Consider the following 56356-nt stretch of genomic DNA (forward strand, 5'->3'; position numbering starts at 1 on the left):
CCTGCCTGCTGGCCAACACCCTCACCGCCTGCTGCCGCGCAAACAAACTGCCAGAACCAGAAGGCCTCACAGCCTGAGCTGTTTCGCTGGGGCGCAAAAAATGCGCCTTAACGAAACTGATATTACCTTGTTTTAAAGAGCTTTCGGAATGGTCGCCTCAGAGAGCCAGATAGCCTATTCCCGCAAACGCAACCAAACATCCAAGCCATTGGCGTGGCATCATCTTTTCACGCAAAACAGCCCATGCCAACACAACCGTCAGCAGCCCAAAGACGGACGCTGTCACCGAGGCAAATTGCGCATTCGGCAACCCGCCCGCCGCGATCACGCAAAGGATGGCAACAGCATCCAGAACACCCATGACACAGAGAAGAGGCAGAGCCCGCCGCCCGGGCCAGATTGATCTGCGGGATGCCAGGGCGATCATGCCTAGGGCAAGTACTGCCGTCAGCCGAATAACCAGGGAGATTGAGTATTCGTCATTATGTTCGGTTGCATATTGTCCTAGCGCAAAGGTGGCGGCGAACCCGATTGCTGCAAGTATCGATAGCACCACCGTCGGGCCAGCTGCTGGGTATTCGGTTGCGTCGCGTTCAGATTGGGCAGCCACAACAGAAACGCCAACACCAATCGCGATGACGGCAAGCCAGTGCAGCGGGCTGACCGTTGCGCCGCGCCAGATGGCCAGTGAGACGGACAACACCGGATAGCTTGCAACAATCGGAGCAACCAGCCGGACCGGGCCGCGTTGAAAAGCGGCGTACATGCAGACTCCCGCCAGCAGATAACACCCCCCTGCAGCAATAGCGCTGATCAATGCCGTGCCAGGAATTGGGTCGACTTCACCCATCATCACAACCAAACCAAGTTGCAGCACTGCGCCCGAAATCAGCACAGCCATGAGCGAAGCAATCACGCTGACAGACTGGCTGACATAGCGCACTGCCAGATCGTGTACCCCCCAGCAAAGTGCCGCCAAAAGGCCAAGCACCAGAGCGTTCAATCCGTCATCTCCCTTACTGGTTTCACCTAATTCCGCTTCTGAGCATGTGTATGTCGAAATGTCACTGTTGTTAAATTTATTTTCCTGTTATGCAATATTGCAGGTGCCAGAGATACAAAAAGGCAGCACATGGAATCTGCGATAGAGCAACTTGGTGGTGAGGCCCAACTGCGCGCTCTGGTCGAGCGTTTCTATGACCGGATGGAAACTGACCCGGCAGCGTATTCGTTGCACAGGCTGCATTTTCGAGGACATGGGCTGAACCACACCAGACAGGCTCAATTTGAATTTCTCAGCGGGTTTCTCGGCGGACGCGCCTACTATCGTGAACGTTTCGGCCATATGGACCTGCGCGAAATCCATGCGCATATCCCCATCCGGAAGGCCGACGCAGAGCTTTGGCTGGATACTTTCGATGCCGCATTGGCGGATTGCGAATTGACCGGTCCGGTTGTGGAAAAGATGCGCGCGACGCTTCGCCGGGCTGCGCACATGCTGGTCAATGACGTTCCAGATTGGCGGTTGGAGGCGGATGCTGGGTATACGTAAAGCCGCTTTGCGGAAATCACGTTACGTGTTCTGCGGTTCCAATCAAAGCTGACGCCAATGATTATTTTCAGAATACGGTCGATCGAGAACATGCACCCATGTTCTGATGGTATTCTTTTCGTGTGTTAACAGAGGGTTGGCCTTAAAATCCCAAACGTCCAACGGGCTGCGCATCACGCGCAAAAGGTCAAATTCATCCAGTTGTGGAATAGATTACTCTTTGCAGAAATGTACGATCTGCGGGTCGTCTTGATGCTTGGCGAAGTGGTCACAAACTGCGCCGGAACACGCCTTGCGTATGCTGAAACTTGAGAACGTTCCTGGCGAGCCACTTGGGGCCTCAAGTAACGGGGCCGCAGCTTTTGCCGCGGCCCAGAAGTGCAACCTTGCAACCCGGCTTAGATGTCCAAAGTGTTGTCTTTTTCCCAGCGTGAGAAGTGAGAGACGAAAGAATTCCATTCCTGATGTTTCATTTTCAGAAACGCGGATGAGAACTCGGCACCCATCATGGCCTTCAGTTCCTTGTCCTTGTCGTATTCGCGCAGGGCATCAAGCATGTTCAACGGCAGTTTCGGCGCACCGCGCACCTTGTGGCCTTCAGCATACATATCGATGTCCCAACGTTTGCCCGGGTCAGCTTTGGACCGGATACCGGACAGACCAGCGGCGATGATCACCGCTTGTAGCAGATAGGGGTTGGTCGCCCCATCGGGCAGACGCAGCTCAAACCGGCCGGGTCCGGGAACGCGAACCATGTGCGTCCGGTTGTTGCCTGTCCAGGTCACTGTATTGGGTGCCCAAGTTGCACCCGACATTGTCCGCGGCGCGTTGATACGCTTGTAACTGTTCACTGTAGGATTGGTGATTGCTGCCAGTGCTGAGGCGTGTTTCATGATGCCGCCGAGGAAGTGTTTTCCGCGTTCTCCCAGACCGACCTCTCCGGTTGGGCCTTCGCCTTCGCCTGCAAACACGTTAGTTTTTGCATCCGCGCCTGGGGCATCCCAGACCGAGATATGAGCATGACAGCCATTTCCGGTCAGACCTTCGACCGGTTTCGGCATGAACGTCGCCCGAAGCCCGTGCTTTTCAGCAACCGACTTGGTCATGAATTTGAAGAACGAGTGCTTGTCAGCGGTGCGCAGCGCATCATCAAATTCCCAGTTCATCTCGAACTGGCCATTGGCGTCCTCGTGGTCATTCTGGTAGGGACCCCAACCCAGTTCCAGCATGTAATCACAGATCTCTCGCACCACATCATAGCGGCGCATTACGGCCTGTTGGTCATAACAGGGCTTTTCTGCTGTATCGAATGGGTCGCTGATCTGCTCTCCATCCGGGGTCAGCAGAAAGAACTCGGCTTCGATACCGGTTTTGACATGCATGCCTTCGGCGGCGGCCTCGTCAATAAGGCGGCGCAGGACGTTGCGGGGGGCTTGCGCAACATCGCTTCCTTCCATCACGCAGTTACCAGCAACCCAAGCCACTTCGGGCTTCCACGGTAGCTGAATGACCGAGGACGGATCAGGCACCGCAAGCATGTCGGGATGCGCTGGTGTCATGTCCAGCCACGTGGCGAACCCGGCGAATCCCGCTCCGTCCTCCTGCATATCGGCAATCGCCTGCGCGGGCACCAGTTTGGCCCGCTGTCCACCGAACAGATCGGTGAACGAGATCATGAAATACTTGACGCCTTTTTCTTTTGCGAAAGCTGCGAGATCTGTCGTCACGATTGCTTTCCTTTCCCTGTTGAATTTTAGTTTTTCAAAGCAAAAACGCGGCCCCCATCAGGGAGCCGCGCAGCATCTATTCAGAACCCTTCCTTACCGGGGTACCAACTGGTTCCCGCCAGTGGCACTCGCGCCATGGCGGCGGCCTCCATTGTCAGGGCACACAAGTCCTCGGGCTCGAGGTTGTGCAGGTGATTGTGCCCACAGGCGCGCGCAATGGTTTGCGCTTCAAGCGTCATAACTTTCAGGTAGTTACGCAGCCTGCGGCCCGCATCGACCGGGTCCAGACGTGCGGCCAGTTCGGGGTCCTGCGTGGTAATACCCGCCGGATCCTGTCCTTCGTGCCAGTCATCATAGGCACCGGTTGTCGTGCCCAGCTTCTGGTACTCGGATTCCCACTTGGGATCGTTGTCCCCTAGGGCAACCAGAGCGGCCGTGCCGATAGCAACCGCATCTGCACCCAGTGCCAAAGCCTTAGCCACATCGGCCCCGGTTCGGATACCGCCCGAGATAACCAGCTGCACCTCACGATGCACGCCCAGATCCTGCAGCGCTTGCACGGCAGGGCGGATACAAGACAGCGTCGGCAGACCGACATGTTCGATGAATACGTCCTGCGTGGCAGCAGTGCCGCCCTGCATGCCGTCCATCACCACCACATCGGCCCCCGCCTTCACCGCCAGCGCGGTGTCGTAATAGGGCCGCGTTGCACCAACCTTGACGTAGATCGGCACTTGCCAGTCGGTGATCTCGCGCAGTTCAAGGATCTTGATCTCAAGATCGTCCGGGCCGGTCCAGTCTGGATGGCGACAGGCTGAGCGCTGGTCGATACCCTTGGGCAGGGTTCGCATCTCGGCCACGCGGTCGCTGATCTTCTGACCCAGCAGCATACCGCCGCCACCGGGTTTAGCGCCTTGGCCAACTACAATCTCAATTGCATCAGCCTTGCGCAGATCGTTCGGGTTCATGCCGTAACGCGAAGGCAAATACTGATAGACCAGCTTGGTTGAATGGCCGCGTTCCTCTGGCGTCATGCCACCATCACCGGTGGTGGTTGACGTGCCCGCTGCGGATGCGCCACGGCCCAGAGCTTCTTTCGCCGGACCGGACAATGCGCCAAAGCTCATGCCTGCAATTGTGATCGGGATATCCAGCTGGATCGGTTTTTTGGCAAAGCGCGTGCCCAGCGTTACTGAGGTATCGCAACGTTCGCGATAGCCTTCCAACGGATAACGCGATACCGACGCACCCAGAAACAGCAGATCGTCGAAATGAGGTACTTTCCGTTTGGCTCCCCCACCTCGAATGTCATAGATGCCGGTCGCAGCGGCGCGACGGATCTCGGCATTGATCGGGTTGGAAAATGTCGCCGACTGGATCGGCAGGGTGCGGGGGATCTGATCGTCCATATCTTTCATACCCTTCTTCCTCAGTAAGCGGCGGCGTTATCAACGTCGAAATTATAAAGCTGACGGGCCGAACCATAGCGTTTGAACTCTTCTGGCTTGGCGTCGCTGCCCGCGCGGGCCAGAAGATCCCTCAGGATATCCAGATGCTCGGGACGCATGTCCTTCTCGATGCAATCGGCGCCGAGGCTCTTGACCGAACCACGCACGAACAGCCGGGCTTCGTAGAGTGAATCCCCCAGCGCATCTCCTGCGTCCCCGCAGACAACCAGATTGCCGTCCTGTGCCATGAAGGCGGACATGTGGCCGATGTTGCCATGCACGACGATGTCGATCCCTTTCATTGAGATGCCGCAGCGCGAGCTGGCATTACCTTTGATCACCAGCAATCCGCCGTGGCCGGTCGCTCCGGCGTATTGGCTGGCGTCACCATCGACGATGACCTGACCGGACATCATGTTTTCAGCAACGCCCGGACCAACAGAGCCTTCAACTTTGATGGTCGCCTGCTGGTTCATGCCTGCACAGTAGTACCCGGTCGAACCTTTGACCGTCACCTCAATCGGCGCGTCCAGACCGACTGCGATTGCGTGGCTGCCTTTAGGGTTCACAATTTCCCAACGGGTTTGATTGGTCTCGGCGTTTTGTGCCTGCAGGGACGAATTCAATCCGCGCAGTCCATCTGCCTCTAGATCATAGGTCTGCATATCAGGCGGCCTTTTCGTGGGTTGTGGGGCTGTCGTTGTGCGACCAGAAATATACGGTGGAGGGTTCAGGCTCCCAAACCCGGGCGTTTTCAATACCCGGCAGGTTCACCAAAGCACGGTATTCGCTGCCAAAGGCCACATATTGGTCTGTTTCGGCCATCACCGCAGGCTTACAGGCAATTGGGTCACGTACGACACCAAACCCGTCTTTAGTCCCAACAACAAAGGTGAAGAAGCCGTCCAGATCATCAATGCTGGTCTCCAGAGCCTCACCCAGTGTCGCGCCGTTCATCATCTTCCATGTCAGATATGCGGCACCCACTTCGGTGTCGTTCTCGGTCTGGATAACCACGCCTTCACGGCGCAGTTTGCGGCGCAACGAGTTGTGGTTGGACAGCGATCCATTGTGGACCAGACACTGATCTGGCCCGGTGTTGAACGGATGCGCGCCCATTGTCGTCACGGCGGATTCGGTCGCCATACGCGTGTGCCCAATGCCATGTGTGCCGCTCATGCCGCTGAGGTTAAATCGGTCTGCAACATCCTTGGGCAGGCCAACTTCCTTGTAGATTTCGAGGCTTTCGCCGCGGCTCATGATCCGAACCGACGGGCGGATTTCGGCCAGCGCAGCGCGTGCGGCTTCGAACTGACCGGCGGGAATTTCAAGAACGGTGTGTGTGTCGTTGTTTGTCTGACCAACCGTTGCGCCCAGCTTTTCACCCAGCTCATCACCCAGGCCGACAAAGTCAGCATCGGGGTTGGGCGACTGGACTGTAATCTTGGTCTTGCCTGCCGACTCTGCGCCATAGATCGCGATACCGGCACTATCGGGGCCGCGGTCTGTCATCGTAATCAGCATGTCCGTCAGCATGTTACCCAGTTGGGGCGCAAGAGACTGGTCTTTGAGGAATAATCCAACAATTCCGCACATGGCTGGCAGATCTCCTTGTGTGTTTCACTATGATTCGAAGGTATCAACAAAACTTGGGGACATCAATAATAGTAGGAAAGTTTTTTTCCTAACAGGCAATGGGCGCGATCTCTGATTTCACGCCCATTGCCAGCGTTTAAAGCTGGATCAGTATCGTTCCAGCTGTGCCTTCACCTTCTCTTCGTCGCCGGTGTGGCGGGCCTTCTCAAGGTGTTCACCTTCCCGGACGAACTGAATGCGATGCCAGCCGATCCAGAAGACCACGCCAATGATGACCATCAGAACTTCGTAACCTTGAAAGGGGTAGATCGGACCGACCTCGGCAAGATCGACAGCCCAGCTTGTGTATCCATTCGTAGACATGTCTTTCTCCTTTACTTCGCTGCCGCGCCAGCACGGGCAGCCAATTCCTGTTTGTCAGCTTCAATGATCGCTGCCTTGGCATCTTCGTAGGCGTGGTGCTCGGCGTAATCGAGGCCCTGCAGTTCAACCTCTTCCGGGATGCGAAGGACACCCGCGGCCGCTTGCATCTTGGCCAGAGCCCAGCCGGGCAGGAAGCCAAGAACAAAGAACATGATGACCGCGCCGGTGATTTGACCGATCGGGTTGATTGTTGCGTATCCTTCGTATGGCGAAGATGGCACACCCCAGAGGACAAAGCCTGAAATCACCAGGCCAACAACCCCGGCATAACCGTGCACAGCAACGGCGCCCACCGCATCATCCAGCTTGAACCGGCGTTCTACCCAGTAGTGCAGCTTGTACACGATCACGACGCCGATCGCGGCAATGATCATTGCCTGAATCGGATGATACAAATCGTTTCCGGCCGAGGCGGTGATAATTCCGGCAAGCCCGCCTGAGAAGGTCCAGAACGCATCACCTTTCGAGATCACATAAGCCGCCATCAGACCGCCGGATAGCGACATCAGGAAGTTGAAGGTGATCGCCGACAGGGTCGTCGGAGCCAGATAGATATTGGTAGCTGTCCAGGTTACGCCAGTGATTTGCCCATCGATCCCTTCAGGTGAAATCACAGGCACGTTGCACGCGGCATAGAAGCCCCAGAAGCCAGTGTAGATCAGGAAGATGCCGATCGTCAGTAGCCACGGATTGTGCGGAGGAATGTCCCGTGGTGTCCCGTCCTTGGCGAACTTGCCTAGGCGCGGGCCCAGAACCATGATTACACCCAATGCGTAACCGCCTGCAATTGCGTGAATTACACCGGAGGCATATGCATCATGGTAGCCGAGAATTCGAACCATCCAGCCACCGTAGTGCCAGCCCCATGCAGCGTCGATGATCCACCAGACCGATCCGATCATGACCGCATGTACCCAGAGCGCCGAAGACCTGATCCGTTCGATCACGGAACCCGAAACGATCGAGGCTGCCGTCCAAGAGAACAGCAGGAATGCTGCCCAGAAAACGCCGGTGATTCTGTCACTAACATTGGTTGCCATCGTGTCGGCCCAAGGCAGATTCGCTGCGCCCGCTTCTGCGTCCAGACCGCCCCAGAACGGAAAGTTCGGAAAAGCCCAATAGATCCACCATCCAAAGAAGAAGAACGTGACCGTCACCAGTGGGATGATCATGATGTTTTTCATCAATGTGTGCATATGGTTACGGGCACGGCTGGCGCCGACTTCGTACATGCAAAAACCCACATGGATGAGGAACATGAAAACGACCGTTACCCAGTAGTAGAACTCGGTAAAGATCGTCGTGAGAGCATTTAGATTGCCATCCACTTCGTAGTCTCCCTGTTGTTGCAGCAGGAGGTCTCTCTGCGGAGTTTTCCTGCTGGGAAATTTTATCTACTCAGGGGACAATCTCGTGGGGCACCTGTCAATAGATATGTGGGGCAAACATCTTTAACGGTGGTGTCGCATACTCAATTTGAAGGGTCGAAAACTGGCTTTTCTTCATAAAAATAAGGGGTTTTCTTTAACTCTAAGCCCCCGTCTAAGGGTTCAGAATTTGAAGGCAAATATTCCCAACAGGAAAATAATCTGCACAGAGGTGTTGATTTTCAATCTGACATCGGCCTCAATATGGGCAACAAAAAGCAATCAACGGGAGAGCTGAACCATGGCCATTCTTTGGAGGACGTCCGCCCTTGCGCAGCGCCATGCCGAGATCGGCGGCGAACTTGAGGACTGGAACGGCATGGGAACCGCATGGTTCTATGACCACAGCCCAGAACGCGCCAAAGCTGATTATGAGGCAATCCGCACCAAGGCGGGCCTCATGGATGTTTCCGGCCTGAAAAAGGTTCACGTGGTCGGCGAAGATGCCGCCTATGTCATTGATCGGGTCACCACGCGGAACGTGGAAAAGATCATGCCGGGTCGGTCGACCTATGCCTCGATTCTGAATGCCGAAGGCAAATTCGTTGACGATTGCATCATCTATCGCTTGTCGGTGAACACATGGCTTGTGGTGCACGGCACCGGCACGGGTATGGAGCAGCTGACGTCGGTGGCGGCGGGCAAAAACTGCGCGGTCATTTTTGACGACGACATGCACGACATGTCGCTGCAGGGACCAGTGGCCGTTGATTTCTTGGCCAAACACATTCCCGGTATTCGCGATCTGGCGTATTTCGGAATCATGCAGACCAAACTCTATGGCTGCCCCGTGATGATTTCGCGGACGGGCTATACTGGTGAGCGCGGATACGAAATTTTCTGTCAGGCCAAGCACGCGGTACACCTGTGGGACAACATTTTGGCGGAAGGCAAGGATATGGGGATCGTCCCGGTCCAGTTCTCGACCCTCGATCTGCTGCGCACCGAAAGCTACCTGCTGTTTTATCCGGGCGACAATTCCGAAACCTACCCGTTCGACGGCGAAACCTGCGGTGATACACTTTGGGAGCTGGGTCTGGAATTCACCGTTTCACCCGGAAAAACCGGGTTTATCGGCGCCGAGAACCACTATGCCGCGCAAGGCAAAGAACGATTCAAGATCTACGGCGTCAAGCTTGACGGCACGACCCCAGCGGATGAGGGTGCGGACCTGCTGCAAAACGGAGAAAAGGTCGGGGTTGTCACCTTTGGCATGTATTCCGAAATCAACGGGCACAACGTGGGCATCGCGCGAATGCCGGTCGCCTGTGCCTCACCCGGCACCAAGCTGACAGTGCGCAACGGTGATGGGACAGAAATAGCGGCGACTGCAGAAGAGATGCCGTTCTACGATCAGGACAAATCTATCCGAACCGCAAAGGGCTGAGTTTCAGGGGGCGCAACGGACACACCGTGGCGCCCTTTTCCTATTTGAGGGCACAATGTCAAAGTTCGAATTTCCCAAGTCAATCGCAAGCCGCCCAGTCTGGGGCACGCTAGAGGTCCGCCCGGGCGAACACCATCTCATGATCGCTGAGGCCGAAGGGGCCGAAGCCGTTCTTGACATCGCAACACCCGACCTGATGGCCAAAACCCATCTGATCTACATTCCCAAGGGAACGGATTACGTTGAGCGACTGCAGGCACTGAAGCCTGCGCAATTCTACGAAGGTCCATCCTATGAAGCCTCGCTGCAGCGCATTCGCCGCGTTTTGGAAGACGCGCATATGGGGTTGCAGGTCTACCTGACCGGCTCTGAGGGCATGATGGGTCAGGCCATGAACGAGGTGATGGCCGTAGGCCTGCCGCACACGGCAATTCAGACCGAACATCGCGGATCGGTTGCGCGCCGAATGCAATGTGTGCATTGCAAAGGCATCACAGAAGATGTTGAGGTTGACCCGTTTGTCTGTGCGCATTGCGGGCTGAACCTGTTCGTGCGCGATCATTATTCCCGCCGTCTTGCCGCCTATCAGGGTGTCCGCGTGGATGCCGAAGATCATGGCAACGTGCCCGAGCCGAAGGGGATTTACGAATGAGTGGCGCCGAGAAAATCCAGGCCAAAGTGACCGAAATCACTCCCTTGAACGAGTTGGTGACGCGGTTCCGGTTCGAACGTATCGACGGAGGCCAGTTGCCGACCTTTTCGGGCGGGGCCCATACGGTCGTCGAAATGCAGGATGGTGGCATCACGCGGCTCAACCCATATTCGCTGATGTCGGACCCGTTTGATCAGTCATCCTACACCATATCGGTTCGGCGTGATGATGAGGGCAGGGGTGGTTCGCTGTTCATGCACCGCCAGGTCAAGCTGGGCGACGAAATGACCATCAGCTATCCGGTCAACCTGTTCTCTCTCGATTTACGCGCCCGCAAACACCTGTTTCTGGCCGGTGGCATCGGGATCACCCCGTTTCTGGCGCAGATCAAACAACTTGAACTGCTGCATGGGCATTGGGAGCTGCATTATGCCTGCCGCAATCACGCGCTGGCATCTTATGCGGACCAATTGACCGACCGGCATCCCAATGAGACGCATCTGTATTACGACGACCAGAACCAGCAGATTGATCTGGAGAACCTGTTGAGCGGGCAACCTCTGGGCACGCATGTCTATGTCTGCGGCCCCAAGGGCATGATCGACTGGGTGCGCAACACGGCCGCTGCTGAAGGCTGGCCCGAAGATTGCGTGCATTACGAAGAGTTCCTGGCGCCTCAGCCCGGTAAACCGTTCGAAGTGCGTTTGGCAGCGTCAGACAAAGTCGTTCATGTGGGCGAGAACGAGAGCCTTCTGGAAGCCATCGAACGCGAAGGTGTGGATGCGCCCTATCTGTGCCGTGGCGGAGCCTGCGGTCAGTGTGAAACCGCCGTGCTGGATCACGACGGCAACTTTGTGCACCGCGATCACTGGCTGACCGACGAAGAAAAGGCATCGGGCAAGAAAATCATGCCCTGCGTATCGCGTTTCGAGGGCAAGTCCCTCGTGTTGGACCGCTGAGAGGAGGCCCACCATGACCATTCAATTCAACGACGAGTCCTTCCGCGACGACTATACGTTCCACAACTCGGACTGGGCGATCAAACGCTTTCCGTTCCCATTCCACGAAGACAGCTACATGTATTCGGTCAACATGGAACAGCATCGCGGCGGCCCCGAGGGATCAGTCTATGAGATGCGGTTCGACGTGGACGAGCACTACGTTTCAGAGATGAAAGACCGCGCAATGGTTCTGGATCAGGACCCGCTGCGCTGTCAGTCGTTGCCGCATATGACATTGGCCGGCTGGGACTTGCTTGAACTGATCATGGTTAGCAAGTCCGAAGACTATCCTGATCTGTTCGAGTTGCATCGCAACGGCAATCAGTGGCGCTGGATCAACAAGCCAATGGGCATCGATCACAGCTTTACCTTCATGGATGAAACCACACTGCCTTATGGGCCTATGGAATACATCACGCGACAAGCTCAGGGCGATTTCGCCGTGCTGGATCAGCGTGATGAGATGCTGTGGATGGACGCCGGCATGGTGACAACACAAGCCGATTGGAGCCTGGATTTCGACATCGGCATGAACTTTTTCGAATGGCACGCGCCGGTTCCGAAGGCCCATGAAATGGGTATTTTCCAGCGCGCGTTGAAGTTCTTGCTGAATATCCAGCAAGGCGCCCCCGCGCGGCGTCTGAACTGGACCATGACGGTGAATCCTTTGCTGGATACAAGTCCGGAAAACTATCACAAATGGGGCATTCAAAAGACCACGCTAACGCCTGAAAACATTGCTCACAAGCAGCATCTGCGGGTCGAGTTGCAGACGTTCTTCCGTCTGCCGCGCTCCAATGCGCTGGTGTTCCCGATCCGCTGCTATCTGTGCAGTTTTCAGGATCTGATGACTGTTCCCAAATGGGGGCGCCGTCTGCACCGGGTTATTCGGGACCTGCCTGAAGAGCTGGCCACTTATAAGGGGTTCATCGACAACCGTCCGATGATGCTGGACTATCTCAGCCAGTTTGACGACGGGTTACCCACATCGCCGGGGATTTGGCCGGACTTGGAAACGGAACCGCCTTTGTCGAAGTGAGCATTGTGAATTGCCGTTGCTCAAATGACTGATCCGGACTTCACGCCTTGGCTAATTCCGAGCGATGACTTTGCATTATATGACGCGCTTGCGTTGCTTCGTGCGTCATTTCAATTCATGGATGTGCGGATCGACCCGCCGTCTTCTATCCATAGGCTGACGGTGGAAGGGATGCAGGAGCATTGTCAGGATGGTGGTGAAATCTGGGCCATTGGTCGACCGCTTTTCGCGTGTATGTTTCTGACGCCCAAACCCGACAGCCTGTACTTGGGGAAGCTTGCCGTTCAGGAAGGACTGCGGGGGCAAGGTATCTGCCGCAGGTTAGTGGATCATGCTGCAAGCCGTGCAACTGAGCTTGGTCTGCCTGCGCTGGAACTGGAAACGCGCGTGGAACTTACTGAAAACCATCGCGTTTTTTCAAGGCTTGGGTTCACGATCGTGAATACGGGCAGCCATGAAGGCTATAACAGACCCACGGATTTCCTATTGCGCAAGCCGATCAGTTTGTCTGCGGATAGCTGATCACTGATATGTAGCGGGCCGGCAGATTAACCAACCGTTCCGGACCATGGGGTGCATCCGCATCAAAGAACAGGGTGTCACCTGGTTTCAGGGGGTAAATCTGGTCCCCATGGCGATAATCTACTTCGCCTTCCAGCATGTAAATTGTCTCGATGCCACCATGTTGGAATGTTGGAAACACATCGGATTTAGCAGTCAGGGTGATCAGATAAGGTTCCACGATTACGCCTGATCCGTTGGCGCCAATATGCCCCAACAGGTTATATTGGTGGTTGGCGCGTGTTCCTTCACGCTCCAGCTCGACGCCTTCACCAGCTTTTGTATGAACCGCCTCCCGGCGTTCTTCGAATTGCCTGAAAAAACTTGTCAAAGGAACCGAAAGTGCATCCGCCAGTGACTGCAAGGTCGTCAAGGACGGTGACGTATTTCCATTTTCGATCTTGGACAGCATGCCAATCGACAATCCGGTTAGCTGGGCCAGCTCCGCGACGGTTATTTCCTGCTGCTTGCGAAAGGCGCGAACCTCGCGGCCGATGGCAACTTCAAGAACTTTTTCTCTGTTACCCGAACGAACGGAATGTGGGTCCTGAGTCAGATTTGCCGCCATTTCTTTGTCGCGTTTTTTCAAATTCATTCTTTCAATGTCTTGCTACAATTGTCCAAACCGGTTCTGCAAGCAGGAGCAGCGGAATACCCAATCCATTCGGAGTATCATAGCACCAAATTTTTCCTGATAGTAAAATAATCATGCTGTCAGAAAAAAGGCCAGAGATCAGAATGCCACTGTTTGTCGGCTTTCCGATGGCGAGCCGGACATCTTTGATCAAACTTCTGCGTGTCGCAATGTTCGCGCCGGGCAAGAGGCGTTTTACTGATCTCTTGAACCCGACATCTGCGGCTTTTGTCAGATCTAAACTCGGGACCGAGTGTAACGAATAGTCTCAGGTTTATGGTACCAGCAGCATAATCTGTATGTCCGCCACATTGGTTCCGGTCGCCCCTGTTTGCAGGAGATCATCTGCTAATGACAAAGCGGAATGACTGTCATTGTTGGACAGTAAAGCCACGGGATCCTTCCCGGCATTACGTATCCGACAAACAGTGCCAGCATCTACTATGGCTCCCGCCGCTGTGGTTGGCCCATCGCGGCCATCCGTGCCACCGCTGAGAAAAACCCAGTTGCCCGGTATTTTCTGTTCCTGAGTCATATAGGCGAGACGCAATGCCAATTCCTGATTTCGACCGCCCCACCCTGAGCCACGCAGTCGGACAGTTGTCTCACCACCAAACAGCAGGGCTTTCGGTCGATCCAGGGTCACGGATCGGGTCGCATGCAAAATTTGTTCTGCGGCATCGTCCACATTGCAGGTCAACGCATCCGAGACGATCTCGGCGTCGAATGATCGAGACGCGCAACCGTGTGCAGCCTCCAGGCTTATCCGATTAGATCCGATCAGGTGGTTGGTGGCTTGAGCACTAAGCCTCTGATCAGGAATACTGTGTTCCAGATACGTGCGGACTGCTTTGGGCAACTCATGCCATAGGCCGTTTTCGATGCAAGTTCTGCGCGCGTCTGCATGGCTGCCGATAGGGGAAACGGTTGGGCCACTGGCAACAGCACGCAGGTCATCCCCGATTACATCCGAAAGAATGTAAGCCGTGACCGGCGCAGGAGCCGAATGTTTCAGAAACCCGCCGCCCTTAAGTTGGCTGAGTTGCTGGCGTATCAGATTTATCTGAGTGATACCCAACCCCGAGGATAGAAGCACTTCGTTAACCCGTATCTTGTCCGATAGGGTCAGGCCGCTGACGGGCGCGGGGATAAGTGCTGACCCCCCGCCCGAGATTAGCGCAATGACCTGATCATGTTCACATGCTTCGCTGAGCAAAGACACAATCTGTCGCCCGGCTTTCAACCCACGTTCATCGGGGATGGGATGCCCGCTTGTTAAGACAGTCGCGCCGGATACATCCGTCTGATTTTCAGCATGCGTTACAGCCAAAGCTACATGCGGGCCTTCAACGTGTTGCAACGCCTCTGACAGCATTTTGGGCGCAGCCTTCCCGACCGCAATCAGGACGCTGCGCCCGCCACTTGCAGGTGTTGGCAGTGGCGCGACGCATAACTTGCGACGCAGGGCAGTAGCTGGGTCCGCTGCCGACACTGCCTCGGCAAAGATAGCCGAAGCAGTGGTGCGAAGCGTTGTTGTTGAATGGCCCGGCACTACAGGTTCACGCAGCTGCGATTTGACTAGCCTTTTCGACCAGTACTTCGGCCTGACGGATCGAGGCATAGTCGATCAGGCGACCATCCAGAGACACAGCGCCTTTGCCAGCCGATTCAGCCTCGGACATGGCAACGAGTATGCGCTGTGCTTTGGTGACTTCGGCATCTGATGGCGACATGACCTCATTGGCCAGGGCAATCTGGCTGGGGTGGATAGCCCATTTTCCTTCACATCCCAGAACGGCCGCGCGTTTCGCTGCCGCGCGATACCCGTCTGGATCCTGAAAGTCACCGAAGGGTCCGTCGATCGGGCGCAGGCCGTTGGCTCGGGCGGCGACGACCATGCGGGCCAGTGCATAGTGCCACATATCGCCCCAATGCGTCATGCGCCCGCAATCTGCATCCGCATCGGTCAGAACGGAATAGTCGGGGTTTACACCGCCGATGATTGTGGTCCGGGCACGGGTCGATGCCGCATAGTCGGCAACCCCGAAATGCAAGCTTTCGTTGCGTTTTGAGGCGGCCGCAATCTCGCTGACATTCTGCATGCCAAGCGCGGTTTCGATGATGTGTTCGAATCCGATCCGTTTCTTGTACCCTTTGGCGTCCTCGATCTGCGTCACCAGCATGTCAACTGCATAGACATCCGCAGCGGTTCCAACCTTGGGGACCATGATCAGGTCCAGGCGATCACCTGCCTGTTCGACCACATCCACTACATCGCGATACATATAGTGCGTGTCCAGCCCGTTGATCCGCACCGACATGGCTTTGTTGCCCCAGTCGATATCGTTCAGCGCCTCGATGATGTTCTTGCGGGCCTGTTCCTTTTCATCAGGCGCGACGGCGTCTTCCAGATCGAGGAAGATGACGTCCACATCTGACTTTGCGGCCTTTTCGAACATGTCGGGCTGACTGCCGGGGACGGCTAGTTCGCTGCGGTTCAGGCGGGCAGGGGCTTGGTCGATGTTATGAAAGCTCATGTTTTGGGTCCTTCGTATTACAGGTTTGGATAGATCGGGAATTTAGCGCAAAGCTCTGCAACCTCGGCTTTGACTTTGGCTTCAACTGCGCCATTGCCGTCTTCGCCATTGGCAGCCAGGCCGTCGACCACTTCGATGATCCAGTCGGCGATCTGGCGGAACTCGATCTCGCCAAAGCCGCGTGTGGTGCCGGCGGGGGAGCCCAGACGGATGCCCGACGTAATGGTCGGTTTTTCCGGATCAAACGGCACGCCGTTCTTGTTGCAGGTGATATGCGCCCGGCCCAGAGCCTTGTCGACAATGTTGCCGGTCACGCCTTTGGGTCGTAGATCGACCAGCACCACATGGGTGTCGGTGCCGTGGGTCACCGTGTCCAGACCACCCTTGATCAGCTGGTCTGACAGCGCCTGTGCGTTCACGACAACCTGCTTGATGTAATCCTTGAACGCAGGCTGCAGCGCCTCTCCAAAGGCGACTGCCTTGGCTGCGATCACATGCATCAGCGGGCCGCCCTGAATGCCGGGGAAGATGGCCGAATTCACTTTCTTAGCGATATCTTCATCATTGGTCAGGATCATGCCGCCACGCGGGCCGCGCAGGGTTTTGTGCGTGGTGGTGGTCGCCACATGCGCATGCGGGAAGGGGCTGGGGTGCTCACCCGCTGCCACCAGACCGGCGAAGTGCGCCATGTCGACGTGCAGGTAGGCACCGACCATGTCGGCAATCTCGCGCATGCGGGCAAAGTCGATCTGTCGTGGAATGGCCGAGCCACCGGCGATGATCAGCTTGGGTTGGTGTTCTTTTGCCAGCGCCTCGACCTGATCATAGTCCAGCATGTTGTCTTCTTTGCGGACGCCATACTGCACCGCTTTGAACCACTTGCCCGACTGGTTGGGACGGGCGCCGTGGGTCAGGTGGCCGCCTGCGTCCAGGCTCATGCCCAGAATGGTATCGCCGGGCTGGATCAGTGCCTGGAACACGCCCTGATTGGCCTGAGAGCCTGAGTTCGGCTGCACGTTGGCAAAGCCGCAGCCAAACAGCTCTTTGGCGCGGTCGATGGCGAGGTTTTCGGCGATGTCCACGTACTGGCAGCCGCCATAATAGCGACGACCGGGATAGCCTTCGGCGTATTTGTTGGTCATCACCGAGCCTTGTGCTTCCATCACGGCGGCAGAGACGATGTTTTCGGATGCGATCAACTCGATCTCGTCGCGCTGACGACCCAGCTCGGATGTGATCGAGCCGAACAGCTCGGGATCACGGTCAGACAGGGACTGGGTGAAAAATCCGTGCGTACGGTGAGGGGCGTTCAATTTGTGATCTCCTGAAATTGTCAACCGGTCCAGCCAAGGCCGGCGGAAATGGCGTTCATTGATTGCAGCAGAGCGACCGGAACCGTTCCGGCCTGCTGTTCACTGCGGGTCTGGCGTAGTAGGTCGACTTGCAGAGTGTGAATGCGGGCAAGTTCATCTCGCTTGCGTTCGACGCGCTCACACAGTCGTGGGAAACGCTGTCCAATGATTTGCCCGCCGTTCAAAAACTTCACAGCGTCGCAAGCCTTGTAGTATTCCGAGGTGATTGCCTGAAGAATGTGGTGGCGTGTGTTGGCGTCGCAGACCAGTTCGCTGTATTTCGCCGCGATTGTCATATCGGTCTGGTACAGAGACTTTTCCATTTCATCGACCGCAAGGCGGAACAATCGGGACTGCCGAAACATATCTCGAAGTACCTCATCGCCCCGTGCGCCGCGGAACTTTCTAAAATTGACCATGGCGGCGCCGAACCCGTACCAGCCAGTAATCAGGTGTCGGTTTTGCGACCACGCAAACACCCATGGAATGGCACGCAGATCATCAAGGCTGGCTGCGCCGAACCGACGGGCGGGGCGGGATCCGATTTTTAGGCGGGCTAGTTCTTCAACCGGGCTTGCCTGTTGGAAATACTCAAGAAACCCCGGCGTTTGCAGCAGCGAAACATAAGCCATCTGAGAAAGCTCGGACAACGCATCCTGTGCATCATCGAATTCCGGGCGGTCCGGCGTTTTAGTGTGACTAGCCGTGTGGCGTAGTGTGCTGGACAAGAGCAATTCCAGATGCGCCGCGGCTGTCCCGCGGTTGGCATATTTGGCAGACACTACTTCGCCCTGTTCCGTTACACGTAGCCGTCCGGCAATTGTGCCGCTTGGTTGCGCGGCTATTGCCCGGCCTGTGGGGGCACCACCCCGGCTGACAGAACCACCACGTCCGTGAAAAAACGCGGCACTAAATCCCTGCGACGCAAGTGCTGTAACGATCCGGCGCTGCGCACGGTCCAGTTCCCAGGTCGAACAGAAATATCCGCCATCTTTGCCGCTGTCGGAGTATCCCAACATCACCTCGATCACATTGCCACCTGACTTAAGGCTGCGGCGGGCAAGCGGAACATCCAGAACATCCAGCAGAATTGCTGAGGCGTTGCGCAGATCACCGATCGTCTCGAACAGCGGCACCACAGAAATATCAAGTGTCTCTGATCCGAACCCGGCATAGCGGGCGAGAAGATAGACACCCAGGATGTCGTCTGCCGAACGTGTCATCGACAAAATGAATGGTCCGACAGCTTTGGGATCCGGCCCTATTCGAACAGCGTACATAAGGGCTAGTAAGGCTAGTAATTCCTGCGCCTGATCACTCAACCCGTCACGCTGAGGATACTGCAGGTTCTGGTCTGCCAACTCGGTGCGTAGACGAGTCGACCATTCGGGTGTTCCGTATTCGGGCGCCGGTTCGAATGCAGACCAGATTTCTGACAGAACGCTGGTCGTGACCGTCGAATTCTGCCGTATGTCCAAGGTTGTAGTACGCAACCCGAAAACGGTTGCCGCCCGGCGAAGAGGTCGGATATGCCGCCTGGTTAGAATATCGGCGTTTACTGCACAAAGCGCCTCATCAAGCGCGTCGAGATCACACTCGAACTGCGAGATATGCTGATAACCGGCACTTGTCAGTCTTTGGCGGATGGCATTTAGGGCCTGCCGAAAGGGTTCGTTCGGGTTGCGGTCATTCTTGGGTGCGCGGTTGATGATTGCCTGCAACCGTTCACCGTGAGGTTCGGGCAGTGGTAGGATAAGGGCGCTAATGCTCAGTTTTTGCGCGGCTTTATCAAGAGCCTGACAGTAGAGATCAATCGCTGTCTCGCGCCCACGTTGCAGAGCCAGCTTGGTCATCTCAGAGGTTACATTCGGGTTGCCATCCCTGTCACCGCCAATCCAGCTATGAAATCGGACATTGGGCGTCACATTCAAAGTCTGTCCCAAAACCTGCAAACAGGCGTGATCGAACCGGTCGATGACCTGTGGTACAGCATCGAATATTGCGTCGCGGAAAAACTGCAAACCCCATTCGATCTCGTCACGTAAACTGGGTCGTGACAAGCGTAATTCTCCGGTCATCCATAGTAGGTCGATCTCGCCTTCTAGATCATTCAACAATGTTGAACGTTCAATTGGCGTCCAGCGCTGAGATTCGAGGCTGACCAGGATACGATAAATCCGGCGGTGAATTTCAAGAACGGTGACGCGTTTGGCTTCGGTCGGATGCGCAGTTAGCGTTGGGCCAGTCATTAAACTACCTGCCAACTTTTCGGTTTCCCCAACACTCAGATTAAGGTCCGACAACACTTCGGCAAATCCACCTTCAACCGCTTGGGCCCCTTTTTGGGTTTCGATTTGTCGACGATTCCGCACATCTGCGTTTTCGTCGATGATGCGCACAAGCTGAAACCAGATCGACAGGGCCTGCAAATACGGGATTGCGGCCTGGCCAGTTGGAATGGGGGGCAGCGGCTTGGCTTCGGCCCAAGAAGCGACATGTGGCGCCCTTTTCAAAAGGATGTTTCGCCATAGCGCGCGCAATTCAGTCCGAAGACCGTCCGCGTACGCGGACGGTGGAAGCGACGGCTGGGTATCCTGAGCCAACGCTTGCATCAGATCACTTTGTCTCTTGGATTTTTGCCATTGAAGAAATCATTGAGGTTTTCAATGACGCGGAACCCCATAGCTTCGCGTGCTTCTTTAGTCGCGCTTCCGAGATGTGGCAGCATGACGAGGTTGTCACATTGCAGCAGGTCCGAGCTAATGCGGGGCTCGCCGTCAAATACATCCAGCGCCGCGCCGCCAATTGTGTCGAACATCAGGGCCTGGATCAGGGCGTGTTCGTCGATGACCTCGCCGCGCGCGGTGTTGATCAGGAAGGCGTCGGGTTTCATCAAGTCGAGTCTTCGACCGTTGATCAGGTGCCGGTTTGCGGCCCCTCCGGGGCAGTGCAGCGAGACGAAGTCGCATTGCGGCAACAGCTCATCGACAGTATCCACCTGAGTGGCATTGCACTTAGCCAGAATGTCGGGTGCCACCTGGCTGCGATTGAAAATAACGACGTCCATTCCAAAGCCATGATGGGCGCGGCGGGCCATTTCCTGCCCGATGCGGCCATAGCCGATGATGCCCAGGGTCTTACCGCTGACCTTGGTGCCGACCAGATGCGTGGGCCGCCAACCGGTCCAGTTTCCGGCGCGCAGCTCGCGTTCGCCTTCGCCAGCGCGGCGCGCTACCATCAGCAATAAGGTCATTGCGATATCAGCGGTACATTCAGACAGAACGTCAGGCGTGTTTGTCACGGTCATGCCAAGTTCGCGGGCTGAGGGCTCGCAAATGTGGCTATACCCGACCCCGTAATTGGCCAGAATTTTGGTCTGTGCTGTGGGGACGTCCAGCGCCTCGGCGCTGAGCGTATCGGTAACGGTGGGCAGCACCGCGTCATAGTGTTTCAGGGCGTCGCGGATTTCAGCCGGGGACATCGGAGTATCCCCGGTATTGAGTACGGTGTTGTAGTCTTCGGCCAGTCGCGCCTCGACGGCGGCGGGCCAGCGACGGGTGACAAGGACTGAAGGTTTGGTCATCACGCAGCCTTTCCCATGACGCGGGCAATGGTTTCGCCAATCACCGCCGGGTTTTCCGCAACGGTCACCCCCGCCGCCGACAAGATTTCAACCTTCTCCGAGGCACTTTCGCCAAAGGCCGAGATGATCGCACCAGCATGACCCATAGTCCGACCTTTGGGCGCGGTCAGACCTGCAACATAGGCGACGACGGGTTTGGTTATGTTGTCGCGGATGTATTCTGCGGCCTCGGCTTCCTGCGGTCCGCCGATCTCGCCGATCATGGCAATGACTTCAGTGTCCCTGTCCTGTTCGAACCGCTCAAGGATATCGCGGAACGAAGACCCGTTGATCGGGTCGCCGCCGATCCCAACGCTGGTTGAAACGCCGATGCCGTGTTCTTTCAGCTGGGCTGCGGCCTCATAGCCAAGCGTGCCGGATCGACCGATGATGCCGACATTTCCGGGCAGGTAGATGTGGCCTGGCATGATCCCCAACAGAGCCTTGCCGGGGCTGATGGTGCCCGCGCAGTTGGGCCCGGTCAGCACCATGCGCTTGTCTTTGGGATAGCGGTACATGTACCGCTTGACCCGGATCATGTCCTGCGCCGGGATACCGTCGGTGATACAGACGCAATAGCGGATACCCGCATCTGCGGCCTCCATAATAGAATCGGCGGCAAATGGTGGCGGCACGAAAACAAGGCTGGCATCGGCACCGGTCGCCTCAACGGCCTGTTTGACGGTGTCAAAGACCGGCACGCCCTCGACGGTCTCGCCGCCCTTGCCGGGGACAACGCCGCCGACGACATTAGTGCCGTAGTCCAGCATGTCCTTGGTATGGAACCGTGCCATCCGTCCGGTAATGCCCTGAACGATAACACGACTGTCGCGGTCCAGAAGAATGCTCATTAGACAGCCCTCATCTTGGTGTTTTGGGTCAGATCGTTTTGCCACGCGCCAACAGCGCGTTCGGCGGCTTCCATCAGGGTGGTGGCGCGGATGATCGGCAATCCGGATTTGGCCAGAATTTTCTGACCTTCCGCGACATTGGTGCCGGCCAGCCGCACGATGACAGGGATATCAAGCTCAAGTTCGCGTAGCGCCTGTACGACGCCCTCTGCGACCCAGTCACAGCGATTGATCCCGGCGAATATGTTGACCAGCACCGCCTGCACATTCTTGTCTGACAGGACCAGACGAAAGGCCTTGGCCACACGTTCGGGCGAAGCTCCACCGCCGATGTCCAGAAAGTTCGCAGGTTCGCCCCCCGCCAGCTTGATCGTATCCATCGTGGCCATGGCCAAACCGGCGCCGTTCACGATACAGCCGATATTGCCGTCAAGACCGACATAAGACAGGCCGCGATCCGCCGCGCGGCTTTCGCGCGGGTCTTCCTGGCTTTTGTCGCGTAACTCTGAGATCTGCGGATGCCGGAACAAGGCGTTGTCGTCAAAGCTCATCTTGGCATCCAGCGCCAGAACCCGATCGTCACCGGTGATGACCAGCGGGTTGATCTCGACCATGGTGGCGTCCAGATTGCTGAAGGCGGCGTAGCAGCCCTGTAGCGTGCGCACCATTTGCTGAACCAATTTCGCCTCAAAACCCAGTTGAAATGCGATTTCGCGCGCCTGGAATTCCTGCAGGCCCACGGCCGGTTCGACGATCGATCGCACGATGCTGTCGGGGCGTTCGGCCGAGATATCTTCGATCTCCATGCCGCCTTCCGACGAGGCCACGATCATCACCCGCTGGCTGGAGCGATCCAGCACGAAGCCCAGATAAATCTCGCGATCAATCGGCACGGCGGATTCAACGTAGACACGGTAGATGCCCTTGCCTTCGGGACCGGTTTGATGCGTAACCAACCTGCGTCCGAACATCTCGTCACAGGCTTCATGGATTTCGTTCTCGGTGTTGCACAGTTTGACACCTCCGGCTTTTCCTCGGCCTCCGGCATGGACTTGAGCCTTCACGATCCAACGATCGCCCCCCAGCTCTCGCGCCCGATATGCCGCTTGTTCGGGACTGTAGGCCAGCGCACCCGAAGGTACGGCGACACCAAAATTCGAAAGAACCTCTTTCGCCTGATATTCGTGAATATCCATCTGCAATCTTCCTCCCGTTCATGCAGTGCGGTCAGGCCGCGATCGACGTGCCGTAGCGGCTTTCCAGCAGCGCTTCGATGGCTTCAAAATCCACTGTGCCGCCCAGTTCGCGGATCGCCTCGCCAAACAGTTTTACGATGCGGCTGATCGACTGATGGTTCAGTTGGTTCAGGATGCCGATGCGCACCTGTACCGGGGCGCTGAGTGTCGGCCAGATGCCAAAGCCACGCGCGCGGCAGTTCTGTACCAATTCCATCTCGCGGCCAGCCAGTTCTGTGGGCAGGTTCAGCACTACGAGGCTTGGCATGTCCGAAGTGACATCGCAGCCCATCGCGGTGACGGCGTCACGCAGGACGGCCTCATGCATTTTGTAGGAATGCGCGCGTTTAGCCAGTCCTTCCTGCAAGGTCAGACGCAGAGATTCATGGAACGCGGCGACGGCATAGCCCGAATGGGTCCGGTGATAGGTGCCTTTCTCAACATCCTGACCGTCGACAATGCCCCAATGGCGGGCCTCGAAAATAGGGTTGTGGACGTAAGAGTAAGCACCGGTTGTCTTCAGCGCCTCGATAAAGGCGTCGGTAAAGCTGACAGGCGCATAGGTCAGGGGCAGGCAGCACAGGCCTTTTTGCGGGCACGAAGCCCAGCCTGCGATGCCGGGGAAATCGTCGATACGAAAGTCTGCAACACCCAGCGAAGACACAGCGTCAATCAGACCCATGGTGCCATGATTTTCACACGCATCCGAGAATCCCTGTACATCGTTGACACGGCCGGAACCGGTCTCCCAATGTGCCATGAAAGCCCATTTCGGCTTGTGTTCGGCCAATGCGACCTCGACCATCTCACCGGTCACGGGCTGGCCATGCGGAATTTCGATCACAGTGACGCTGGCCGCATTGGGATCAAGTGGATTGGCGGCATGTTCTTCAGGTGTGGCCGCCTTAATCCGAAGGGTCAGCGCGTCAATGCCGGAAAAGGTGCCATTGGTGAACGCAACCACCTTGTCGCCAGGCATAACAGCCGAGAACATAGTGTCCAGCGCGCTCCAACCGGTGCCAGCAACCGCGAAGGTATAGGTATTGTCGGTGCCCCAGATTTTGCGCAGCATGTGCTTGCATTCGATCATGCCGCGCAGGACGTCACCCTGCATGTGATCCGCAACACCTGCATTTGCGAAGGCATGCAGAACGCGGGCATCGGTATTGCCTGGTCCGGGCCCCGCAGCCAGTGTTTCCGGAATTTCGAGCGTCGGGTAGATTTGAAACGTCATTGGCGATCCTCCTCGGCGACGGGGTCCGTAATGCGCCCCGTCTGTCGCGTTACCGAAAAGAAAAGCCGATCCTTGCGTCAGGGCGCAACGTAACTTACTACTGCTTTAGGGTAGCTATTTGGGTGGGAAAAAACCTACCCATTCTGGCAAATATACCGATGTATACCGGAAACTTACCTACCCAACATGGTAGTTCTTGGGTAAATTAGGTGGAAAATCAATGCTCGACACAACGCCCCCTCCGATCGACATCATGCTCGCCAACAACAATTCTCTCGTCCTCTCGGCGATGTCCGAAATCTTTGAGAGAGACAAACGATTCTCGTTGGTGGCGACATCTGCAACTGCCGAAGGTTTCCTTGGGGCAGTCATGCGTGTGCCGGTAAAGGTCTGCGTGGTGTCCTGGGAGCTGCCAGCTTTGGGTGCAGCCAAACTGATCGAAGTGCTGCGCGAACAGGAAAATGCGCCGCGTTTTGTGGTCTATGGTGATGAGGCAGGTGATGTCCCACGGCTGGCCATGCAAGCAGGCGCCGCAGGGTTTGCACCTCGTTCCGGTGAGGTTGAAGGTCTGCTGGAGACATGCGTTGATGTTGCCAAAGGAAAGATGGTTTTTCCATTCATTGATGTACGCACGGTGCAACATAGTCCTCTTCAGACCTTGTCGCGCAAAGAGCGGGCTATCCTTGAGGCCCTGTCGAAGGGAATGTCCAACCGGGAACTGTCAAAAGAGTTACAGATTTCCACCAATACCGTGAAATTTCACCTCTCGAATATCTATGAAAAACTGTCAGTTAGAAACCGGGCGCAAGCCATCGCTTATTACTATTCAGCCAAATCTTCTTCAGATTAGGCTCGTAGGTGATGTTTCGCAATGAGCTGTGAAAAACAGAGTCAGCGTCATACCAGGGTCAGGATGCACAGAATTTCGCCGCGACGCGTGATTCACAGTTCAAGTAACGGAGCGGTGACATGAGCGACCTTTGTTGGTTGACCGACGAACAGATGGCCAGGCTCACCCCTTTTTCCGAAGGCCCACGGCAAACCTCGGGTCGAGGACTGGCGAGTCATGAACGGGATTATCTTCATCAGCCGCAATGGGTTGCGTTGGCGAAATGCGCCTGCATCCCCGGCCGCAAGCAGTGCAAGACTCCGGTGAGTTACGATCTTCTTCACTACAAACACCGCAACCGCCTTGAGATCATATTCGGCAGACTCAAAGACTGGCGGCGTGTGGCGACCCGATATGATCGCCGTCCCAAGTTTTCCCATCAGCCATCGTACGCGCGGCAACTGTCAACTACTAGTCATGAATCCTGATCTTAGAAAACTGTGAGCCCTTGAAAGAAATCTTGAGCAGGTTTTCGATTTATTATTTCTGGCAGCCATTCACTCGCCACCGTCAAAAGCATAAACTGGCGATAGTTTGCAACAGACCCACGCGGTTGTGCAGTTTTTCACCCCGTGGCAGGCACCCACAATCCGCCGATCTCTGTCTTCGCAATACGTATGGTCAACGCCATAGCGACTATCCAGCCGGTCACTACGGCCGCGGCCGTTCCGAACCACACCCCGGTTTCGTTGAATCCCAATATGCCAATAAACACCCAAACAAAGAACGCGACCCCAAAGGCCTGGCGATAAAGGCTGATCCAAACGGTCCAAATAGGTTTTTTGAAGGCCTGCAAAAGTGAGTTGATTGAAAACAGCATCATGTAAAAAGGCAGGATCAGACTGTCGACTCGTAGATATCCCACACCAACGCGTACAACCTCTGGGTCCGCTGTAAAAAGGCGCATAACTAAGGGACCACCAAGCCAAAGGATCGGGATCGCAACCAGCGACATATAAAACCCGACTCGCCAGCAATAGAACAACGCGGCGCGCACCCGCTGGCTGTCCCGAGCACCGAAATTCTGTGAGGCGATTGGCAGTAGGGCACCCGTGACACCCAGAATGGGCAGCAACAAAACCTGTTCAAGCCGTATAGCGATTGCATAACCAGCAATTGCATGTTCACCAAACAGCTTCAGCGCAAACTGCAGCACAAAGGCCGACAACAACATGATCGTAAACGAAAAGGCAGTGGGCAGAACCTGCAGCGAAATTTCTGCAAACCGTTTTAGGCGCGGTCTGAAATAGGCCGCGCGCATACGTTTCATTCGCCTTCGCCGAAGAACCTGCCGGATCAAAAAGATCATCACGCCTGTCTGGCTGATCACCGTGGATAAAGCCAAACCGTTGAAGCCGATGCCCGGAATCACGCCCGGAATTCCGTAGATCAGAAGGGGATTCAGGATGATGTTCGCCAGAAACGCGACGATAAGTGCCCGTTGCATAGACACTGCGTCGCCATGGGCCTGCAAGATGCCATTACATCCATGAGCCAGAAGAAATCCCGGCATTGCCAAAAGCAACCAATAGAAATAGCGAAGCCCGGCTTCACGATAAACGCCTGGTTCCGAGACAAGCTTGATTAACAATGGGCCGAACCAAAGCCCTGCCAGGGCAAGCAGGCAAGACGCAACGATTCCGTAAGTTATCCCTTGGGCCGCTAGGCGTCGTGCCGCTCGGTTGTCGCCTGCACCCAGAGCGTATCCAACCAGTGCACTCATAGCTGCACCCAGCCCGACGCCCACGGAAATAGAGATGAAGAAAGCTTGAAAGCCAAGGGCCAGCCCAGCTTGGGCGCTAGTCGACAACAGCCCGGCAAAAAAGATGTCGACGATGTTGTAAAGTGTACTGAAAAGCATTCCGACCGCGCCGGGTATCGCCAATGTTCGGAAATGGCCTGCAATGGACCCTTGGGTCAGATTAAGGTCGATTGCCTGAGCCATGTTAACTGGGTGTCATGGGCGCTCGGCCTGAACTGTTAGAAAGACAAACTCAGGGGTCAGAACATCTTCGAACCCGTGGTTGAGTTCAGCGTCCACACTGATCGTGTCGCCAGCTGACAGCGTAAAGCGGGCCTCGCCATATCGGTAAACGGCTTGGCCCTCGAGAGCCTGCACAAACACTACGCCGTGGCCGACATAAGTGGGCGGCGGCCCGCCTTCGCGCAATAAAGTCACGCGACGCGCCTGAAATCGCAGGTCTTTACGAGAATGCAGTGAAAGATTGACATATTCGTGGCTATGCCCCGCCGAGATACGGTTTGATTTCAGTCCCTCACCATGGCGCACGAGAGTGTAGTCAGTGTGATCTGTGCGCGCTTCGCGGAACAAAGAAACAATCGGAACTTCGAGCGCTTCGGCCAGTGCCGCCAGAGTGTCGATTGAGGGAGAAACCAACCCATTTTCGATCCGGCTGATCATAGCGGCTGAGATACCGGACTGTTCTGCCAGCCTTCGCGCGGATTGCTTCCGACTTTGCCGCAGTTCCTTCAGCGAGGCGCCGATGGCACGGTCGATCTGTCTGCCTGGAGTGTCTCCTTGCATGATCCGTCCTTTCAGTCGCTGCTATAATACCCCACCACATCGCCATCAGTGGTGACACCAAGGCCATTCAGCAACCGGTTGGCGTAGTTGAAGTAACCTACGATCTGGTTGATTTCGAGAATCTCGCCATCCTCCCAACCGGTGTGTTTCAGGGCTGCCACATCAGAATCGACCATCGTACCCGGCGAAAGTGTAAGCTTTTCCGCATAGGTCAGTGCCGCCAAATGTGCGCCGTCGAACGCATCCTGCGGGCGATGTGCCTCGAGTGCGGCTTCGATCTTGTCGGCGCGTGTGGCGTCGTCGATCAGGTGACGGGCGTTGGACCAGTGGTTAGCATAGGAATAGGGGCAGGTGTTGAGAGTGGATACGTAGGAACTGATCACTTCCTGAAACCACATGGGAACTTTGTTCGCCTCATCGTGCAGACAGGCCCGGTACAGAATCACATGCCCCTTCATGGTGTTAGGCCGCAGGGAATGCACCCGCATGACATTGTCGATAGTGCCGTGCGGTGTACGCGCCAGATCCAAAGTGGCCTTCAGATGCGAGTCAGCATCTTCGTCAGATATCATGCTGATCCAGGCAGACATTTGCGGTTCCTCCCTTGGTCGTCAGTATTATCTGAGGGCAGATCATAAATTGTCCTCTGAGTTTTTTATTGACGAGTATTGCATATTAAGCAACCATATTAATTAGTGTGCAACGTATTTGAGGAGGCTCAGGCCTTGCCCGACTGCCCCAAACAATCGCAGCGCCAGCCCGGCCTCGGCTGTTTTGTCAGGCCTGGCACCACGACATGCCGGCCTGCCTTTGCAGGAACGGTGGAGAAAACTCCTTTGCACGCCCGGTCCATCAAAAGACAAATTCGCATGGTGTCCCGAACCCAAGCAGGTACGACATGAACCAAGCCACTCCGATGATTGAAGTGACCAATCTGGATAAATATTACGGTGCGTTTCACGCGCTGAAAAACATCGATCTGACGGTCCATCAGGGTGAAAAAGTCGTGATCTGCGGTCCCTCGGGATCGGGGAAATCGACGCTGATCCGGTGCTTTAACGGGCTGGAGTGGCACAACTCCGGCCGCCTCGTGATCGACGGGATCGAGGTTTATGACGGAGCCAAAGAAATTCGCGAGCTGCGGCAGGAAGTCGGTATGGTCTTTCAGCAGTTCAACCTGTTTCCACACCTGACAGTACTAGAGAATCTGACGATCGGTCCGATGAAAGTGCGCGGGATATCCATGGCGCAGGCCGAAGAAACTGCACGCAACTATCTTGAACGTGTTCATATCCCGGAACAGGCCGACAAGTACCCGGCACAGCTGTCGGGCGGGCAACAGCAGCGCGTGGCAATTGCGCGTTCTCTATGCATGGAAACTCGGATCATGCTGTTTGACGAACCGACATCCGCGCTGGACCCCGAGATGATTAATGAGGTCTTGGATGTGATGGTCGAGCTGGCCGATACCGGCATGACCATGGTTGTCGTCACTCACGAGATGGGCTTTGCTCGTAAGGTCGCTGATACGATGGTCTTTATGGAGGCGGGCCAGATCGTCGAAGTCTCACCACCCGAACAATTTTTCACCAACCCCTCGAGCGAACGCTGCCGTTTGTTCCTAGATCAAATATTGGCGCATTGACATGAGCGATCTGGGCATTTCCCGGCCAAAAGGTCAGCCGCTGCCAAAGCCGCCTTTTTTGAAGCGGTTTTTTGACTCGACCCTGATTTCGGTCGGGATCTATGCCGTTATCGTCGGGCTCATCGCCTATGGTGCATATATCGGCGCGCAGGGCATGGGGTATAACTGGCAATGGTACCGGGTGCCGCAGTTTCTGTATCGCAATACCGAGGTCGGGTTTGAATGGGGTGAAATTCCCATCGGGCTGGTCGCGACGATCAAATTGTCGGTCACGGCTTTCATTCTGGCTATGGTTATAGGCCTGCTTGTGGCGTTGCTGCGCCTGTCGGATCTTGTCATCGGGTCCGCAGTTGCGGTTGGATTTCTGGAGCTGATCCGAAATATCCCGCTGCTGGTCCTGCTCTACCTCTTCTATTATGTTCTGGGGCCGATTTTTGGATTTGACCGATATACGGCCAGCATCCTTACCCTGGCCGTTTTCCATTCAGCCTTGATTTCGGAAATCTTCCGGGCCGGGATCAACGCCGTTCCCACAGGCCAATGGGAGGCCGCTAAATCCATCGGGATGAGCCCGTCCCAGACTTATCGCTATATCATCCTGCCACAATCCGTCCGCTTCATGCTGCCGCCGATGACCGGCGAGGTCGTTCACCTCATCAAATCCTCGGCCATTGTCAGCGTGATTGCGGTGGCCGAGCTGACGACCTTCGGACGCAATATCATTTCAGACACATACATGAGTTTCGAAATCTGGTTCACCATCGCACTGGTTTATCTGGTGGTGACCCTGATCCTGTCGATTGGCGTAAGCCATCTGGAGAAGAAATATGCCGTCGACCAATAACCCAGAAAATATGTCGGACAACAAGGAGAACCAAGATGAAGCTTTCTCGCAGAATGCTCGGGGCTGCCCTCGGCGCGGTCGTGGCTACCGGTGTGGCGACCTCAGGCTGGGCGCAAAGCGCTACGCAGGAACTATCCAGCGAAAGTGTGATTGAAACTATCAAGCAGGATGGCGTGATCCGGATCGGTCTGTCGCTGTTCGTGCCATGGTCGATGCGCGACAAGAATGGCGATCTGATCGGATTCGAACTGGATGTTGGCCGTCAGCTGGCCGAGGATATGGGGGTTGAGGTCGAATTCGTGCCCACCGCTTGGGATGGTATCATCCCGGCGCTGGTCTCAGGCAATTTCGACGTGATCATCTCGGGCATGTCGGTGACAGCGCAGCGGAACCTGACCATTAACTTTACCGATCCATACGCCTATTCGGGTCTGGCCATTCTGGCCAATAAGTCGATGACTGAAGGCATGACGCTTGAGGATTTCAACAATCCCGAAGTGACCTTTGCCGCCCGGCGTGGTGCAACACCTGCGGCGGTGATTGCACAGAACTTCCCAGACGCGACCTTGCTGTTGTTCGATGAAGACGGTGCTTCGACTCAGGAGGTACTGAATGGGAACGCTCATGCTTCCATGGCAGCGCAGCCAACTCCGAACCGCGAGGCTGGGTTGCACCCTGAAACGCTGAGTGTGCCGTTCGAAAATCTCTATGATCCGCGCGGTGAAGCCTTTGGTGTGCGAAAGGGCGACCCGGACGCCATGAACTATTTCAACAACTGGATCGCGCAGCAGTGGCGTTCCGGTTGGCTGAAAGAACGTCATGACTATTGGTTTGCTGGAAACGAATGGGCTGACCAGGTCGCCCAGTAACCCTGACCCACCCGGGGGGCAGCGATGCAGCCCCCCGGATCTGATACGGAGCGTCTCGCGTGCAGGACTTTCTCAAAAAACTCAGATGGCCGGACTACCTGATCGCCGCGGTTCTGTTCGTGTTTTTCGGGTATATCTGGCTGTCGATTGAAGGCACGCTCAATTATAGGTGGCGCTGGGACGTCATCCCCAGTTACATTGTCGGCTGGCATTCAGGTCGTGAGGAATACTTTGCCAATTTGCTGCTGCAAGGGTTGGCCGCAACGGTTCGCATCAGCCTCTATGCCGGAATTCTGGCGTTGATCCTGGGCACCATTCTGGGTGTAGCCCGCTGTTCATCAAATCTGACCATCCGCATGCTGGCGCGCACCTACTTGGAATTCTTGCGCAATGTGCCGCCGGTTGTTGTCGTTTTCATCTTCTTCTTCTTCCTGTCCCAACAGCTGATCGATGCGTTGAATCTGGAACGCTGGGCGCGCGGTATCGCGCGGCAGGAAAACAATCAGGTGTGGGAGTTCTTCTTCGGTGAAATGCGCCGCTTCCCGTCGCTTGTTTCGGGCGTCATAGTACTGGCCCTTTTTGAAAGCGCATTCGTTGGTGAAATCGTGCGTGCCGGTATCCAGTCGATCCCAAAAGGTCAGCGGGAAGCCGCGCGCTCTATCGGTATGAGCCGCCTTCAGGAACTGCGCTATGTGGTACTGCCGCAGGCGATGAAGAAAGTGGTGCCACCGCTTGCCAATCAGTTCATTTCGCTGATCAAGGACAGTTCAATCCTGTCGCTGATTTCCGTGCAGGAACTGACTTATAAAACGGTAGAGCTTGTGGCCTCATCCCGCATGATATTTGAGGCGTGGATCACCACGGCCGCTTTCTACTTTGTGGTTTGCTTCGGCCTTAGCCGATTGTTTGCGCGGCTTGAAAAACGGTCAGATAAGCGCTGACATATAGGCCAGTATGATACGCCTCTATGATTTCCGGCTTTCGGGCAGCTGTCACAAAGTACGACTGTTACTGTCCATGCTGCAGCGGGATCACCAGATCATCGACGTAGACCTGCTGAACGGTGACCAAAACCAGAGCGCTTTTTTGCAGGTCAATCCGCTGAACAAGGTACCGGTTCTGGACGATGATGGGTTCGTCCTGCGCGACAGTACTGCCATCATGGTCTATCTGGCACAGAAATATGGCGCAGCCGAATGGGCCCCGACCACACCGAAAGAACACGGCGACATACAGCAATGGCTGTCGTTTTCTGTGAATGAAATCTTCCACGGCCTTGCAATGGCCCGGGCGATTGTTCTGTTTGAACGCGACACCGATCTGGCTGAGCCGCTGGCGCTTGGGCGGAAATCCCTGAAGATCATGGAGCAACACTTGTCAGACCATCGCTGGCTGGCCTGCGACTGTCCCACCCTCGCAGATCTGGCCTGCTATCCTTACATAGCTCTGGCGTATCAGGGTGGAATATCGATGTCTCCATACCCGGCGGTGCGCGCGTGGATCGCGCGTGTTGAGGCTTTGCCTGGTTATGTCCCGATGCCGGGTTTGCCGGCACCGGGTTAGGGGCAATCGGGGCTATGCTCTGATCTGAACCATGCCGTTTTCGATCCGGGATTCAAAAACTTTCATCGGCCGCGTCGCAGGCGCTGAAACCGGGCGCCCGTCTCGCACATCAAATGCGCCCTGATGCAGGGGGCACTCGATGACATAGCCATCGAAATACCCGTCACATAGATCCGCGCCGCCATGATTGCACAGCGCCAGTGAGGCATAGATACCACCGGGCGTGTCGTAGATTGCGATAATACGTGATCCGAGTTCGACCCGTGTGACCCAATTTTCTTCCAACCGAGCAGCCTCGATCACGTCTTTCCACGGTTTTACATCTGTCATGGATCACGCCTCCTCCTTGTGCCGGATCTGACGCAGGATTTCGCGGTGGGCAGCCAGATAGCCGCCGGGCTCGATATGGATGTGGTCTTTTAGCTTCTCATGCAAGCGCGGGAGCGCGTGAAACGGGACCGAAGCGACATAGTGATGTTCCGCGTGGTAATTCATGTTCCAGCACAGAAAGGACCACGGTGCCGAAACCAGATTGGTGCGCGTATTTTCCGACATCTGCGCGACGGTCGGGCGTCCAACATGTTCGGTCATCCGGATGAACCGCATCACCGGCTCGCCCAGAAACAGGGGGATGAACCAATACCAGATCAGCCCCCACCAACCCGTGATGGCCATGCCCAGAACGATCGCCGCATAAATAGCCAGCATTCTGCGGGCATCGCGATATACGGCCTGATGTTCGACTTTCGGAATGAACCGCAACTCGGTCTCGCTGAGATTGCCGCTGGCGTGGCGAAACAGCTCCGTGAATTTGCCGCGCCAATAGGGCAGGGCGGACAGATAAAGCAGATATTCTCCCATTGTTTCGGGCAAAGGGATCAGTTCGGGGTCCTCCCCGGTCAGTTGCGTATAGGTGTGATGATCGCAATGCTCGTAGCGAAAGAACCGATGTGGCAGAATGATGATCAGGCCGCAGATCTGACCTACCAAATCATTCAGCCACCGGGTTCGGAACACCGTATAGTGCACGCATTCATGCTGTAGTGAGAAATGGTGCACCAGAACGATGCCTTGCAGGAACATTGCGGGCCAGATTAGCCAGCTGTTCCAGGCTAGGGTGACAAGGGTAGTTGTGCCAGCTAGTACCATTACCCAAAGCGCCAGATGGCGCAGGCCGGGGCCGTCGGACCGTTGCATGAGTCCTTTCAGTTCTTCACGCGTGAGCTTGCCTTCGGCCAGTGCCTGAGACAGGGGCGTTACGATTGCTTGTGACATGTGAATTCCACATTTTTGCCGGTGCGGGGGCTTTGCCCTCATCGCATGTACCGGCACCGGAGACGGGAGTGCTCCGCACCATAGGACCTTGTCAGGTGGACCTATTGCAATCAGTTTAGCGCGATGGCACGCGTTCGATCAAGCGGGAAGGCTCAGCCAGTGCGGCGTAGACCGATATCCAGATCGGGGTCGGCGAACAGGGCAGCCGCGCAGGGGTGTTTGTCCAAAATGGTGGCTCCGCCAGGCAAACGGTCGGCGTGGAAAGCCCCGTTTTCCCAGTAGGTCACACCGTCGATTACGATCGTCGGATCAAACACGTTCCAGCTGATTTCGCCTGGGGCATAAGCACCGCAGGTGTGGAAGTGCAGAATACGCGGATTGCCGAAAGCGGACCCGCCCCAACGCTCGAAATTCTCGCGCATATCCCATGGGTAGCCGCAGCCCGGGTGGATGCCCGCATGCCAGGAATGCACGAAGTTGCGGTCGATGCCGAACTGACCCGCGACCCGGTCATAATGAGCTTCGGCCCGTGCGGCGTCGGCAGGATCGCCGTCAAACCCTGTCAGGCGCCCGCTTTCCAGCATCGCAAACACCGGTCTTTCGAACTCTACCGTATAGTCATCGTAGTATTTTGATCCGGTGCCCGTCAGAAATTTCAACGCCACCCTGCCCGAAAAGCTGTGTGCCGGGACTGGCGTGAAGACCGACATGGGGAAGCGCAGGATCGACGTATCGCCCGTCGTATCCGGTTTCATCTCAGGCCGCCCCTGAAAGTCCGTGCCCAGAGGGCAGGTGACCCGCACGTCGGCGGCCCTATTCAGAACGCCGTTGATCCCTGCCTTGATGTCGAGGAAGGCATCGTGATGCCCGTTGGAAAAACCAGAGCCAAAAAGCTCGCGGCTCAGGGCGAAACTGACGATGATCTTCTTGCCCTGTGGCATTTCCGAGAACCGGAGCTGATCCCCGAGACGGGCCAGAAACAGGATGATATCGGCGGTTTCGAACCGCGCCAGGAGGTCAGCGGAAAGGTGTGGATTGTCCGGATTAAAACCTACGTTCACTGCATCAACCGACAGCCCCATGGATCGCGCGGCATGCGTGACGATTTGGACACTATCCGCATCGAAATAGCCGTGTTCGGGAGGTTCATAAGCGATCAACAACCGGTCGCCTGCCGTTGCGTGGGCGCAATTAGTCAATAGATTTCGCGCGCCGCGCTCGGGTGTGATGTCCGACATTCGCGTCTCCTACGGGTTCCGGTCAGTATAGATTAGGCTCAGGTTATGCGCCTAATCTATTTGAAAGTGATTATGCCTGACATTAGGGTGACTAATATGATCGTAAACCTGCCCTATTCCGCCCTGCGCGCCTTCGAGGCAGTTGTCCGACATTCCGGCTTTTCCCCGGCAGCAGCTGAGCTGGGTGTCAGCCAAAGTGCGGTCAGTCAGCATGTGCGGGCGCTTGAGGAATGGCTTGGTCTCGAATTGCTGGTACGTGGTGCACGGTCATCGCGTCCGACCCGCGAAGGGGAACTGCTGGCGCTGGCCATTTCTGAAGGGTTGGGGCGGATTTCGGACGTTTGTACCCAGTTGAGGGACAAGACCCGCACCGACAGGACCATCGTGATTTCATGTCTGCCGGGTTTTGCGTTCAACTGGTTGTTTCCGCGCCTTTTAAACTTTGATCTTGCTCATCCGGACCTGTCGATTTCCATTGCTACGGATACCGGGCAATATCCGTTTTCAGGGGCGGATGCGGATATCGGCATTCGCTATGGTCTGGGTGATTATCCTGGCTATCAGGTCGATTTGCTGATGACCGAGCAGCTGTTTCCGGTCTGCGCTCCTTCTTTGATACCAAGCTTGCGTGGGGTCGGAGATCTGGCGCAGCACACAATGCTGGTGGATGAGAACCTGCATCATGGGCCCGCAAGTCCAACGTGGGATTTCTGGGCGCGGCAATGCGGGCTGACGCTACCGTGGCCCTTGCGAACACGGAGGTTTGGGCAATCCAATCTGGTCGTTCAGGCGGCCATAGAGGGGCTTGGTGTCGCTTTAGGCCGGGAACCTCTGGTCATCGACACGTTATGCGATGGACGTTTGGTGCGACCAATTCCGGAACTGACGCAGTCTCCGCTGTCTTATTGGCTGGTTCGACCCCATGAAACTAAGGACAGCCCGAAAGTTGGTGAGTTTCTGAATTGGATCCGTGCCGAGGTTGAGGCGCAGCCGGACATTCCGCCAGCCGCGTGCGCCGGGAATTAGCCTGACTTATACGAGTCATTACCATTCCAGCATGGTGCAAAATCGGCTTGCCGCCCATACTCGCACAAGCCATCTGACAATCTGGAGAGCATTTCAATGTATCTGAGAAACTGCTGGTATGTCGCCGCCTGGAGCAAAGATATCGGTCGCGAGCTGAAGGCCGAGACGTTTTTGGGCGAGAATATCGTGCTTTACCGGCAGGAGGATGGCAGGCCAGTCGCATTGGAGGATGCTTGCCCGCACCGCAAGCTGCCTCTGTCCAAGGGCAACCTTATCGGGGATGTCGTGGAATGCGGCTATCACGGGCTTAAATTCGACTGCACGGGCAAGTGCACCGACAGTCCGACGCAGCGCGGCATGACCCCGCGGCGGGCGGTGGTTAGATCATATCCGGTTGTGGATCGGTATCGGTTCCTTTGGATATGGATGGGCGATCCGGAGTTAGCAGATCCCGATAAGATTTTCCCGATCGAGAATTTCGACGATGACAGCTGGGGCAAGACCGACGGTGGGGTAATGGATATCGACTGCCATTACCTGTGGGTCTGCGACAACCTGCTTGATCCCAGCCATGTCGCCTGGGTGCATGTCTCTTCTTTTGCAGGCGCCGGAACGGATGAAGAGCCGCTGAACGTCGAGCGGACCGACCGTGGCGTCGTCGTCTCGCGCTGGATCGGGAACAAACCGCCATCGCCCTATTACGCCAAACTGGTGGCATTTGACGGCGACTGCGACCGATTACAGCATTATGAGATGTGCATGCCCGCGATCGGGCTGAACAAATCCATCTATACGCCGGTCGGGACCGGTGGGTATGATAAGCAACCCATTGCTGAAACGTTCATCAATATCTCCTATAATTTCATGACCCCAATCGATGAAGATCGCACCAGATACTTCTGGTTTCAGCACCGAAATTCCGATCCCGAAAATGCGGAAGTGTCCAAATTCATGAATGACGGTGCGCGCATGGCGTTTCTTGAGGACAAGGACGTTCTGGAAGAAGTCCACAAGGGTATGAAGTACGCCAAGACGCCCAACATCGATCTCGGGTTGGACGCGGGTGCCAAACTGTTTCGCAAAACGCTTGATCGCGCGATCGAAGCCGAAACCACCCCTGTGAGTACAACAGTTCCGGCTTGAGGCGTCGTCTGCGAAAGTTACTTATGTAGTTTCACTTGATCGGGCTATTTGAAGTTGACCCCGCCCTGCCGACCGAATTCTTGGCTAGAAGGGCGGAGTTTGCCACTTGCTTGTTATGTCGCACTGTAGATCACTGGAAACCGGCCCCCAGCGAAAGGCGCACCGGGGCGTAAGCTGTCGTCGTGCAGCCATTCGGTGACAGTATCGCGGGGCTCATAGGTTGCGCCGTCCACAGCGAACCGGATCGCATAGCCGCGTCTGCGCCGGGTTGAGGTGCGGTTGCCCATCGCTGAATGTACGATCATACCGTCAAATGCCAGCGCATCACCTGGTTTCATTTTCGGGTAATGAAAGATGTCGTAGTCAGCGCGATTCATTTCGAAATCGGGCATGTCGATATAGTCTGGGTTGTCCACTTCCAGATAATGCAAAAAGCCCCCAAGTTGGTCCGTTTTGAAGGGCCGGTATTTGGCGCCCCAAGCATGCGAGCCTCTTACGAACTCCAACGCACCGTTGTCGGGGTCCACGGGGTCCAGCGCAATCCACATGGTCATGATCGGGCCTGAGACCGGCCAATAGGGTTGATCCGTATGCCAGCCCGTTTGTGTTTTTGTGCCCGGTTCTTTGGCAAATATCTGGTCGTAGATCAGCGAGGTCCAAGGGCTGTTTGCTACCTCTGCCACACGCTGCCCAATATCAGAATTCAGGCAATAGTCTTGAAACACGCCGGGATTTTCACGCATGTTTTTGTAAGCAAAGTAACGGTCACCTTTGGCAACTTCGTCATCGACGGCCTGGCGCAGCTTACTCAGCCAATCCTGCGACAGCACTTGTTTCAGCAGCACGACTCCGTCGCGCGCATAGGTATTCTGAACGGTTTTCAGGTCAGGTGTTTGTGTCATGTAACGTCCATTTCTGTCACCTCATTTACTGAGGCGGTTGCAGAGGGCAGGCGCGTTGCGCCGGGTTTTTCTGGCGTTACGAGGCGGGTGAACTGCGGCAGTTAATAATGAAGCAGGGCCAAAGCGACCGGGCCGACCATTTGCCGGCAAGACGTCGATGGAACTGTTCCACACGAAAGCTCATTGCGTCACCTTTCTCCGATACCTTAGCCGCAATTTCAGCATTGGAATAGAACCCGTGGCGAGTTGTTTTGCATGTCGATAAATTTATTGACTAAATGTGCATATTGATAAATATTATTACCATCATGCAAAATTATTCTGTTTTCTCGCTCGCTCGCAATGCGCTAACCGGGCACCGGAACTGGCCGCAGGTCTGGCGCAGCCCGCCGTTGAAAGACCGCTATGATGTCGTGGTGATCGGGGCAGGGGGTCACGGGTTGGCAACTGCCTATTATCTGGCCAAGGAATTTGGCATCAACAATGTCGCCGTGCTGGAACGCGGCTGGTTGGGCGGCGGCAACATCGCGCGAAATACGGTGACCATTCGATCGAATTACATGAGGGATGAGTCAATCCCATTCTATGTCAAATCCGTCGCCATGTACGAAGGGCTCACGGACGAGTTGAATTTCAACATGATGCATTCCAAACGAACCATGGTGGATGTGGTTCAGACCTGGCCCAAGCTGCGCGAGCTGCGGCGGCGGCAGTTGGTGATGGACATCTACGGCTCGACCTACGAACAGATCAAAACCGAGGAATTGCGCCGCCGCATTCCTGCGTTGACTGGCGGTGGCCAAGATGCACGGCTGCCTGTGATTTGCGGCATGGTTCATACGGATGCAGGTGTGAACCGGCATGATGCGGTGGCCTGGGGCTATGCCCGCGCGGCTGACGCGCGCGGGGTTGAGATTCATCAGCAAACAGCGGTGCAATCCCTGCTACGCGGGGCGGATGGGGCCATCGAAGGGGTCGAGACCAACCGGGGCACAGTTCGCGCAAAGAAAGTGGTCGTAGCAGTCTCAGGCCATACAACGACGCTGACCGAAACTGCGGACCTCAGACTTCCGCTGCGGACGATGAACCTGACGGCCTTTGTGTCCGAGCCGGTCAAGCCGCTGGTTGATGTGATCGTGAACTGTCCAGACAGCGGGTTCTATTTCAGCCAGTCCGACAAAGGTGAGATGGTCATCGGCGGCGCGCCCGATATGGGGCAGAGCTTCCGTCGAGACATAAAGCAACATGTATTCGAGGATACCGTGACTGCGATGCTGTCGCTTTTCCCCAGTTTCAAGAAGCTCAAACTGATGCGGCAGTGGGGCGGGCATCTAGATATTGCTCATGATGCCTCACCCATCATGGATCAGACAGATGTGCCGGGCCTGTTTGTCACCGCCGGATGGTGGGGCGGGTATAAGGCTATCCCTGCGGGCGGGCTGACACTGGCGCATCTGGTGGCCAAAGGTGAACCGCACCCGCTGATGGCACCCTTCACACTGGGCAGGTTTCGGCATCTGGACTTCGTAATGGAAGCCGGAACCACCACAGCGCGATAGGAAAGGACAGGATCATGATGCTTATAACCTGCCAGTTCTGTGGCAAGCGCAATGAAAGCGAATTTATCCATGGTGGCCCGGTAGGGGCGGTCCGCCCCGATCCCAATGCCGTCAGCGATGAGGAATGGGTCGAGTATCTGACGGTGACGCCGAATCCACTGGGTCCGGTTCAGGAGAAATGGTGGCACGCACGGGGATGCGGTGAATGGTTCACGATCTGGCGTGATACACGGACCCATGACATTGTGGAGGCACCCGATGGCACAACGTAACCGCCGCGCCTCAGGCGGGCGCATTGACCGAAACCGCCCATTGCATTTCACCTTCAATGGCAAGCCATACGAAGGGTTCAAGGGCGATACGTTGGCCTCGGCCCTGCTGGCCAACGGTATTCGTGTCACCGCCCGCAGTTTTAAATATCACCGCCCGCGCGGTATTATGGGCCACGGGGTCGAAGAACCTGCGACGCTGGTGGAACTGGACGGCGAGGATGCCTCGGGCAACCGTCCCGCGACCACGGTGCCGCTTCGGGACGGGCTCAGCGCACGCTCGGTCAATTGCTGGCCATCGCCCGAGTTCGATCTGGGCGGGATCAATCAGTTACTCTCGCGGTTTATCCCCGCAGGGTTTTACTACAAGACGTTCAAATGGCCGAACTGGCATCTGTTCGAACCTTCGATCCGCCGGGCTGCAGGGTTGGCGGCAGCACCCGAAAGCCCCCCGGCTTCAGGCCATTTCGAGGCCCGAAACGCCCATGCCGATGTGCTGATCGCGGGGGCGGGCCCAGCCGGACTGCAAGCGGCGCTTGAGGCTGGTCGCGCCGGAAAACGCGTGTTTTTGGCCGATGAGGGCGCCGAGGCGGGCGGTAGTTTATTGAACCGCAACCTGTATATCGGTGGGCAGTCAGCCGTGGACTGGGTCGCGGACGCGGTGGCTGAGCTGCGTGGGATGGAGAATGTAACCCATCTGCAGAATGCAACCGTCTGGGCTTACCGCGAGCACAATCTGATGATCGTGAACGAACGCGAACCCGAATTGGACGGAGTTCTGGAACGCAGCTGGCGCGTGCGAGCGGGGGAAGTTGTGATCGCAACCGGGGCCACCGAACGTGCCATGGTCTTTGGTAACAATGATCGACCCGGTGTCATGTTGGCCTCTTCGGTGCAGGCCTATGTCAACCGGTGGGGCGTTAAGGCCGGGCAGCGTGTGGTGCTGTTTACAAACAACAACAGTGTTTATGCCGTGGCGGCCGATCTGGCAGCAGCCGGTATGCAAGTTGAGGCCATCCTCGACTGTCGCAAAACCGTTCCACCTGAAGCTTTGAAGCTGGTGCCGGATATTCCGGTTCATGCCGCAACCGTTGCCGGTGACGTGCGCGGGCGCAAAGGTGTGCGCGCAGTCAAAGCCGTTCCCGTGATCGGAGGGGCGGGTCGCTGGATCAACTGTGATGTGCTGGGTTGTTCCGGCGGTTGGAGCCCGACCGTTCATCTTTGGTCGCAATCCCGCAGCACGTTGCGATTTGATGAGGATCTGGCAGCCTTCGTTCCTGACGAGGCGGTTCAGAATTGTCGCGCTGTGGGCGCAGCGGCTGGTGATCTGACGCTGGGTAGGATTGTTGGTGGCGGCGAAGACCTGGCCTACGCGATCGAACCTCTCTGGCGGGTCAACGTGCCGGGACAGCGCGGGAAGGCGTTTCTGGATGTGCAGAACGATGTCTCGGTCAGCGATGTGCATCTGGCCCTACGCGAAGGCTATGACAATGTGGAACACGTCAAGCGCTACACGACCGGCGGCATGGGGATTGATCAGGGCAAGACCGGCAATATCAACATCATCGGCACTGTTGCGATGCAAAAGGGCGTGCTGCTGCAAGAGGTTGGAACAACCACTTTTCGATCCCCCTACACGCCTGTTTCGTTTGGTGCGATTGGCGGGTTACGGGAAGGCTGGCGGCTATTCCCCTATCGCCATACCCCTGTAACCCAATGGAACAAGGACAACGGCGCTGTGATGTATGAAGCCGGCGCGCGCTGGCGGCGTCCGGGCTATTTCCCAAAACCGGGTGAAGGCCTTCAAGAGGCGGTAAACCGCGAATGCCGCGCTGTTCGTGAAGGCGTCGGTGTCTATGACGGCTCGCCTCTTGGCACGTTTGAACTGAAGGGGCGGGACGTTCCGAAATTCCTGGATTTCATCTACTCCAACATTATGTCCACGTTGAAACCGGGTGACGGGCGCTATGGGCTGATGTTGTCTGAAGATGGTTTGATCCTGGACGATGGCGTGGCCTTCCGACTGGATGAGCGCCGCTGGATGATTTCAACCTCGACCGGTCACGCGGATGCGGTGAACCAGCATATGGAAAAGCTGCTGCAAACCGAATTCCCCGACTGGCAGGTGCTGATCACCACTGTCACCAGCCAGTGGAATAATGCCACTATCTGTGGTCCTAAGGCGCGTGAAGTTTTGCAGGCGGTGGGCTCGGATATCGACCTCTCGCCCGAGGCGTTCCCTTTCATGTCTTTCCGTGAAGGCACTGTCGCTGGTTTCCCTGCGCGGGTGGTGCGGGTGAGCTTCACCGGTGAACTGTCCTATGAGGTCAACGTGGCCCCGCGCCACATGGCGGCCCTTTGGGACAGGGTGATGGAGGTTGGTACGCCCTTTGGTATCCTGCCTGTGGGTTCGGAATCCAGCCATGTGCTGCGGGTCGAAAAAGGGTTCCTGTCGTTGGGGCATGAGGTCGACGGCACGGTCGATGCCTATGATCTGGGAATGGGATGGGCGATGTCCAAGAAGAAACCTGACTATCTGGGCAAACGCTCGGTCCAGCTGCGCAGGTCAGGAGGCGGTACCCGGCGCGAGCTGGTCGGAATTCTGGCGGATGATCCGAACCGGCAAATCCCCGAAGGTGCGCCACTGACGCCCGGAGGTCGGAAAGAAGCCACCGACGGGTTGGTCACTGCCTGTGTATGGAGCGTGGTAAACAACCGCTGGGTTGGGCTGGCGTTGCTGGAAGATGGCCACGCGCGGAAGGGCGAAACCGCCCACGTCCGGCTGAAGGATGACGTGATCCCGGTCACGGTCACGAAACCGGTCTTTCACGACCCCGACGGTAAATTGCTGAGGTCCTGAGATGAGTTATGACGTCACAATTGAACGGTGCGGCCTGAAGGCTCTGTTCGACCTCAAAGGCGCGCCTGACGCGGTATCGCAATGGGCCGGGGACGCTTTGCCGAGTTTGCCGTTCAGCCCCAACAGCCGAACAGAAAAGGACGGCATCGAACTGTTCTACACTGGTCGTAACCACTGGATCACCTGCGCCCCACTGGCACAGGAAGACGCAATGGAAGCCCGGCTGAAGCCCACGGACTGCCCGGCAGATATCAGTATTGTTCGGGTCTCGGACACGATGACCTTCTTTCGCATAGTCGGCCCAGATGCAGGTCAGGTGATGTCAATTGCTTGCCCGATGGACCTGCATGACAGCGTGTTCGGGACGGACGCGGTTTCCTATACCGAAGTATTTGGCCTCAAGGCTTTGGTGAAACGGTGTCAGGATGGTATTGAGTTCGCGGTCGAACAAAGCTTTGCGGATATGGTCGAAGACTATCTGATCCGCGCAACGACTTGAGGGGAAAATCGGCATGGCTCGAACGCACATCCACAAGTACCAGACGCGCTATCATGCGAAAGCAACTTATTCCAAAGCGATCCGCGCCCGGGGTGACTTTGTTTTCATGCAGGGACAGGTCGGCACGCTGATGGATGGCACACTGGTTGGCGAAGGCGACCCGGGTGCGCAGGCAGATCAGGCCTGCCGCAACATCCAGCGCTGGATGGAAGAGGCCGGGGGAAGCTTGACCGATGTCTGCAAGTTGACAGTCTACGTTACCGATATTTCGTACCGTCCGGCCGTTTACGAGGCGATCAATCGCTGGTTCGAAGGTGTTCATCACTGTTCGACTGGCGTGGTTGTGCAGGGGTTGGCCGATCCGTCGCTTTTGGTCGAGATCGACACGATGGCTATCATCGACGATGATGCTGATACCCCGGGTTGAGGAACTCAGGTCTATCTGACATCGCATTGCGTAGAAACGCCAGTCATGACAGTGTCCGGTCAAGCCGGCCCGGTTTTGTCTGCGAATTGTAATGCTTTCGACACTCACCTCGATACTGCCGATCTTTTTGATCATTGCGCTGGGTTTGGCCCTGCGCAAAGGCGGCATTCCCAGTACGGATTTCTGGAACCTGAATGACAAGCTTGTCTATTGGGTTCTGATGCCATGCCTTCTGTTCAGCAAAATTTCCCTGTCGCCATTGGACAAGTCGGCTCTGGGTCTTTACTCGGTTGCCATACTGGGCGGGTTCGCTGTGGCGCTTCTGTTTGCGCTTCTTAGCGCCCGTTTGTTGGGTTTTGCGCCGCCGCAGGCCACCTCGATCCTGCAAGGCAGCGCGCGACATAACTCATTCATCGGGCTTGCGCTGGCTGCCAACTTGTATGGGCCAGCGGGGCTGGATATCGCGATTCTGGCGACCGCAATTCTAGTGCCCACTACCAATATTGTTATGGTGGTTCTGATGGTTGGTGCGCTCAAAGGCGATCGAACCAACAGCCTGGCCGTTGCAATCCTGCGGGAACTCGCACGCAATCCATACGTGATTTCGATCTTTCTGGCGGTCTGTGCCAACCAGTTGATCGGTGACAGGATAGCGGTCGTGCATGATGTGACGGATGTTCTGGGTGCAGGCGCTTTGCCGATCACATTGCTGGCTGTCGGTGCCAATCTGAGAGTCCGGGCAATGGCCGCAAGTGCGCTGCCCTTAATTCTGGCCTTCACGGGCAAGATGATTGTCTTCCCTCTGGCAGTTCTGGTGATCGGACTGCTGGTGGGGTTGCCGCGGGAGGTTCTGCAGATCGCCGTCGTCTACTCGGTGGTGCCGACCGGTGCGTCTTCGTACACGCTGGCCAAGCACTTGGGTGGAGACGCACCGCTGATGGCGGCTATTGTCACGTTGCAGACGTTGATAGCAGCCGTCAGTATTCCCGTATCACTTGCTTTACTGCTGCCCCTAATTCCTTAGGCGGTCATTGCGACAAGTGTTCATAGGCCCAGACCGCGATGTCCAGCAGGCGGGCGTCATCACCCTTTCGTCCGATCAATTGAATACCCAGCGGCAGGCCATTCTGGTCGGTCCCGAATGGCAAAGCGACCGAGGGCACCTGCAACAGGTTCCACATCCGGGAAAAAAGCGGATCTCCAGTAGCGTCCAAACCGGCAGGTGCTGGTCCGGGGGCCGACGGGACCAACAGAGCGTCCACATCCCGGAACATCTGATCCAGCATCGCGCCCGCCCGGTCGCGTAGGTCCAGCGCCGCTTGGTATTCTGCGTCGGTAACGGCCAGCCCCGCTGTGACAAGGTCGTGAAATTGCGGGCTGATGGCGGGCATGCCTACAGCGTATTCTGCGGCGCGCTGCCGCGCGACCTCATAGCCCATGACGGTAATCTGAGCCTGCGTAAGTTCGGCAAAAACGGGTGGAAAAGCAATTTCTCCGGTCTCTGCCCCCGTTGCGGCAAGGGCGGCTAACGCACGCGTGCACGTGTCCCGCATCTCGACCGAACCGTTCCGCCAGTGCGGGCCGCGCATAAGGCTGATCCGAGGCAAAGCCTCGTCGAACTCAGCTGGCGGCGCCGGGTCAGTTCGGCACATTACCGCGTCGGTCAGCACAAAATCGCGGGGATCACGAGCCAGAAGGCCGAGTGTATCCAGGCTTTGGGACAAGCCCATGACACCCGTCAGAACATACCGTCCGGTGGTTGGCTTGAACCCGCAGACCCCGCAATACGCTGCTGGTCGGATCAGCGAGGCTGCGGTTTGCGAACCAAATGCGAGGGGAGCCATGAAATCGGCCACAGCTGCGGCAGAGCCGGTTGACGAGCCACCCGGCGTATGCACGGGATTGGCCGGATTGGCAGTTTTACCGGGTTTGAAGTAGGCGAATTCGGTGGAGATGGTTTTTCCGATTGGGATCGCGCCCGCGTCCAAAAAAGCCTGAACGCAGACTGCATTGCGGTCGGGGCGGCGCCCGGCATACAGGTCGCTACCCCATCCTGTCGGCATGTCTTCGGTGTCGATGATATCCTTGATCACAAACGGCACGCCATGGAGCGGCCTACCAACGGGGAGAGTATCGGCGGCCTTTGCACGCTCCATGGCGCGGTCCGCATCGAGGGTTTGAAAAGCCCCGATTACGGGTTCACGGTTTGTGATCCGGTCCAAATGGGCCGCCATCACCTCGGAAGGCTTCACCTCACCTGCCCGGATCAATGTGGCAAGTTCATGGGCAGAATGATGGTTTAGCCCGGTCATGCCTCCAGCGCTTTCAACGCGTCGGCAAAGGGGGCGACTGGCATGTCGTAGATGCCACCGCCCAACCGACCGGCCTCACCCAATCGGTCAAGAATGCCCAGCCCGATCACAGGCCCCGAACCCTGTTCCACGGCACCACGCGCGGTGCTGCCCAGCCGAACATTCAAGGCCCGGAAATACGGATGCGTTCCGACTGACAGACCAGACATTCGCGCTTGAGCGTCGTCGGGCAGATAGGCACCCAGACCCCTCTTTTGTTTGGGACTCAGATCAATGGCCATTGCCCCCAGCCCGAATGCCTCGACCACGGCACTGTCGCCGATCGCGCCAAGGGCGCGGTCCTGCGGCAAATCCACGTCAAACGCCCCCTTGGGAGGGCTGGCCGGAATTGTGAACCAACGGCCCGGTAGGCCCGAGATCTGGATGCCAACTTCGCGCCCATTGCCGCCTGCAGCGGTGACGAAGCTTGATCCTTCAATACCCTCCGCCAGTTTCATCATGCATTTGGTCGCCGCCATCCAGAGGTTGAGAAACAGTGAGGGCGAGCTGTCCATAAAGGCCAACACGTCGTCATCCGTGATCCCGCCGGTGGTGCGATCCTTGAGTTCAGCAATCAACGCCTGTGCGGCCACGGGTGTACGGCCATGGCAATCATCCCCGCCCATCAGGCCGATCACGGCCAGCGGGACCAGCGCGATCCCTTCGGCAATCCCTTTCTCCAGAACATCAAGAAACCGGGTGTTGAGCCAGCGAATATGGTTGAGCACCGCCTCGGACCTCAGCCCTAAACGCATCGCTGGGCGGCTGCCCGCATTGATCGGCGCGTAAACACGTTGTTGGCCACGCCACGCGTCATAGACTGTGTGCAGCGGCATATCCGCCGAAACCACGGCGGCCAGAGGTGTCACGACATCGTGGTCTTGCGCGGGTTTCAGCACGATCTCGCCTGCGTTGATCATCGCCTCGGCATGATCGAAATCCTGTGCTAGCCCTTGCCAGACTGCAGCGACACAGGCCGAGTTCAGGATCGGCGCGGTGATCTGATCCAGGCTGGCGAAGGCGGGACCGGCATGTAGCAGGACATTTTCGTCCAACCTCAGCGCCTCGGAAGCAGTATTGAACCGGTTCCAGACCGGTTGTGTCACCATGGCCTTGTCGAACGCCAGCTGATCAGCCGGATGCAGCATCAAGTATCCTCCGGCGGGATGATCCATGTTTCCGAGAAGTAGAGGAAGGCAGTCGTTGTTTCATACCCAGCCTGCACCCGTTTGCCCAACTTGCCCGGCAATGCGTGACCATTAACGATGATCTGGGCCGAATGAGCGGGCACCAGTAGCGAGAACATGTTCTGCTCGCCCGAAGCGACCTCATGCGGAGACAGCTCCAGCGCGCGAGGCGGCTCGAGCCCTTCCCAGACCAGTTCAACTGTCAGGTTTTCTCCGGCGATGGTTTCGGTATAGCGGTGGCTCATCGGATCGCCGGAGGATCGGACGACCTGCGCGCCTATCTCGGGGAGAGAAGCAAAAGCGGGAGCATTTGCGAAAGCGGCCAGTTTGCTGATGAAGTTGGCCTTCAGAAAGGCGGTCAGATCGGGATTATCGCTCAGGATCACGTTCGGTGCCTCGGGCGGTCCGTCCATCTGATCTGGCGTTCCATACAGCAGCAGCACCTGACCCTGACCGACCGGAGACCATGCCACGCGAAAGAACAGCGCCATAGCGGTGAAATTGTTGTTGTCGTCTTTCAGCAGGATGCCGGGGTTCTCGCCTGTCCAGTCGACTGTCCCGGGGGTGATCGGTTCGTTCAACGGCATTACAGATCCTCCTGCGGGGTCACCCAGGTTTCGGAAAAGGCCAGAAAGGCGGTAGACATGGTGCGGCCAAAGAACTGGCGGCTTGCGACCTGACCGGGGAGCGGGGTGCCGTTGATGACGACCTGCGCCGCCTTGGCCTCGAGGAACACTGAATACATCTCATGCTCTTTAGTTGCCGAGTTTTCCTTAGTGACCTCAACCGGCAAGGGTGGACCCATTTCCTGCCAAATCATCTCGACCGTAACGCCCGAGCCTCGCAGGGTCTCCGAATAGCGCGACCTCAAATCGCCGGGGCGTTTTTCGACGCTGTCACAGTCCAGCCAGCTCATCGCGTCGAGACCTGCCTTTCCGATGAAGGTGGGCATCTTGGTGACCCAACCATCCACGATCCAGCGCATCATGCGTTGGTTGTCCGTCATGATCAGATTGGGTGCTTGCGGCCAACCCTGAGCTTGATCCGGCGCGCCCAGGATCAATGCAGCATGGCCCCGACCATAGGGCGACAGTACCACCCGAAAGAACAGCGCCAGCGTGTCATAGTGGTCCTGCGTTGAGTTCTGTTTCAGATAGATCCCGGGGTTTTCGCCGGACCAGTCGACCCGGCCCGGATTATGTGGAACACGATTTGTCATGACCAGCTTGCCTCGTACTTTTTCAGCGCATCGACGATGAACGCCTTGCGCGCCTCGCCCTGCAAATGGTCGCCAGATTTGTAGATCTCAGCCACCTGATGCGAGATTTCCTTGAGCACAGCACCATCGTCGCGGCCGTCTTGAAGCGGGATGCGCAGCATTGTGTCCCCGGCATAGGTCGGTATCACCTGACCGGCAAAGCTATCGGTCGGTTGCGGGGGGGACTGACCGTCTTTCAACGCACGAATGGCGTTGCGCAGCAGGCGGCGTGCCTTGGCCACGCCCCGATCCGTAAAGCTGAGGTTTTCGCGGGCATGGATGTTCCGCGGCCCTTGGCTGACCCAGGCGTCATAGTCGCCGGGGTCCCGCTGGCGCATCTCATAGGGTCGATCGGGATCCTGGCCATAGAAATCGGTCATCCCAAAGCCCACTTTGCTTTTGTCCGTTAGGCCCTTTGGATCGTCATTCGCCGCCGCATCCCGGAAGTGGCGCCATGCGATGACCATCGTGTTGGTGTCGTCAATTGGGGTTATCCAACGCGACAGCCCGCAGCGCCCAAAATAGCGTGACCTGTCTGGCACCGGGAAGTGGCCGCCATTTTGCGTGAACGACGGCAGCATATGGTCATGTATGCGCACCCAGACGATATCTTCGACACGTCGGACATTGGTGTAAAAATCGCCCGTTTGACAATCGTGAAACTCGATCATCGGCATCTCGGCAAAGGCGTCGATGAACTGGCTGCGTACAGCCAGTGTATGCAGGTAGACAACATGGAACGGGTCCCATGCGTTTTCCATCACCTGAAGCCAGTTGCATGGGGATTTGATGAGGTAAGGCACCAACTCGTCGCCATCATCATCAAATGTGTCCATCACTGGAAATGGGGGTTGCTCTTCGGGGGGCCCCATAAATGCAAAGGCCAAACCCTTGTACTCGATCACCGGATAAGCCCCCAGGCAGGCCTTTTTCTTGACCTGTGAGGCGGGCGGCTCACACGGGGTTTCCAGAATGGTGCCGTCCAAGCCGTATTTCCAACCGTGGTATGAGCATCTAATTCCGCCTTCCTCAACGATGCCGAACTCCAGGCTCATGTTGCGGTGGCAGCAATGCAGATGGGTCAGGCCCAGCTTGCCCTCTTTCTTTTCGCGGAACAGAACCAGATCTTCGCCCAGAATACGCAGGCGGTAGGGCAGGTCGCCAATCTGATCGGTCATTGCCACGGGCATCCAGAACCGGCGCAGGTATTCACCGCACGGCGTGCCGGGGCCAACCTCGGTCAGTTCCGGGTCAGGTTTCTGTTGCCAGACTTTTTGTTGGTCGTGACCGCGGAAATTGCCCTTGGGGGCTGAGAAATGATCGTTCATGCCGTCCTCCGTGCGTATCGGTGGTCAGGGAAACGGATCTGACACCGGCGTGGTGCCGGTCCAGATCGATTTGACCTGACAGAAATCCCTTATGGCGTCCGGGCCCAATTCACGCCCGTAGCCCGACAATTTGATCCCACCAATCGGGCAGGCAGGGTCAACGCTGCGATAATGGTTGATGTAAACAGTGCCCGCCTCGATTGCCTCGGCTACCCGCGCGCCCTTATCGGCATCGGTGGTCCAGACACCGGCGGCCAGCCCGTAGTCGCTGTCATTGGCCAGCGCGATGGCTTCGTCTTCGGTGGTGAAAGAGGTGACGGCCAGAACCGGTCCGAACACTTCTTCACGCCAGAGCTGCATGCCGGGCGTCACATCGTCGAAAACCGTTGGTCCGATATAGAACCCATTCCGGCCTGCAGTTGTGGCGGTGCCGTCCAATAAGCAAATCGCACCGTCGGCTTTGGCGCGTTCGATCATTGCCGTAACCTTTTGCAGATGCAGTTCATTGGCCAGCGGTGCGACCTGAGTATCCGGGTCCATCGGATCCCCCATCTGCAATGTGCGGGCGCGGTCGATCAGGCGGGATAACAGCCTGTCCTTCAGCCCGGCCTCAACGATCAGCCGCGATCCGGCGACGCAAGTCTGGCCATTTGACAGGAAGATGCCGGACAGAATTCCGTTGACCGCATTGTCCATGTCACAATCGGCAAACACCACCTGCGGAGATTTCCCGCCCAGTTCCAGCACCGCCGGGATTACACCAGCCGAGGCAGCCTCGGCCACTTTTCGTCCGCCAAGGTCCGAACCGGTAAAGGTGACCTTGCGTGTTAGAGGGTGGCGGACCAGTGCTTCGCCGACCTCATGACCCAGTCCGGTGACGATGTTCAGCACCCCGGGTGGTAATCCTGCCTCATGTGCCAGCCGCGCGAATTCCAAGGTTGAAGCCGAAGCCATTTCCGAGGGTTTCACAACAACCGTATTGCCAGCTGCCAGTGCCGGGGCCAGCTTCCATGCAAGGATCATCAGCGGAGAATTCCAGGGCGTGATGGCGACCACGACGCCATAGGGCTTAAAGTGGCCCACGCTATGCACACCGGGGATGGAAATGGCCTGAGGTTCGGGCTGCAGCTTGCGTGCCTCTGTCGCAAAAAATCGAAACCAGCTGTGCAGCCCGGCAAACTGCCCGCGCACCTCAGTAATGCGTTTGCCGTTGTCGCGAATTTCGGGTGTGACAAGGTCTTCCCACCGGGTTTCCAGCATGTCAGCTAAACGGTCAAGCATATCCGCCCGTTCTGTCGGCCCAGCTTTGGCCCATGGCCCGCTGCGGAAGGCCTGGTCGGCGTCCCGGATAGCCATGTCGGCGGTTTGTGTGTCGCCACGGGCGATCATGCTCCACACCTGACCGGTGGCGGGGTCGATACTGGGCAGGGTTTCACCGTCCCAATCGACAAAGGCACCGGAAATGAACGGTGAATAGGTTTTCATTCAACTTTCCTCGGACACCGGTTGAGCCACCAATGCCAACAGATCACCACGGCGCACCATGCCACGATTGCCATGAGCCAGAACGTGCCCGGCTGTGGGAAATTTAAGTTCGACAGCCGAGCGTTCCGGTTCGGCGGGGAAATGCAGCGTGCCTGCCAGATTGTCTCGTCTAACCTGTTGTCCTGCGGTGCAGCGGCGGTCGAATAGCCCATCTGCGGGTGCGTGGATCGAATGCAATGGATCGGCGATTTCGACACATTGCGTCGGAACAGGGTCCGGAGCACCGCCGGGCAAGATACCTAAATGCTTCAGACAGCGTTTAAGCCCGGCTTCGGCAAGGTCCGCGGCATGCGGATCGACACCACCTCCGCCGCTGAGTTCAGCCGCGATCATCGGGACACCAACACGCGCGGCCGCGGCATTCACACTTCGGTTATCGTTATGGGCGCCTAGCACCCAGATCAGAGGCAACCCAAAAGCGCGTGCCAGTTCCATGTTGGAAGCGGTCAGGTCCGTGTCATTCCCCCGCGCTGCCAAGGCGCAGGGCTCGAATACAGACGCCTTGCCACCCGAGTGCAGGTCAATAGCGGCATCCACGCGCGGCAGCAGTATAGTCTCAACATAATGCGCCAGCATCGCTGTCGGACCTCCATTCGCGGCGCCAGGAAAAGCCCGGTTCAGGTTTTGCCCATCCAATGGCGAAACCCGCGATGAAGCCAGAAACGCGGGGGCGTTCAAGGCCGGGATCAGGATCACCTGTCCGGTCAGGTCAGATGGGTTCAGCTGGGCCGCTAGCCGCAGGATCGCAGCGGGTCCTTCGAATTCGTCTCCATGAGTGCCGCCCAAAATTAGAACAGAAGGTCCGGGTTTCCCACGTAAGCTGATGACCGGGATCGGGTGGTATCCCAACGGTACGGCATTGTCGGACCATTTCAGCATCAGATCCCCGGACTGTCGACCTGGCGCATCCAGATCGATGGTCAGGTGAAGCCTGCTGGGTTGGGGTGAAAGCGTATCGGTCATCCAGGTTCTTTTGCTGAGTCACAGTCTTCATAACATAATTTTTTTGAAAGTGAATTGCTTAAAACACGACTCTATGTGATATATGGTGAAAATTGCCATTACCGCCCTCTGGCGGTGCCGGAGGAGTTGGATGGGCATTACCCTCGCAAAATCAGGAATAGGCAGGATCAAACCTCATATGGTTGGTGGAGTATCTGCTGACGTTCCACCGCCTGCGATTCTTTTGAACTCGAATGAAAGCGTGTTTGGTCCCAGCCCGTCTGCCCGCGCTGCTGCTTGTGCGGCAATCAGCAATGTCGAGCGTTATTTGGAAAACCCTGACGATATCCTGGCCCCGGCGATTGCTGCGCAGTACGGGTTGGATGCGGCCCGGATCACCACCGGACAGGGATCGGACGATCTGCTGGCTCGTCTGGCCCGCGCCTACCTAGGGCAGGGCACCGAGCTGATCCGCAGCGCCAATGGCTATCTCAAGGTGCCCAACTATGCTTTTGCCAACGATGCCGAGGTGGTGTCGGTGGCGGATGACGCATTCAAACCTTCGGTCGACCGGATGATCGATGCGTTGACCGAACGAACCCGGATCGTCTACCTCGCCAATCCGGAGAACCCGGCAGGCACCTATCTGAACGGCGCAGAGCTGCGGCGCCTGCATGCCGCGTTACCGGAAAACGTTCTGCTGATCATCGATGCTGCCTATGAGGAATATGTCGATGCGGCGGATTATGAGCCCGCGCATAAGTTGGTAGAGGCTGCCAAAAACGTGGTCATGTGCCGGACGTTTTCCAAGATATTCGGGCTGGCTGGGGCGCGTGTTGGTTGGATGTACGGGTCCAGCGATGTGGTGGACAATGTACGCCGGATCGGCCTGACCTTCCCGGTGGCGTCCTCTTCGGTCGCAGGGGCTGTTGCGGCGCTGGAAGACACGGCACATACCCGTTTCGTGCGAGAGACCAATTTGAACAACCGGGCCTGGATTAGCGCCGCGTTAGTGGAAATGGGTCTGCATGTTGTCCCAAGTCAGGCCAACTTCGTGCTGGTTCATTTTCCGAACCCCGGAAAATCTGCCGAAGCAGCCGATCTTTTCCTGCGCGGACAGGGGATTGCTGTACGCCGGTTCGCCTCACCCGCCTATCGTGATTATATTCGCATCACCATTGGTCACAGGCATGAACTGCAAGCGGCACGGGATGGGCTCGCCGCATTTCTGGACGGAGGTACCTGATGGTTGCGTCCCCCCTACCGACCGAATGTACGCCGCAGGTCAAGCATCCGTCCGGTGCGGCTATCATCGCTGCTATCAAGGCGGCGGGTGTCGGCGAAATCGTAGCATTGCCAGATATCGTTACCAGTGACGGGCTGCTCTGGCCGATCTCGCGAGATCCCGAATTTCGCCTGACCCGTATCTGCAAGGAGGATGAGGGCGTCAGCATCTGCGGGGCGATGTCCTATAACGGCACGCGCGCGATCCTGATGATGCAGCAAACAGGGCTGATGGATTCATTGAATGCGATCCGGGCCATTGGCGTCGATTATGAACTGCCGGTCGTTATGATGGTCGGTCTGCAGGGTAAGGAGCCACATATTCACCCCGACCAATCTGCCTCTTACGGGGTGCGGATTGTTCGGCCAGTGTTGGATGCGATGGAACTGTCACATTCCCTGATCGAATGGCCAGGGGACGAGGCTCATATCCCGCAGGCGATTGAAGCGGCATATGCAACTTCGAGACCCCATATTTTCCTGATCGGCCGAGCACCGGAGGCATCATGACCATGCACCGCGACGCAGCGCTTAAGGCCCTGATCCCTCATATCCTCGAGGACGATATTGTTGTTGCCGTGTATCAGAGCTGTTTCGACTGGCTTGCCTTGAACCCGCGCGACCTTAATTACGTGGCCGTCGGGGCGATGGGGCAGGCGTCGTCCCATGGTCTGGGTCTGGCGCTGGCCAATCCTGACAGGCGGGTCATCGTTCTGGATGGCGATGGCAGCCTGCTGATGAATCTTGGGACATTGGTGACGATTGCCAATGCAGGGGTGACGAACCTCTATCATTTTCTGTCGGCTAACCGGGTCTATGAGGTGAACGGGTGGCATCCCCTGCCTGGTGCGGATAGGGTTGATTTCGCCGCCATGGCCTGGGCCGCCGGGTATGCCAGTGTGCAGCGCTTTACCGAGCTGGATCAGTTTTCAGCTGCGGTGCCTCAGGTTCTGTCATCCACCGGTCCGCAATTCGTCTCGATGGAACTGACGGCGGGTGCCCCTTACCCTCGGGACTACGCCTATATCCACAGCGCGCAGGCGCGAGCCAGTTTTCGCGAGGCGCTTAATCGTCGCTGATCTGCGATTGCACGATCTTCAAAAAGGACTGTCCCACGGCGGACAAGGGCTTGTTCTTGGACCAGAACAGGACTGCTCGAAACGTCAGAGGCGCCGCAAAAGGCAGCGCGACACAATCGGGAATGGTTTTGAGATAATCCAGGCTTGCTCCGACAACCGAAACTCCTAGACCGCGCGCGACCAGACGGCACACTGCGTCGGTAGTGCGGGTCTCATACTGCATCTGACGTGAGATGCCTTTGGCCTCAAAAAACTGGTCAATCTCAAACCGGAAGCGTGAGGACGGCATATATGAGATAAAGCTCTTACCCGCCAGGTTCTGCGCCTGAACTATGGTTTTCTCTGCCAGAGGATGGCCGGTTGGAACGACGCAACAGACGTCGCTGTTCCGGATAACCAGGCTGTCAAAGGACGGGTTGGCGGGTTGGGTTGTGGTGATCCCGAAATCGTAATTCTGCGAAACCATCCATTCGACGGCGTCATCGCTGGGCGCGATTTCCATTCGGGCCATGGCTTTTGGCCAAGTAGCTGAAAACTCCTGAAGCAGATCCGGAGCAAGCTGAGAGGACACCCCCGGCGTGATCACCAGGTTAAGCCGCGCGTGACCGAACTTCCCAATGGCTGTGGCGGAATCCTTTATGTGCTCCATGCCGCTAACGGCCTGCCGAACCTCTTCCACCAGCAAGCGTGCTTCATCCGTGGGTACCAGGACCCGGCCCGAGCGCTGAAACAGCTGAAAACCGACTTCGGCCTCGAAATCCGAGATCAGGCGGCTGACCGCGGGTTGTGAGATGCCCAGCATCGCTGCCGCTTCGGTTACAGTTCCGGTGGAGACGACGGTTCGAAATGCATCAACCTGTTTGAACGTAATTTTCATGGGGGCTCAGTGCCTGATTGGGATATGCGGTTGGATTATTCATAGTTTCACATAATACAAGAATGTGAAACGGTCCGGGTAGGTTATACGGCTCGAGGGTGTCAAATTGCGGTCTGAATTTACTGCGGGCGAGTTGATACAGTGATGAATTCGATCTCATCCGACACGATCTTGCAAAACCCGTGACGCAGCTTGGCATCAAAGCTTAGGGTATCGCCAGTTGCCATAACAAAATCCTCGGTGCCGCACCTGTATATTGCGTCGCCCATTATCATGTAGAGAAAAACACAGCCTTCGTGTTGGTAACTGGGCAATGTCCCAGATTGGTCCTTTGAAATGGTAATACGGGCAGATTGAAACAGACCTCCCGGTCCGCCATGTTTACCAAGTAAAAGGTAGTTATGCACGTGGCCCTGCGTAATACGCCGGGACATGAGACCTTCGCCTGCTTTGACGTGATGTACGTCGGCCGAAACTTCCGTGTCCGCAAACAAGGCCATCAGAGGAACATTCATCGCGTCCGCCAATGCCTGTAGCGTGCCAAGAGACGGAGAGACGCTACCGTTTTCAATTCGGCTGATCATCGAGGTCGAGACCTGCGATGTTGTCGCCAGCTCAGAGAGGATCAGATTGCGTTCCTGCCTTAGCCTTTGTAAGGTTTGCCCGACTTCACG

At 56.8% G+C, this 56356-nt stretch carries 55 protein-coding genes and 2 pseudogenes (1 of these 57 cut by a window edge); 25 read left to right on the forward strand and 32 right to left on the reverse strand.

Annotated features, from left to right (window positions below):
- Positions 1 to 157: 157 nt before the first annotated feature.
- Positions 158 to 1003 carry a DMT family transporter gene (locus tag AC2FIB_RS06770; RefSeq protein WP_496736186.1) on the reverse strand — a complete coding sequence of 282 codons (846 nt, stop codon included), beginning with the start codon at positions 1001 to 1003 and terminating at the stop codon, positions 158 to 160.
- Positions 1004 to 1132: 129 nt separating this feature from the next.
- Between AC2FIB_RS06770 and AC2FIB_RS06775 the strand changes: the two genes are divergently transcribed.
- Positions 1133 to 1552 (forward strand): group II truncated hemoglobin, encoded by a 420-nt coding sequence (locus AC2FIB_RS06775; RefSeq protein WP_496736185.1) that lies wholly within the window; start codon positions 1133 to 1135, stop codon positions 1550 to 1552.
- A 398-nt stretch (positions 1553 to 1950) separates the two neighbouring features.
- Here AC2FIB_RS06775 and glnT read toward each other — a convergent pair whose 3' ends face one another.
- The 6 genes from glnT to AC2FIB_RS06805 all read right to left on the reverse strand — a co-directional run bounded on the left by glnT (position 1951) and on the right by AC2FIB_RS06805 (position 8074).
- A complete protein-coding gene (gene glnT / locus AC2FIB_RS06780; protein WP_496770820.1) occupies positions 1951 to 3279 on the reverse strand; it encodes a type III glutamate--ammonia ligase in 1329 nt (442 codons plus the stop codon).
- 80 nt (positions 3280 to 3359) lie between these two features.
- Positions 3360 to 4688, reverse strand: coding sequence for an FMN-binding glutamate synthase family protein (locus AC2FIB_RS06785; RefSeq protein ID WP_496736191.1), 1329 nt, complete (start codon positions 4686 to 4688; stop codon positions 3360 to 3362).
- Positions 4689 to 4708: 20 nt separating this feature from the next.
- Entirely contained in the window at positions 4709 to 5392 is a 684-nt protein-coding gene (locus AC2FIB_RS06790; RefSeq protein WP_108861026.1) for a GltB/FmdC/FwdC-like GXGXG domain-containing protein, read from the reverse strand.
- A 1-nt stretch (position 5393) separates the two neighbouring features.
- Positions 5394 to 6323, reverse strand: coding sequence for a class II glutamine amidotransferase (locus tag AC2FIB_RS06795; RefSeq protein ID WP_496736183.1), 930 nt, complete (start codon positions 6321 to 6323; stop codon positions 5394 to 5396).
- 147 nt (positions 6324 to 6470) lie between these two features.
- Positions 6471 to 6686 carry a hypothetical protein gene (locus AC2FIB_RS06800; protein ID WP_108861028.1) on the reverse strand — a complete coding sequence of 72 codons (216 nt, stop codon included), beginning with the start codon at positions 6684 to 6686 and terminating at the stop codon, positions 6471 to 6473.
- Between the two features lie 11 nt (positions 6687 to 6697).
- Positions 6698 to 8074, reverse strand: a complete 1377-nt coding sequence (locus AC2FIB_RS06805; RefSeq protein ID WP_109310838.1) for an ammonium transporter — start codon at positions 8072 to 8074, stop codon at positions 6698 to 6700.
- A gap of 340 nt (positions 8075 to 8414) precedes the next feature.
- On the opposite strand from AC2FIB_RS06805, the gene AC2FIB_RS06810 reads away from it, so the two are divergent.
- Genes AC2FIB_RS06810 through AC2FIB_RS06830 form a run of 5 tightly spaced genes read left to right on the forward strand, consistent with a single transcriptional unit; the run spans position 8415 to position 12774 of the window.
- Positions 8415 to 9560, forward strand: a complete 1146-nt coding sequence (locus AC2FIB_RS06810; RefSeq protein ID WP_109310839.1) for an aminomethyl transferase family protein — start codon at positions 8415 to 8417, stop codon at positions 9558 to 9560.
- 55 nt (positions 9561 to 9615) lie between these two features.
- Positions 9616 to 10212 (forward strand): dimethylamine monooxygenase subunit DmmA family protein, encoded by a 597-nt coding sequence (locus AC2FIB_RS06815; RefSeq protein ID WP_496736181.1) that lies wholly within the window; start codon positions 9616 to 9618, stop codon positions 10210 to 10212.
- On the forward strand, positions 10209 to 11171 hold the full coding sequence (locus AC2FIB_RS06820) for a PDR/VanB family oxidoreductase (RefSeq protein ID WP_496736179.1): 963 nt from the start codon (positions 10209 to 10211) through the stop codon (positions 11169 to 11171). The genes AC2FIB_RS06815 and AC2FIB_RS06820 overlap by 4 nt, the downstream gene beginning before the upstream one ends.
- 13 nt (positions 11172 to 11184) lie before the next feature.
- On the forward strand, positions 11185 to 12252 hold the full coding sequence (locus AC2FIB_RS06825; RefSeq protein ID WP_282119225.1) for a heme-dependent oxidative N-demethylase family protein: 1068 nt from the start codon (positions 11185 to 11187) through the stop codon (positions 12250 to 12252).
- 24 nt (positions 12253 to 12276) lie between these two features.
- Positions 12277 to 12774, forward strand: a complete 498-nt coding sequence (locus AC2FIB_RS06830; protein WP_496736177.1) for a GNAT family N-acetyltransferase — start codon at positions 12277 to 12279, stop codon at positions 12772 to 12774.
- On the opposite strand, the gene AC2FIB_RS06835 is transcribed toward AC2FIB_RS06830, so the two are convergent.
- From AC2FIB_RS06835 to AC2FIB_RS06875, 9 genes are all read right to left on the reverse strand, one after another.
- On the reverse strand, positions 12752 to 13408 hold the full coding sequence (locus tag AC2FIB_RS06835; RefSeq protein ID WP_496736175.1) for a helix-turn-helix domain-containing protein: 657 nt from the start codon (positions 13406 to 13408) through the stop codon (positions 12752 to 12754). The genes AC2FIB_RS06830 and AC2FIB_RS06835 overlap by 23 nt on opposite strands.
- Positions 13409 to 13721: 313 nt before the next feature.
- Positions 13722 to 14999 carry a glycerate kinase type-2 family protein gene (locus tag AC2FIB_RS06840; RefSeq protein ID WP_496736173.1) on the reverse strand — a complete coding sequence of 426 codons (1278 nt, stop codon included), beginning with the start codon at positions 14997 to 14999 and terminating at the stop codon, positions 13722 to 13724.
- Between the two features lie 7 nt (positions 15000 to 15006).
- The gene (locus AC2FIB_RS06845) at positions 15007 to 15984 is read right to left on the reverse strand and encodes an HpcH/HpaI aldolase/citrate lyase family protein (protein WP_496736171.1); all 978 of its coding nucleotides are present in this window, start codon (positions 15982 to 15984) and stop codon (positions 15007 to 15009) included.
- A 17-nt stretch (positions 15985 to 16001) separates the two neighbouring features.
- Positions 16002 to 17297 carry a serine hydroxymethyltransferase gene (gene glyA, locus AC2FIB_RS06850; protein ID WP_496736170.1) on the reverse strand — a complete coding sequence of 432 codons (1296 nt, stop codon included), beginning with the start codon at positions 17295 to 17297 and terminating at the stop codon, positions 16002 to 16004.
- 20 nt (positions 17298 to 17317) lie between these two features.
- Positions 17318 to 19948, reverse strand: coding sequence for a phosphoenolpyruvate carboxylase (locus AC2FIB_RS06855; RefSeq protein ID WP_496736168.1), 2631 nt, complete (start codon positions 19946 to 19948; stop codon positions 17318 to 17320).
- A complete protein-coding gene (locus AC2FIB_RS06860; protein ID WP_496736166.1) occupies positions 19948 to 20919 on the reverse strand; it encodes a 2-hydroxyacid dehydrogenase in 972 nt (323 codons plus the stop codon). Before AC2FIB_RS06860 ends, AC2FIB_RS06855 begins: the two co-directional genes overlap by 1 nt.
- A complete protein-coding gene (sucD, locus tag AC2FIB_RS06865) occupies positions 20919 to 21809 on the reverse strand; it encodes a succinate--CoA ligase subunit alpha (RefSeq protein WP_109313481.1) in 891 nt (296 codons plus the stop codon). Before sucD ends, AC2FIB_RS06860 begins: the two co-directional genes overlap by 1 nt.
- On the reverse strand, positions 21809 to 23005 hold the full coding sequence (locus tag AC2FIB_RS06870) for a malate--CoA ligase subunit beta (RefSeq protein ID WP_496736165.1): 1197 nt from the start codon (positions 23003 to 23005) through the stop codon (positions 21809 to 21811). Before AC2FIB_RS06870 ends, sucD begins: the two co-directional genes overlap by 1 nt.
- A 31-nt stretch (positions 23006 to 23036) precedes the next feature.
- Positions 23037 to 24278: a pyridoxal-phosphate-dependent aminotransferase family protein gene (locus AC2FIB_RS06875; RefSeq protein ID WP_496736163.1), complete on the reverse strand. Its 1242-nt coding sequence runs from the start codon at positions 24276 to 24278 to the stop codon at positions 23037 to 23039.
- Positions 24279 to 24498: 220 nt separating this feature from the next.
- Here AC2FIB_RS06875 and AC2FIB_RS06880 point away from each other — a divergent pair, with 220 nt between their 5' ends.
- The 3 genes and pseudogenes from AC2FIB_RS06880 to AC2FIB_RS06890 all read left to right on the forward strand — a co-directional run.
- The gene (locus AC2FIB_RS06880; RefSeq protein ID WP_058273743.1) at positions 24499 to 25128 is read left to right on the forward strand and encodes a response regulator transcription factor; all 630 of its coding nucleotides are present in this window, start codon (positions 24499 to 24501) and stop codon (positions 25126 to 25128) included.
- 119 nt (positions 25129 to 25247) lie between these two features.
- Positions 25248 to 25398: pseudogene (locus AC2FIB_RS06885) on the forward strand (transposase); the annotation flags it as partial.
- Positions 25398 to 25582, forward strand: a pseudogene (locus AC2FIB_RS06890) (IS5/IS1182 family transposase); the annotation flags it as partial. The pseudogenes AC2FIB_RS06885 and AC2FIB_RS06890, both read left to right, overlap by 1 nt.
- A gap of 150 nt (positions 25583 to 25732) precedes the next feature.
- Here the strand turns inward: AC2FIB_RS06890 and AC2FIB_RS06895 are convergent.
- Genes AC2FIB_RS06895 through AC2FIB_RS06905 form a run of 3 tightly spaced genes read right to left on the reverse strand, consistent with a single transcriptional unit; the run spans position 25733 to position 28302 of the window.
- On the reverse strand, positions 25733 to 27112 hold the full coding sequence (locus tag AC2FIB_RS06895) for an MATE family efflux transporter (RefSeq protein ID WP_496841841.1): 1380 nt from the start codon (positions 27110 to 27112) through the stop codon (positions 25733 to 25735).
- 12 nt (positions 27113 to 27124) lie between these two features.
- The gene (locus tag AC2FIB_RS06900) at positions 27125 to 27712 is read right to left on the reverse strand and encodes a helix-turn-helix domain-containing protein (RefSeq protein WP_282121050.1); all 588 of its coding nucleotides are present in this window, start codon (positions 27710 to 27712) and stop codon (positions 27125 to 27127) included.
- A gap of 11 nt (positions 27713 to 27723) precedes the next feature.
- Positions 27724 to 28302: a carboxymuconolactone decarboxylase family protein gene (locus tag AC2FIB_RS06905; protein WP_282121049.1), complete on the reverse strand. Its 579-nt coding sequence runs from the start codon at positions 28300 to 28302 to the stop codon at positions 27724 to 27726.
- Between the two features lie 308 nt (positions 28303 to 28610).
- On the opposite strand from AC2FIB_RS06905, the gene AC2FIB_RS06910 reads away from it, so the two are divergent.
- Genes AC2FIB_RS06910 through AC2FIB_RS06930 form a run of 5 tightly spaced genes read left to right on the forward strand, consistent with a single transcriptional unit; the run spans position 28611 to position 32633 of the window.
- Positions 28611 to 29357 (forward strand): amino acid ABC transporter ATP-binding protein, encoded by a 747-nt coding sequence (locus AC2FIB_RS06910; protein WP_496736161.1) that lies wholly within the window; start codon positions 28611 to 28613, stop codon positions 29355 to 29357.
- Between the two features lies 1 nt (position 29358).
- The gene (locus AC2FIB_RS06915) at positions 29359 to 30201 is read left to right on the forward strand and encodes an amino acid ABC transporter permease (RefSeq protein ID WP_282121047.1); all 843 of its coding nucleotides are present in this window, start codon (positions 29359 to 29361) and stop codon (positions 30199 to 30201) included.
- A gap of 35 nt (positions 30202 to 30236) precedes the next feature.
- On the forward strand, positions 30237 to 31070 hold the full coding sequence (locus AC2FIB_RS06920; protein WP_282121046.1) for a transporter substrate-binding domain-containing protein: 834 nt from the start codon (positions 30237 to 30239) through the stop codon (positions 31068 to 31070).
- A gap of 59 nt (positions 31071 to 31129) precedes the next feature.
- Positions 31130 to 32011, forward strand: coding sequence for an amino acid ABC transporter permease (locus tag AC2FIB_RS06925; protein WP_282170329.1), 882 nt, complete (start codon positions 31130 to 31132; stop codon positions 32009 to 32011).
- Positions 32012 to 32024: 13 nt separating this feature from the next.
- The gene (locus AC2FIB_RS06930) at positions 32025 to 32633 is read left to right on the forward strand and encodes a glutathione S-transferase family protein (RefSeq protein WP_496841842.1); all 609 of its coding nucleotides are present in this window, start codon (positions 32025 to 32027) and stop codon (positions 32631 to 32633) included.
- A 12-nt stretch (positions 32634 to 32645) separates the two neighbouring features.
- Here the strand turns inward: AC2FIB_RS06930 and AC2FIB_RS06935 are convergent, their stop codons facing one another.
- From AC2FIB_RS06935 to AC2FIB_RS06945, 3 genes are all read right to left on the reverse strand, one after another.
- The gene (locus AC2FIB_RS06935) at positions 32646 to 32963 is read right to left on the reverse strand and encodes a non-heme iron oxygenase ferredoxin subunit (protein WP_496736157.1); all 318 of its coding nucleotides are present in this window, start codon (positions 32961 to 32963) and stop codon (positions 32646 to 32648) included.
- 3 nt (positions 32964 to 32966) lie between these two features.
- On the reverse strand, positions 32967 to 33908 hold the full coding sequence (locus AC2FIB_RS06940; RefSeq protein WP_496736156.1) for a fatty acid desaturase family protein: 942 nt from the start codon (positions 33906 to 33908) through the stop codon (positions 32967 to 32969).
- Between the two features lie 152 nt (positions 33909 to 34060).
- A complete protein-coding gene (locus tag AC2FIB_RS06945; protein ID WP_496736154.1) occupies positions 34061 to 35146 on the reverse strand; it encodes a hypothetical protein in 1086 nt (361 codons plus the stop codon).
- A gap of 96 nt (positions 35147 to 35242) precedes the next feature.
- Here AC2FIB_RS06945 and AC2FIB_RS06950 point away from each other — a divergent pair, with 96 nt between their 5' ends.
- Both AC2FIB_RS06950 and AC2FIB_RS06955 read left to right on the forward strand, forming a co-directional pair.
- Positions 35243 to 36172, forward strand: a complete 930-nt coding sequence (locus tag AC2FIB_RS06950; protein WP_496736152.1) for a LysR substrate-binding domain-containing protein — start codon at positions 35243 to 35245, stop codon at positions 36170 to 36172.
- Positions 36173 to 36268: 96 nt separating this feature from the next.
- On the forward strand, positions 36269 to 37315 hold the full coding sequence (locus AC2FIB_RS06955) for an aromatic ring-hydroxylating dioxygenase subunit alpha (protein WP_496736151.1): 1047 nt from the start codon (positions 36269 to 36271) through the stop codon (positions 37313 to 37315).
- Between the two features lie 113 nt (positions 37316 to 37428).
- On the opposite strand, the gene AC2FIB_RS06960 is transcribed toward AC2FIB_RS06955, so the two are convergent.
- Positions 37429 to 38217: a phytanoyl-CoA dioxygenase family protein gene (locus tag AC2FIB_RS06960; protein WP_496736149.1), complete on the reverse strand. Its 789-nt coding sequence runs from the start codon at positions 38215 to 38217 to the stop codon at positions 37429 to 37431.
- Between the two features lie 308 nt (positions 38218 to 38525).
- Here AC2FIB_RS06960 and AC2FIB_RS06965 point away from each other — a divergent pair, with 308 nt between their 5' ends.
- From AC2FIB_RS06965 to AC2FIB_RS06990, 6 genes are all read left to right on the forward strand, one after another.
- Positions 38526 to 39776 carry an FAD-dependent oxidoreductase gene (locus AC2FIB_RS06965; RefSeq protein ID WP_496736148.1) on the forward strand — a complete coding sequence of 417 codons (1251 nt, stop codon included), beginning with the start codon at positions 38526 to 38528 and terminating at the stop codon, positions 39774 to 39776.
- 14 nt (positions 39777 to 39790) lie between these two features.
- Positions 39791 to 40048 carry a sarcosine oxidase subunit delta gene (locus AC2FIB_RS06970; protein ID WP_496736147.1) on the forward strand — a complete coding sequence of 86 codons (258 nt, stop codon included), beginning with the start codon at positions 39791 to 39793 and terminating at the stop codon, positions 40046 to 40048.
- A complete protein-coding gene (locus AC2FIB_RS06975) occupies positions 40035 to 42905 on the forward strand; it encodes a 2Fe-2S iron-sulfur cluster-binding protein (protein ID WP_496841843.1) in 2871 nt (956 codons plus the stop codon). The genes AC2FIB_RS06970 and AC2FIB_RS06975 overlap by 14 nt, the downstream gene beginning before the upstream one ends.
- A gap of 1 nt (position 42906) precedes the next feature.
- Positions 42907 to 43404, forward strand: coding sequence for a sarcosine oxidase subunit gamma (locus AC2FIB_RS06980; RefSeq protein ID WP_496736144.1), 498 nt, complete (start codon positions 42907 to 42909; stop codon positions 43402 to 43404).
- A gap of 13 nt (positions 43405 to 43417) precedes the next feature.
- Positions 43418 to 43831 (forward strand): RidA family protein, encoded by a 414-nt coding sequence (locus tag AC2FIB_RS06985; RefSeq protein WP_496736142.1) that lies wholly within the window; start codon positions 43418 to 43420, stop codon positions 43829 to 43831.
- 91 nt (positions 43832 to 43922) lie between these two features.
- Positions 43923 to 44855 (forward strand): AEC family transporter, encoded by a 933-nt coding sequence (locus AC2FIB_RS06990; RefSeq protein ID WP_113791538.1) that lies wholly within the window; start codon positions 43923 to 43925, stop codon positions 44853 to 44855.
- Positions 44856 to 44859: 4 nt separating this feature from the next.
- Here the strand turns inward: AC2FIB_RS06990 and AC2FIB_RS06995 are convergent, their stop codons facing one another.
- Genes AC2FIB_RS06995 through AC2FIB_RS07025 form a run of 7 tightly spaced genes read right to left on the reverse strand, consistent with a single transcriptional unit; the run spans position 44860 to position 52463 of the window.
- On the reverse strand, positions 44860 to 46143 hold the full coding sequence (locus AC2FIB_RS06995; protein WP_496736140.1) for an amidase: 1284 nt from the start codon (positions 46141 to 46143) through the stop codon (positions 44860 to 44862).
- Positions 46140 to 47330, reverse strand: coding sequence for a YlbE family protein (locus AC2FIB_RS07000; protein ID WP_496736138.1), 1191 nt, complete (start codon positions 47328 to 47330; stop codon positions 46140 to 46142). Before AC2FIB_RS07000 ends, AC2FIB_RS06995 begins: the two co-directional genes overlap by 4 nt.
- Positions 47330 to 47956 (reverse strand): hypothetical protein, encoded by a 627-nt coding sequence (locus AC2FIB_RS07005; protein WP_496736136.1) that lies wholly within the window; start codon positions 47954 to 47956, stop codon positions 47330 to 47332. The genes AC2FIB_RS07000 and AC2FIB_RS07005 overlap by 1 nt, the downstream gene beginning before the upstream one ends.
- A complete protein-coding gene (locus AC2FIB_RS07010) occupies positions 47956 to 48588 on the reverse strand; it encodes a hypothetical protein (RefSeq protein ID WP_496736135.1) in 633 nt (210 codons plus the stop codon). Before AC2FIB_RS07010 ends, AC2FIB_RS07005 begins: the two co-directional genes overlap by 1 nt.
- Entirely contained in the window at positions 48585 to 49955 is a 1371-nt protein-coding gene (locus tag AC2FIB_RS07015) for a Rieske 2Fe-2S domain-containing protein (protein WP_496841844.1), read from the reverse strand. Before AC2FIB_RS07015 ends, AC2FIB_RS07010 begins: the two co-directional genes overlap by 4 nt.
- Positions 49956 to 49979: 24 nt before the next feature.
- Entirely contained in the window at positions 49980 to 51440 is a 1461-nt protein-coding gene (locus AC2FIB_RS07020) for an aldehyde dehydrogenase (RefSeq protein WP_496736131.1), read from the reverse strand.
- On the reverse strand, positions 51441 to 52463 hold the full coding sequence (locus AC2FIB_RS07025; protein ID WP_496736129.1) for a succinylglutamate desuccinylase/aspartoacylase family protein: 1023 nt from the start codon (positions 52461 to 52463) through the stop codon (positions 51441 to 51443).
- 130 nt (positions 52464 to 52593) lie between these two features.
- Here AC2FIB_RS07025 and AC2FIB_RS07030 point away from each other — a divergent pair, with 130 nt between their 5' ends.
- From AC2FIB_RS07030 to AC2FIB_RS07040, 3 genes are read left to right on the forward strand one after another with little or no spacing between them, the layout of a single operon-like run.
- Positions 52594 to 53688, forward strand: coding sequence for a pyridoxal phosphate-dependent aminotransferase (locus tag AC2FIB_RS07030; protein WP_496736127.1), 1095 nt, complete (start codon positions 52594 to 52596; stop codon positions 53686 to 53688).
- The gene (locus tag AC2FIB_RS07035; RefSeq protein WP_496736126.1) at positions 53688 to 54236 is read left to right on the forward strand and encodes a decarboxylase; all 549 of its coding nucleotides are present in this window, start codon (positions 53688 to 53690) and stop codon (positions 54234 to 54236) included. Before AC2FIB_RS07030 ends, AC2FIB_RS07035 begins: the two co-directional genes overlap by 1 nt.
- Positions 54233 to 54805, forward strand: a complete 573-nt coding sequence (locus AC2FIB_RS07040; protein ID WP_496736124.1) for a thiamine pyrophosphate-dependent enzyme — start codon at positions 54233 to 54235, stop codon at positions 54803 to 54805. Before AC2FIB_RS07035 ends, AC2FIB_RS07040 begins: the two co-directional genes overlap by 4 nt.
- Here AC2FIB_RS07040 and AC2FIB_RS07045 read toward each other — a convergent pair.
- Positions 54792 to 55682, reverse strand: coding sequence for a LysR substrate-binding domain-containing protein (locus AC2FIB_RS07045; RefSeq protein ID WP_496736122.1), 891 nt, complete (start codon positions 55680 to 55682; stop codon positions 54792 to 54794). The genes AC2FIB_RS07040 and AC2FIB_RS07045 overlap by 14 nt on opposite strands.
- 119 nt (positions 55683 to 55801) lie before the next feature.
- Positions 55802 to 56356 carry the 3' portion of a helix-turn-helix domain-containing protein gene (locus AC2FIB_RS07050; RefSeq protein ID WP_282154130.1) on the reverse strand. The gene runs 24 nt beyond the window's last position, so 555 of the gene's 579 nt are visible here — the last part of the coding sequence; the start codon falls outside the window, past its right edge — the gene reads right to left on this strand; it ends in the stop codon at positions 55802 to 55804.

Source organism: Ruegeria sp. YTSA072 (genome assembly GCF_059610285.1).

What these genes read in the sequence shown, in the direction of transcription:
- AC2FIB_RS06995 (WP_496736140.1), bottom strand. Translation starts at nt 46,143, where the DNA reads ATGACCGGGCTAAACCATCATTCTGCCCATGAACTTGCCACATTGATC.
- AC2FIB_RS07010 (WP_496736135.1), bottom strand. Translation starts at nt 48,588, where the DNA reads ATGACAAATCGTGTTCCACATAATCCGGGCCGGGTCGACTGGTCCGGC.
- AC2FIB_RS07000 (WP_496736138.1), bottom strand. Translation starts at nt 47,330, where the DNA reads ATGCTGCATCCGGCTGATCAGCTGGCGTTCGACAAGGCCATGGTGACA.
- AC2FIB_RS06825 (WP_282119225.1), top strand. Translation starts at nt 11,185, where the DNA reads ATGACCATTCAATTCAACGACGAGTCCTTCCGCGACGACTATACGTTC.
- AC2FIB_RS06870 (WP_496736165.1), bottom strand. Translation starts at nt 23,005, where the DNA reads ATGGATATTCACGAATATCAGGCGAAAGAGGTTCTTTCGAATTTTGGT.
- AC2FIB_RS07005 (WP_496736136.1), bottom strand. Translation starts at nt 47,956, where the DNA reads ATGCCGTTGAACGAACCGATCACCCCCGGGACAGTCGACTGGACAGGC.
- AC2FIB_RS06975 (WP_496841843.1), top strand. Translation starts at nt 40,035, where the DNA reads ATGGCACAACGTAACCGCCGCGCCTCAGGCGGGCGCATTGACCGAAAC.
- AC2FIB_RS06795 (WP_496736183.1), bottom strand. Translation starts at nt 6,323, where the DNA reads ATGTGCGGAATTGTTGGATTATTCCTCAAAGACCAGTCTCTTGCGCCC.
- AC2FIB_RS06945 (WP_496736154.1), bottom strand. Translation starts at nt 35,146, where the DNA reads ATGTCGGACATCACACCCGAGCGCGGCGCGCGAAATCTATTGACTAAT.
- AC2FIB_RS06815 (WP_496736181.1), top strand. Translation starts at nt 9,616, where the DNA reads ATGTCAAAGTTCGAATTTCCCAAGTCAATCGCAAGCCGCCCAGTCTGG.
- AC2FIB_RS07045 (WP_496736122.1), bottom strand. Translation starts at nt 55,682, where the DNA reads ATGAAAATTACGTTCAAACAGGTTGATGCATTTCGAACCGTCGTCTCC.
- AC2FIB_RS07025 (WP_496736129.1), bottom strand. Translation starts at nt 52,463, where the DNA reads ATGACCGATACGCTTTCACCCCAACCCAGCAGGCTTCACCTGACCATC.
- AC2FIB_RS06855 (WP_496736168.1), bottom strand. Translation starts at nt 19,948, where the DNA reads ATGCAAGCGTTGGCTCAGGATACCCAGCCGTCGCTTCCACCGTCCGCG.
- AC2FIB_RS06775 (WP_496736185.1), top strand. Translation starts at nt 1,133, where the DNA reads ATGGAATCTGCGATAGAGCAACTTGGTGGTGAGGCCCAACTGCGCGCT.
- AC2FIB_RS06935 (WP_496736157.1), bottom strand. Translation starts at nt 32,963, where the DNA reads ATGACAGATGTAAAACCGTGGAAAGACGTGATCGAGGCTGCTCGGTTG.
- AC2FIB_RS06910 (WP_496736161.1), top strand. Translation starts at nt 28,611, where the DNA reads ATGAACCAAGCCACTCCGATGATTGAAGTGACCAATCTGGATAAATAT.
- AC2FIB_RS07030 (WP_496736127.1), top strand. Translation starts at nt 52,594, where the DNA reads ATGGGCATTACCCTCGCAAAATCAGGAATAGGCAGGATCAAACCTCAT.
- AC2FIB_RS06880 (WP_058273743.1), top strand. Translation starts at nt 24,499, where the DNA reads ATGCTCGACACAACGCCCCCTCCGATCGACATCATGCTCGCCAACAAC.
- AC2FIB_RS06960 (WP_496736149.1), bottom strand. Translation starts at nt 38,217, where the DNA reads ATGACACAAACACCTGACCTGAAAACCGTTCAGAATACCTATGCGCGC.
- AC2FIB_RS07040 (WP_496736124.1), top strand. Translation starts at nt 54,233, where the DNA reads ATGACCATGCACCGCGACGCAGCGCTTAAGGCCCTGATCCCTCATATC.
- AC2FIB_RS06810 (WP_109310839.1), top strand. Translation starts at nt 8,415, where the DNA reads ATGGCCATTCTTTGGAGGACGTCCGCCCTTGCGCAGCGCCATGCCGAG.
- AC2FIB_RS06820 (WP_496736179.1), top strand. Translation starts at nt 10,209, where the DNA reads ATGAGTGGCGCCGAGAAAATCCAGGCCAAAGTGACCGAAATCACTCCC.
- AC2FIB_RS06860 (WP_496736166.1), bottom strand. Translation starts at nt 20,919, where the DNA reads ATGACCAAACCTTCAGTCCTTGTCACCCGTCGCTGGCCCGCCGCCGTC.
- AC2FIB_RS06920 (WP_282121046.1), top strand. Translation starts at nt 30,237, where the DNA reads ATGAAGCTTTCTCGCAGAATGCTCGGGGCTGCCCTCGGCGCGGTCGTG.
- AC2FIB_RS06845 (WP_496736171.1), bottom strand. Translation starts at nt 15,984, where the DNA reads ATGAGCTTTCATAACATCGACCAAGCCCCTGCCCGCCTGAACCGCAGC.
- AC2FIB_RS06940 (WP_496736156.1), bottom strand. Translation starts at nt 33,908, where the DNA reads ATGTCACAAGCAATCGTAACGCCCCTGTCTCAGGCACTGGCCGAAGGC.
- AC2FIB_RS06785 (WP_496736191.1), bottom strand. Translation starts at nt 4,688, where the DNA reads ATGGACGATCAGATCCCCCGCACCCTGCCGATCCAGTCGGCGACATTT.
- AC2FIB_RS06800 (WP_108861028.1), bottom strand. Translation starts at nt 6,686, where the DNA reads ATGTCTACGAATGGATACACAAGCTGGGCTGTCGATCTTGCCGAGGTC.
- AC2FIB_RS06930 (WP_496841842.1), top strand. Translation starts at nt 32,025, where the DNA reads ATGATACGCCTCTATGATTTCCGGCTTTCGGGCAGCTGTCACAAAGTA.
- AC2FIB_RS06985 (WP_496736142.1), top strand. Translation starts at nt 43,418, where the DNA reads ATGGCTCGAACGCACATCCACAAGTACCAGACGCGCTATCATGCGAAA.
- AC2FIB_RS06790 (WP_108861026.1), bottom strand. Translation starts at nt 5,392, where the DNA reads ATGCAGACCTATGATCTAGAGGCAGATGGACTGCGCGGATTGAATTCG.
- AC2FIB_RS07020 (WP_496736131.1), bottom strand. Translation starts at nt 51,440, where the DNA reads ATGAAAACCTATTCACCGTTCATTTCCGGTGCCTTTGTCGATTGGGAC.
- AC2FIB_RS06905 (WP_282121049.1), bottom strand. Translation starts at nt 28,302, where the DNA reads ATGTCTGCCTGGATCAGCATGATATCTGACGAAGATGCTGACTCGCAT.
- AC2FIB_RS06965 (WP_496736148.1), top strand. Translation starts at nt 38,526, where the DNA reads ATGCAAAATTATTCTGTTTTCTCGCTCGCTCGCAATGCGCTAACCGGG.
- AC2FIB_RS06895 (WP_496841841.1), bottom strand. Translation starts at nt 27,112, where the DNA reads ATGGCTCAGGCAATCGACCTTAATCTGACCCAAGGGTCCATTGCAGGC.
- AC2FIB_RS07015 (WP_496841844.1), bottom strand. Translation starts at nt 49,955, where the DNA reads ATGAACGATCATTTCTCAGCCCCCAAGGGCAATTTCCGCGGTCACGAC.
- AC2FIB_RS06955 (WP_496736151.1), top strand. Translation starts at nt 36,269, where the DNA reads ATGTATCTGAGAAACTGCTGGTATGTCGCCGCCTGGAGCAAAGATATC.
- AC2FIB_RS06900 (WP_282121050.1), bottom strand. Translation starts at nt 27,712, where the DNA reads ATGCAAGGAGACACTCCAGGCAGACAGATCGACCGTGCCATCGGCGCC.
- sucD (WP_109313481.1), bottom strand. Translation starts at nt 21,809, where the DNA reads ATGAGCATTCTTCTGGACCGCGACAGTCGTGTTATCGTTCAGGGCATT.
- AC2FIB_RS06835 (WP_496736175.1), bottom strand. Translation starts at nt 13,408, where the DNA reads ATGAATTTGAAAAAACGCGACAAAGAAATGGCGGCAAATCTGACTCAG.
- AC2FIB_RS06915 (WP_282121047.1), top strand. Translation starts at nt 29,359, where the DNA reads ATGAGCGATCTGGGCATTTCCCGGCCAAAAGGTCAGCCGCTGCCAAAG.
- AC2FIB_RS06950 (WP_496736152.1), top strand. Translation starts at nt 35,243, where the DNA reads ATGATCGTAAACCTGCCCTATTCCGCCCTGCGCGCCTTCGAGGCAGTT.
- AC2FIB_RS07035 (WP_496736126.1), top strand. Translation starts at nt 53,688, where the DNA reads ATGGTTGCGTCCCCCCTACCGACCGAATGTACGCCGCAGGTCAAGCAT.
- AC2FIB_RS06970 (WP_496736147.1), top strand. Translation starts at nt 39,791, where the DNA reads ATGATGCTTATAACCTGCCAGTTCTGTGGCAAGCGCAATGAAAGCGAA.
- AC2FIB_RS06830 (WP_496736177.1), top strand. Translation starts at nt 12,277, where the DNA reads ATGACTGATCCGGACTTCACGCCTTGGCTAATTCCGAGCGATGACTTT.
- AC2FIB_RS06980 (WP_496736144.1), top strand. Translation starts at nt 42,907, where the DNA reads ATGAGTTATGACGTCACAATTGAACGGTGCGGCCTGAAGGCTCTGTTC.
- AC2FIB_RS06990 (WP_113791538.1), top strand. Translation starts at nt 43,923, where the DNA reads ATGCTTTCGACACTCACCTCGATACTGCCGATCTTTTTGATCATTGCG.
- AC2FIB_RS06875 (WP_496736163.1), bottom strand. Translation starts at nt 24,278, where the DNA reads ATGACGTTTCAAATCTACCCGACGCTCGAAATTCCGGAAACACTGGCT.